General features: G+C 64.7%; 33 protein-coding genes, 2 other RNA genes and 4 pseudogenes. 18 read left to right on the forward strand and 21 right to left on the reverse strand.

The genetic code is table 11. The features are described from left to right. The 3 genes and pseudogenes from WJW29_RS08605 to grxC form a co-directional block, all read right to left on the reverse strand. A pseudogene (locus WJW29_RS08605) lies at window positions 1–316 on the reverse strand (transposase); the annotation flags it as partial. 150 nt (window positions 317–466) lie between these two features. Further along, on the reverse strand, window positions 467–862 hold the full coding sequence (locus WJW29_RS08610; RefSeq protein ID WP_011260099.1) for a carboxymuconolactone decarboxylase family protein: 396 nt from the start codon (window positions 860–862) through the stop codon (window positions 467–469). Beyond that, the gene (gene grxC / locus WJW29_RS08615; RefSeq protein WP_012445944.1) at window positions 859–1,167 is read right to left on the reverse strand and encodes a glutaredoxin 3; all 309 of its coding nucleotides are present in this window, start codon (window positions 1,165–1,167) and stop codon (window positions 859–861) included. Before grxC ends, WJW29_RS08610 begins: the two co-directional genes overlap by 4 nt. Before the next feature lie 89 nt (window positions 1,168–1,256). Here grxC and WJW29_RS08620 point away from each other — a divergent pair, with 89 nt between their 5' ends. The 8 genes from WJW29_RS08620 to lpxH all read left to right on the forward strand — a co-directional run bounded on the left by WJW29_RS08620 (window position 1,257) and on the right by lpxH (window position 12,405). After that, window positions 1,257–2,963, forward strand: coding sequence for a M48 family metalloprotease (locus WJW29_RS08620; RefSeq protein ID WP_027703647.1), 1,707 nt, complete (start codon window positions 1,257–1,259; stop codon window positions 2,961–2,963). A 180-nt stretch (window positions 2,964–3,143) separates the two neighbouring features. Next, window positions 3,144–3,833: a phosphate regulon transcriptional regulator PhoB gene (phoB, locus tag WJW29_RS08625; RefSeq protein ID WP_011260102.1), complete on the forward strand. Its 690-nt coding sequence runs from the start codon at window positions 3,144–3,146 to the stop codon at window positions 3,831–3,833. Window positions 3,834–3,905: 72 nt separating this feature from the next. Continuing rightward, entirely contained in the window at window positions 3,906–5,234 is a 1,329-nt protein-coding gene (phoR, locus tag WJW29_RS08630; protein WP_012445946.1) for a phosphate regulon sensor histidine kinase PhoR, read from the forward strand. 115 nt (window positions 5,235–5,349) lie between these two features. Further along, window positions 5,350–7,452, forward strand: a complete 2,103-nt coding sequence (gene ppk1 / locus WJW29_RS08635) for a polyphosphate kinase 1 (protein WP_011260104.1) — start codon at window positions 5,350–5,352, stop codon at window positions 7,450–7,452. Window positions 7,453–7,629: 177 nt separating this feature from the next. Continuing rightward, on the forward strand, window positions 7,630–9,150 hold the full coding sequence (gene ppx / locus WJW29_RS08640; RefSeq protein WP_012445948.1) for an exopolyphosphatase: 1,521 nt from the start codon (window positions 7,630–7,632) through the stop codon (window positions 9,148–9,150). A 204-nt stretch (window positions 9,151–9,354) separates the two neighbouring features. Continuing rightward, a complete protein-coding gene (locus WJW29_RS08645) occupies window positions 9,355–10,491 on the forward strand; it encodes a glycosyltransferase family 1 protein (RefSeq protein WP_011260106.1) in 1,137 nt (378 codons plus the stop codon). Beyond that, the gene (locus WJW29_RS08650; RefSeq protein WP_011260107.1) at window positions 10,472–11,014 is read left to right on the forward strand and encodes a phosphatase PAP2 family protein; all 543 of its coding nucleotides are present in this window, start codon (window positions 10,472–10,474) and stop codon (window positions 11,012–11,014) included. Before WJW29_RS08645 ends, WJW29_RS08650 begins: the two co-directional genes overlap by 20 nt. A gap of 647 nt (window positions 11,015–11,661) precedes the next feature. Continuing rightward, window positions 11,662–12,405: a UDP-2,3-diacylglucosamine diphosphatase gene (gene lpxH, locus WJW29_RS08655; protein ID WP_011260108.1), complete on the forward strand. Its 744-nt coding sequence runs from the start codon at window positions 11,662–11,664 to the stop codon at window positions 12,403–12,405. Between the two features lie 179 nt (window positions 12,406–12,584). Here lpxH and WJW29_RS08660 read toward each other — a convergent pair whose 3' ends face one another. Both WJW29_RS08660 and WJW29_RS08665 read right to left on the reverse strand, forming a co-directional pair. Next, window positions 12,585–13,004, reverse strand: coding sequence for a hypothetical protein (locus WJW29_RS08660; RefSeq protein ID WP_011260109.1), 420 nt, complete (start codon window positions 13,002–13,004; stop codon window positions 12,585–12,587). Window positions 13,005–13,270: 266 nt separating this feature from the next. After that, a pseudogene (locus WJW29_RS08665) lies at window positions 13,271–13,396 on the reverse strand (peptidyl-Asp metalloendopeptidase); the annotation flags it as partial. Window positions 13,397–13,960: 564 nt separating this feature from the next. On the opposite strand from WJW29_RS08665, the gene WJW29_RS08670 reads away from it, so the two are divergent. After that, window positions 13,961–14,038: non-coding RNA, sX9 sRNA (locus WJW29_RS08670), on the forward strand. A gap of 34 nt (window positions 14,039–14,072) precedes the next feature. Here WJW29_RS08670 and WJW29_RS08675 read toward each other — a convergent pair. From WJW29_RS08675 to folC, 5 genes are all read right to left on the reverse strand, one after another. Further along, window positions 14,073–14,897 (reverse strand): ferritin-like domain-containing protein, encoded by an 825-nt coding sequence (locus WJW29_RS08675; protein ID WP_011409297.1) that lies wholly within the window; start codon window positions 14,895–14,897, stop codon window positions 14,073–14,075. 138 nt (window positions 14,898–15,035) lie between these two features. Further along, a complete protein-coding gene (purF, locus tag WJW29_RS08680) occupies window positions 15,036–16,502 on the reverse strand; it encodes an amidophosphoribosyltransferase (RefSeq protein WP_011260111.1) in 1,467 nt (488 codons plus the stop codon). Window positions 16,503–16,532: 30 nt separating this feature from the next. Continuing rightward, complete coding sequence (locus WJW29_RS08685) at window positions 16,533–17,279, reverse strand: CvpA family protein (protein WP_011409299.1); 747 nt, start codon at window positions 17,277–17,279, stop codon at window positions 16,533–16,535. A 214-nt stretch (window positions 17,280–17,493) separates the two neighbouring features. Beyond that, the gene (locus WJW29_RS08690; RefSeq protein WP_011260113.1) at window positions 17,494–18,576 is read right to left on the reverse strand and encodes an SPOR domain-containing protein; all 1,083 of its coding nucleotides are present in this window, start codon (window positions 18,574–18,576) and stop codon (window positions 17,494–17,496) included. Between the two features lie 67 nt (window positions 18,577–18,643). Then, on the reverse strand, window positions 18,644–19,942 hold the full coding sequence (gene folC, locus WJW29_RS08695; protein WP_011409300.1) for a bifunctional tetrahydrofolate synthase/dihydrofolate synthase: 1,299 nt from the start codon (window positions 19,940–19,942) through the stop codon (window positions 18,644–18,646). Window positions 19,943–20,124: 182 nt separating this feature from the next. Here folC and WJW29_RS08700 point away from each other — a divergent pair. Beyond that, a non-coding RNA gene (locus WJW29_RS08700) (sX9 sRNA) lies at window positions 20,125–20,201 on the forward strand. 712 nt (window positions 20,202–20,913) lie between these two features. On the opposite strand, the gene WJW29_RS08705 is transcribed toward WJW29_RS08700, so the two are convergent. The 3 genes and pseudogenes from WJW29_RS08705 to WJW29_RS08715 all read right to left on the reverse strand — a co-directional run. Continuing rightward, window positions 20,914–21,558: a histidine phosphatase family protein gene (locus WJW29_RS08705; RefSeq protein ID WP_041182256.1), complete on the reverse strand. Its 645-nt coding sequence runs from the start codon at window positions 21,556–21,558 to the stop codon at window positions 20,914–20,916. A gap of 91 nt (window positions 21,559–21,649) precedes the next feature. Continuing rightward, entirely contained in the window at window positions 21,650–23,725 is a 2,076-nt protein-coding gene (locus WJW29_RS08710) for a S46 family peptidase (RefSeq protein WP_027703644.1), read from the reverse strand. Window positions 23,726–23,966: 241 nt separating this feature from the next. Then, a pseudogene (locus WJW29_RS08715) lies at window positions 23,967–25,956 on the reverse strand (phospholipase C, phosphocholine-specific); the annotation flags it as partial. A 55-nt stretch (window positions 25,957–26,011) separates the two neighbouring features. Between WJW29_RS08715 and WJW29_RS08720 the strand changes: the two are divergent. After that, window positions 26,012–28,345 carry a TonB-dependent receptor gene (locus WJW29_RS08720; RefSeq protein WP_012445964.1) on the forward strand — a complete coding sequence of 778 codons (2,334 nt, stop codon included), beginning with the start codon at window positions 26,012–26,014 and terminating at the stop codon, window positions 28,343–28,345. A 502-nt stretch (window positions 28,346–28,847) separates the two neighbouring features. Continuing rightward, window positions 28,848–29,882 (forward strand): L-threonine 3-dehydrogenase, encoded by a 1,035-nt coding sequence (gene tdh / locus WJW29_RS08725; RefSeq protein WP_011260119.1) that lies wholly within the window; start codon window positions 28,848–28,850, stop codon window positions 29,880–29,882. 69 nt (window positions 29,883–29,951) lie between these two features. On the opposite strand, the gene WJW29_RS08730 is transcribed toward tdh, so the two are convergent. The 5 genes from WJW29_RS08730 to WJW29_RS08750 form a co-directional block, all read right to left on the reverse strand. After that, on the reverse strand, window positions 29,952–30,665 hold the full coding sequence (locus WJW29_RS08730) for a TorF family putative porin (RefSeq protein WP_011260120.1): 714 nt from the start codon (window positions 30,663–30,665) through the stop codon (window positions 29,952–29,954). 353 nt (window positions 30,666–31,018) lie between these two features. Further along, window positions 31,019–32,053, reverse strand: a complete 1,035-nt coding sequence (locus WJW29_RS08735) for a sulfate/molybdate ABC transporter ATP-binding protein (protein WP_027703808.1) — start codon at window positions 32,051–32,053, stop codon at window positions 31,019–31,021. 7 nt (window positions 32,054–32,060) lie between these two features. Then, window positions 32,061–33,014: a sulfate ABC transporter permease subunit CysW gene (gene cysW, locus WJW29_RS08740; RefSeq protein ID WP_011260122.1), complete on the reverse strand. Its 954-nt coding sequence runs from the start codon at window positions 33,012–33,014 to the stop codon at window positions 32,061–32,063. After that, window positions 33,011–33,871 (reverse strand): sulfate ABC transporter permease subunit CysT, encoded by an 861-nt coding sequence (gene cysT / locus WJW29_RS08745; protein WP_011260123.1) that lies wholly within the window; start codon window positions 33,869–33,871, stop codon window positions 33,011–33,013. The genes cysW and cysT overlap by 4 nt, the downstream gene beginning before the upstream one ends. A gap of 3 nt (window positions 33,872–33,874) precedes the next feature. Further along, window positions 33,875–34,972, reverse strand: coding sequence for a sulfate ABC transporter substrate-binding protein (locus WJW29_RS08750; RefSeq protein WP_011260124.1), 1,098 nt, complete (start codon window positions 34,970–34,972; stop codon window positions 33,875–33,877). A 90-nt stretch (window positions 34,973–35,062) separates the two neighbouring features. Here WJW29_RS08750 and kbl point away from each other — a divergent pair, with 90 nt between their 5' ends. Continuing rightward, complete coding sequence (gene kbl / locus WJW29_RS08755; protein WP_011260125.1) at window positions 35,063–36,271, forward strand: glycine C-acetyltransferase; 1,209 nt, start codon at window positions 35,063–35,065, stop codon at window positions 36,269–36,271. A gap of 2 nt (window positions 36,272–36,273) precedes the next feature. Beyond that, window positions 36,274–36,666 (forward strand): hypothetical protein, encoded by a 393-nt coding sequence (locus WJW29_RS08760; RefSeq protein WP_011409307.1) that lies wholly within the window; start codon window positions 36,274–36,276, stop codon window positions 36,664–36,666. On the opposite strand, the gene WJW29_RS08765 is transcribed toward WJW29_RS08760, so the two are convergent. The 3 genes from WJW29_RS08765 to WJW29_RS08775 form a co-directional block, all read right to left on the reverse strand. After that, window positions 36,617–37,477 carry a pseudouridine synthase gene (locus WJW29_RS08765; RefSeq protein ID WP_011260126.1) on the reverse strand — a complete coding sequence of 287 codons (861 nt, stop codon included), beginning with the start codon at window positions 37,475–37,477 and terminating at the stop codon, window positions 36,617–36,619. The genes WJW29_RS08760 and WJW29_RS08765 overlap by 50 nt on opposite strands. Window positions 37,478–37,496: 19 nt before the next feature. Continuing rightward, entirely contained in the window at window positions 37,497–38,006 is a 510-nt protein-coding gene (locus tag WJW29_RS08770; RefSeq protein WP_011260127.1) for a hypothetical protein, read from the reverse strand. A gap of 192 nt (window positions 38,007–38,198) precedes the next feature. Then, on the reverse strand, window positions 38,199–39,296 hold the full coding sequence (locus WJW29_RS08775; RefSeq protein ID WP_011409308.1) for an OmpA family protein: 1,098 nt from the start codon (window positions 39,294–39,296) through the stop codon (window positions 38,199–38,201). A 415-nt stretch (window positions 39,297–39,711) separates the two neighbouring features. Here WJW29_RS08775 and WJW29_RS08780 point away from each other — a divergent pair, with 415 nt between their 5' ends. The 4 genes and pseudogenes from WJW29_RS08780 to WJW29_RS08795 form a co-directional block, all read left to right on the forward strand. Next, on the forward strand, window positions 39,712–40,734 hold the full coding sequence (locus WJW29_RS08780) for a zinc-binding alcohol dehydrogenase family protein (protein WP_011260129.1): 1,023 nt from the start codon (window positions 39,712–39,714) through the stop codon (window positions 40,732–40,734). Between the two features lie 207 nt (window positions 40,735–40,941). Beyond that, complete coding sequence (locus WJW29_RS08785) at window positions 40,942–42,981, forward strand: NADPH-dependent 2,4-dienoyl-CoA reductase (protein WP_011260130.1); 2,040 nt, start codon at window positions 40,942–40,944, stop codon at window positions 42,979–42,981. 161 nt (window positions 42,982–43,142) lie between these two features. Continuing rightward, window positions 43,143–44,450 carry an MFS transporter gene (locus WJW29_RS08790; RefSeq protein WP_041182257.1) on the forward strand — a complete coding sequence of 436 codons (1,308 nt, stop codon included), beginning with the start codon at window positions 43,143–43,145 and terminating at the stop codon, window positions 44,448–44,450. Between the two features lie 108 nt (window positions 44,451–44,558). Then, window positions 44,559–44,798: pseudogene (locus WJW29_RS08795) on the forward strand (transposase); the annotation flags it as partial.

Here is a 44,798-nt window from a genome sequence, read left to right on the forward strand (position 1 = left end):
GCTGCAGGCCTTGCGCCCCTGTTTCTCGCGGGCCGCGCCAACCTGATTTTTTAAGCGCCCGCTCCAGCAGGCTTATTCCTCCATCGTCCACTTCGCTCCACTTGGCAAAGTAGGAATGCACCGTGCGCCACTTCGGAAAATCACTGGGCAACGCACGCCACGGGCAACCTGTCCGTAGCAGATACAGCACTGCGCACCACACCTCATACATATCCACTGTCACAGGCTTGGTGCGCTTGCGGGCTTGCTCCAGAATCGGGCGGATTTGCTCGAACCGCTCACGGCTCACGTCACTTGGATAGTTCTTCTCGCGCATTCGTGGAGTTTGCATGGTTTGAATAAGATCGTGAACAAGTTCTAAGGGCAGCAAGCGCCCAAGCGCAACGCGCCGTCTCGATGGTCGGCGCGCGCGTCCTGCCGGCTCTTACAAATCCCGAATACCCACCCCCAGGCCTCGGCTACACACTCAGTCGTGCGCGTGCGGGGCCGGCGCCTGCGCGCCGCTTTCGAGCTGGTCGAGGAAATCCACTGCGCGACGCAAGTGCGGGATCACGATGGAGCCGCCGACCACCAGGCCGACCGAAAAGGTTTCGAAGAACTCTTCGCGGCTCACGCCGGCTTCCTTGCACTGGGCCACGTGATAGCTGATGCAGTCGTCGCAGCGCAGCACCATCGAGGCGACCAGGCCGAGCAGCTCCTTGGTCTTCACGTCCAGGGTGCCGGCTTGATAGGTCTGGGTGTCCAGCGCAAAGAAGCGCCGCACCACTTGGTTCGGCTCGGCCAGGATGCGCTGATTCATGCGCTGACGGAATTCGGTGAATTCGCGCAGGCGGTCGGCGCTGCCTTCGTCGGAACCACTCATGCCTGACCGCCCGCGCTGCCGGCCAACAACTGCTCGAGCTTGCCGGCCCGGTGCATGGCCATCATGTCGTCGTAGCCGCCCACATGGACGTCGCCGACGAAGATCTGCGGCACGCTGGTGCGCTTGGCCAGGGCGACCATCTTGTCGCGCTCGGCCGGATCCAGATCGATCCGCACCTCGGTCCAGGTCTTGCCCTTGCTCTTGAGGAAGTTCTTGGCTGCCACGCAATACGGGCAAATGGCCGAGGAATACAGGGTGATCTGCGGACCGGAGGCCGCGCCCTGATCGGTATGGTCTTGGCTCACGGGAAACTCCGTGGTTGGTATGGGGTCTGACACATGGTACCGGGCGACTGGAATTTCCATGTCCTCACCGCAACACTGCGGGTTAACCGATGATTCACGCCGTCGCGCCGTGCTGCCCGCATGCTCCGCGAACTACCTGGGAGTTCCACTTGCGCCTGCTACCGCTCGCCACTGCCCTCACGCTGGCTGTTGCCATGGGTGTGACACCTGCGCAGGAAAACCGCCTGCCCGACATCGGCTCGTCGGCCGGCGAGTTGCTGACCCCGGCGCGTCAGGCCGAGTACGGCAAGATGATGCTGGCCGAGTTGCGCAACTACGACTACGTGCTGGACGACCCGCTGATCACCGACTGGCTGCAGACCATGGGCACCCGGCTGGGCGCCAACAGCGACCAGCCGCAGCAGCCGTTTACGTTTTTCATGCTGCGCGATCGCCAGATCAATGCGTTCGCCACGCTCGGCGGCTATGTCGCGGTCAATGCCGGGCTGGTGTTGACCGCCGAGCGCGAGGACGAAGTGGCGGCGGTGCTGTCGCATGAAATCGCCCACGTCACCCAGCAGCACGTGCTGCGTGCAGTGGAGCGCGCGCAGCGCGACCAGATCCCGATCCTGCTCGGCATGCTGGCGGCGGTGGTGGCGGCGCAGCAGGCCGGTGGCAACTCCAAGGGCGACGCCACCATGGCCACCATCACCAGCGCGATGGGGCTGATGCAGCAGCGGCAGATCGACTACACCCGTTCCAACGAATCCGAAGCCGACCGGCTGGGCATCCGCACGCTGGCGCGCAGCGGTTACGACGTCGATGCGATGGCCGGGTTCTTCGAGCGCATGTCGGTGGCGATGCGGGCCAATGAGGGTGGCTACAGCGCGCCGGATTTCCTGCAGACCCACCCGGTGACCGTCACCCGCATCAGCGAAGCCAAGGCGCGCGCCGAGCAGATGAAAAAGAACACCGTGGTGCTGACCACCTCGGTGCCGGGTGGAAGCCGCCAGGAACGCGTGGACCCGGCCGACCCGTCGCTGTCGGAGCCGCTCAGCCACAACGGCAACGCGCTGCTGCCCTACGCGCTGCGACTGCCGGTGGACGCGCTCAGCCGCGGCGCCGACCAGCAGGGCTTCGATTGGGCGAAAGAACGCCTGCGCGTGCTCAGCGCAGCCACGCCGGATGCAGCCATTCGCGAATACGAAAACCTGCGCCGCAGCGCAAAGCAAGGCTTGAGCGATGCGCAACGTTATGGCCTGGCGCTGGCAAAGCTGCGCAACAGCGGCGGGCGGCCAAGCGAGCCGGTGGCCGAGCTGAGCAGCCTGCTTGAGGCTCATCCGGATAATCTGTGGCTGGCGCTGGGCCTGAGTCAGGCGCAGGCGCGCGTGGGCCAACGCGAGGCGGCCAATGCACGCTTCGATGCGTTGCTCAAGCAATTGCCGAACAACCGTGCGGTGGCGCTGACTTATGCCAGCGCACTCAACGAGCAGGCCAGCAAGGAGTCCGGCCAGCGCGCGCGCCAGGTGCTGGAGCCGTTGGTGCACCGGAGCAGCGACGACCCGCTGCTGCAACAGAGCTACGCCCGTGCCTGCGAGCTCTCCGGCGACCAACTGCGCGCCAGCGAAGCGTATGCGGAAGCGGCGTTCTTGAACGGTCGCGCCGAACAGGCACTGATCCAGCTGGAAGCGCTGAAAAAGAAAGATCTCGACTATGTGACACGGGCGCGCGTGGATGCGCGCATCGCCGCCATCACGCCGACCGTGCTAGAGCTGCGGCGCCAAGGCATTCGCGACCCGGATTTATCCACCCGCTGATCGCTGATGCGCGTTGCCGGCTGTGGGCGGCCGAGCGACCATCTGCCGGCAATGGAACTGCCGAGCCCGCTTCGCCAGGCCATCCCCATCGCCATCGCATAAGCGGCGCGAGCGACGTCACATTAGAGTCACAAAACCGTAGTCTACTGACGATCACCAAAACCAGACGGTAAGCCCCGCGTGCAGAAACGCATTCTGATCGTCGATGACGAACCCGCGATCCGCGACATGGTGGCGTTCGCGCTACGCAAAGGCGAGTTCGAGCCCATCCATGCAGGCGATGCCCGCGAGGCGCAGACCGCCATCGCCGACCGCGTGCCGGATCTGATCCTGCTGGACTGGATGTTGCCGGGCACCAGCGGGCTGGACCTGGCGCGGCGCTGGCGCAAGGAGCAGCTGACCCGCGATATTCCGATCATCATGCTGACCGCGCGCGGTGAGGAAAACGACCGCGTCGGCGGCCTGGAAGCCGGCGTCGACGATTACGTGGTCAAGCCGTTCTCGGCACGCGAGCTGCTGGCACGCATCCGCGCGGTGATGCGGCGCACCCGCGAAGACGACGAAGACGGCAGCGTGGCGGTGGGACGCCTGCGCATCGATGGCGCCGCGCACCGCGTGTTCGCCGGCGATGCGCCTGTGCCGATCGGCCCGACCGAATATCGCCTGCTGCATTTCTTCATGACCCACCCGGAGCGCGTGTATACGCGCACCCAGCTGCTGGACCATGTCTGGGGCGGCAGCGTGTATGTGGAAGAGCGCACCATCGACGTGCATATCCGCCGCCTGCGCAAGACGCTGGAACCATTCGGCCTGGAAAACATGGTGCAGACCGTGCGTGGCTCGGGCTATCGTTTTTCTTCGGCGACCTGACGTGCCGTAAAGCCCCCCGGCCGCGTTCTGGCCGGGTGGCTGCCTACCTGACGCTTCGTGCTAACGCCTTCCATGCCTCAACACATCCGTTCCGCCTGGCTCAAGACGCTTGGCACCCTTGCGCTGTTGTTGGGCGCTGCCGTCTTCGCTGGCGTGCTGATCGGGCATGTGTGGATGGCGCTGACGCTCACCGCGCTGGGCGTGCTGGCCTGGCACTACTGGCGGCTGCGCCAGGTGCTGCGGCGGCTCACCGCGCGTCAACGGGCCGAGCCAGCCGCCGGTATCGGCGCCTGGAACGAACTGGACCGTCTGCTGTATCGCAGCCAGGCCGAAATGCGCGGGCGCAAGCGGCGCCTGATCGAAATGTTGCGCACCTACCGCGCCGCGGCGCAGGCGCTGCCGGATGCGGTAGTGGTGGTGGATCGCAACAGCCAGCGCGTGCAGTGGTTCAACAAGGCGGCGGGCGGTTTGCTCGGCTTGCACCATCCCGGCGACATGGGCGTATCGGTGGTGGAGCGGCTGCAGCCGTTGCCGCTGGCGCATTGGCTGGCAGCCGGGCGCAACGCCGAACCGATGCTGGATGCCGCCTCGCCGGCGGACCCGGATCTGCGCCTGAATCTGCGCCTGATTCCGTATTCCGACGACTACTTGTTGCTGGTGGCACGCGATGTCAGCAAGTTGCTGCGGCTGGAGCAGGTGCGCCGCGATTTCGTCGCCAACGTCTCGCATGAACTGCGTACCCCGCTGACGGTGGTGCATGGCTATCTGGACATGCTCGACCCGGAAGACTTTCCGGAGTCGGGCCCGATGCTGGCGGAGATGCGTAAGCAGTCGCAGCGCATGGCGCAGCTGGTCGAAGATCTGTTGACGCTGTCGCGGCTGGAATCGCAGGAAGAACTCGGCGAAGAGCATGTGGCGATGGCGCCGATGCTGTCGACCCTGCGCCGCGAGGCCGAGGCGCACAGCCAGGGCCGCCACACCGTGGAGGTGATCGACGAGGCCGGCGTGGATCTGCTCGGCTCCAACAAGGAACTGCATAGCGCGTTTTCCAACTTGGTCACCAACGCGGTGCGCTACACGCCCGGCGGCGGCACGGTGACGATCCGCTTTGTGCGCGAAGGCGATGGTGCCGCGCTGGCCGTGCGCGACACCGGCTACGGTATTCCGGCCTCGCATCTGCCGCGCATCACAGAACGTTTCTATCGCGTGTCCAGCAGCCGTTCGCGCGAGAGCGGCGGCACCGGGCTCGGTCTGTCGATCGTCAAGCACATCCTGGGGCTGCATCAAGCGCGCCTGGACATCGAAAGCGAAGTGGGACGCGGCAGCGAATTTTCGTGCCATTTCGTCGCTGCGCGCGTCGTGCAGCGCGAGCCATCGGTGCCACTGTCACACTCGGCGTAATATGTAGTCAGTACGCGTCCAGCGCGACGCAATGGTCGCGTCCCGCGCGCGCCGCATCGCCTGCGCTGCAGTTGCGCGGTAACCACGCACATACTCCGTCTTGATGATCGATTCCATGGGCCACGCCAAAGAACTGCACGACATCACACCCGGCGACGACATCGCCACCGATCCGTTGCGTGATACGGCGCTGTACATCAACCGCGAGTTGTCGCAGCTGGACTTCAACTTCCGGGTGCTGGCGCAGGCGCTCGATGAGCAGGTGCCATTGCTGGAGCGGCTGCGCTTCCTGTGCATCTCGTGTACCAATCTGGACGAGTTTTTCGAGATCCGCGCGGCCACCGTGCGGCATGCGCAGGAGTTCGGGCTGCCGCCGGCACCGGACGGGCTGAGCCCAACCGCCATCCTCAACGCAGTGCACGATCGCGCCGCCAAGTTGGTCGAGCAGCAATACCACGCCTGGAATGAAGTGCTGCGCCCGGCGATGGAAGACGCCGGCGTTGCCGTGCTCAGCCCCTCGGCATGGACCTCGCGCCAGAAACGCTGGCTGCGTGCCTACTTCCGCAACGAGATCATGCCGGTGCTGTCGCCACTGGGGCTGGACCCGGCGCACCCGTTCCCGAAGATCCTCAACAAGACCTTGAACATCGTGGTGGTGCTGGAAGGCCAGGACGCGTTCGGCCGCGCCGGGCATCTGGCCATCGTGCGCGCACCGCGTTCGCTGCCGCGCATCATCCAGCTGCCGGCCAGCCTGTCGCCGGAGGGCGCGCAGAGTTTCGTGTTCCTGTCGTCGGTGTTGTCCGAATTCGTCGACGAACTGTTCCCGGGCATGCAGGTCATGGGCTCGTATCAGTTCCGTGTCACCCGCAATTCCGAACTGGTGGTGGACGAGGAAGAAGTCGAAAACCTGGCGCTGGCCTTGCGCGACGAGTTGGTCACGCGCGGCTACCGGCCGGCGGTGCGGCTGGAGATCGCGCACGACTGCCCGGCGCCCATCCTGCGCACCTTGCTGCAAAATTTCGGACTGAACGAGAACGCGGTGTACCGCATCATCGGGCCGGTCAACCTGAGCCGCGTCACGCAGGTCTATGACCTGGTGCAGCGCCCCGAGCTCAAGTACCACTCGTTCAATCCGCGCACCTTGCGCGACACCGAGGGCATTTTCGAGATCGTCAAAAAAAACGATGTATTGCTGCATCACCCCTTCGATGCCTTCACAGCGGTGCTGGATGTCATCCGCCAAGCTGCGGTCGACCCGAACGTGCTGGCGATCAAGCAGACGCTGTATCGCACCGGAAAGGATTCGCTGATTGTCGATGCACTGATTCTGGCCGCACGCAACGGCAAGGACGTCACCGTGGTGGTGGAGTTGCGTGCGCGCTTCGACGAAGAAGCCAACCTGGGCCTGGCCGACAAGCTGCAGGAAGCCGGCGTGCAGGTGGTCTACGGCGTGGTCGGCTTCAAGACCCACGCCAAGATGCTGCTGATCGTGCGACGCGAGGGTCGCAAGCTCAAACGCTACGTGCACCTGGGCACCGGCAATTACCACAGCGGCACCGCGCGCCTGTATACCGACATCAGCCTGATCACCGCCGATGCCGAGATCGGCAATGACGTGCACATGCTGTTTCAGCAGTTGTCCGGGCTTGCGCCGCGCATGAAGCTGGAGCAGTTGCTGCAGTCGCCGTTTACGCTGCATGCCGGTGTGCTGAAGCGGATCGATCGCGAAACGCGGCTGGCCCGCAAGGGTCGCCCGGGCCGCATCATCGCCAAGATGAATGCCCTCAACGAACCGCAGGTGGTGCGTGCGTTGTACACGGCATCGCAGGCCGGCGTGCAGATCGATCTGATCGTGCGCGGGGCCTGCACGCTGCGCCCCGGCGTGCCGGGCGTGTCGGACAACATCCGCGTGCGCTCGATCGTGGGGCGCTTTCTGGAACACAGCCGCGTGTACTGGTTCGGCAACGACGGCGCCGCCGAGTTGTATTGCGCCAGCGCCGACTGGCTGGAACGCAACCTGCTGCGGCGGGTGGAGACCTGCTTCCCGATCCTGGAACCGGACCTTGCCAAGCGCGTCTACCGCGAAGTGCTGCAGAACTATCTGGACGACAACGTCAGCGCCTGGGAACTGGACGCAGAGGGCGTGTACCACAAGCGCACGCCTGCCCCGGGCGAGCCACCGCATTCGGCGCAGATGACCTTGCTCGATCGGATCTGAGTAACGCTGCAGCAGGCACTGTGGGAAGCCGTTCGCAAAGGCGGGCGTCATGCTCGCACCTGCAGCCTGCAGGTGGCACCCAGCGATTCCGAGCACCGACCGCACCCTGACGCTGAGAGGCCCACGCAGGGCCTCTCACGGGGCCAACGGACCATCGGCTACCATGCGGCCATGCCAATGCCCTCCCCCACGATTCCGCCCCTGCGCGATGGCGATTTTCTTGCCGCCATCGACCTAGGCTCCAACAGTTTCCACATGGTCATTGCGCGCTGCCTGATGGGTCAGCTGCGCGTCGTCGATCGCCTGCGCGAAACCGTGCGCATGGCCGATGGCCTGGATGGCAAAGGTGGGCTCTCCAATGAAGCACGGCAGCGCGCGCTCGAATGCCTGGCGCGGTTCGGCCAGCGCATTCGTGACGTGCCTTCGCTGCGCGTGCGCGCGTTGGCAACCAACACGGTGCGTCAGCTGCGTTCGCCGCAAGCGTTTCTGATGCCGGCCGAAACCGCGCTGGGTCATGCGATCGAGGTGGTCAGCGGGCGTGAGGAAGCGCGCCTGATCTATCTCGGCGTGGCGCATGCGCAGCCGCCCAAGCCCGACCAACGCCGGTTGGTGATCGACATCGGTGGCGGCTCGACCGAGTTCATCATCGGTCGCGGGTTTCAGACGCTGGAACGCGAAAGTCTGCAGGCCGGCTGCATTGCCAGCACGCGGCGGTTTTTTCCCGGCGGTAAATTGTCGAAGAAAAAATGGAAGGATGCGCTGACCGAGATCGGCGCCGAGTTTCAGCAGTTCGCCGGCCAGTACAAGGCGCTGGGCTGGCACGAGGCGATCGGCTCGTCCGGCACGCACAAGGCCATCGGCGAGATGTGCGCGGCAATGAAGCTGACCAAGGGCGCGATCACGGCGCAGGCGCTGCCGGCGCTGCGCGATGAGTTGCTCAAGGCCAAACGCATCGAAGACATCCAGCTGGCCGGCCTGGCGGCCGAACGGCGGCCAATCATCGCCGGTGGCATCTTGGTGCTGGAAGCTGCGTTCCAGGCGCTGGGTCTGGAGAAACTGATGGTCAGCAAGGCGGCGATGCGCGAAGGCATCCTGTACGACATGCTTGGCCGCGGCGGCGAAAACGATCCGCGCGACAGCTCGGTGGCCTCGCTGGTGCAGCGCTACGGGATCGACGAAGTACAGGCAGCACGCGTGGAAGCCACCGCCTGCCGCTTGTTCGACCAAGTCTGCGAATCCTGGCAACTGGATGGCGACGATGCGCAAGTGCTGCGCCGCGCCGCACGCCTGCACGAGCTGGGGCTGATCATTGCGCACAGCCAGTACCACGTGCACGGCAGCTATATCCTCGAGCACTCGGATATCGCGGGGTTTTCACGGCAGGAACAGCAGGTACTGGCCGCGCTGGTGCGCACGCATCGGCGCAATGTGCCCAAGACCGCCTTCGACGCCCTGCCCGACCGCGTGCTGCTGCCGACCCGGCGCAAGGCCGCGCTGCTGCGGCTGGCGGTGTTGCTGCACCGCGCGCATGATCCGGACCCGATTCCGACCCTGGAACTCACCGCCGACGACACCCAGCTGTCGTTGATCCTGTCGCAAAGCTGGATCGACTCGCGCCCGCTGCTGCGCGCCGACCTGATCGGCGAAGTCGACAGCATGGCCGGCCTGGGAATTGCGTTCAAACCGTTTGTGACCTGAGGCCGGGGGCCTCAGGCGGGATTGGAGAATCGGGATTCGCTCGAATCCAAAACTCCACCGTCCTCGCGATTCGTGCTGAAGAAATAATCTTGCTTTTGCGAATCCCTAATCTCCAATCCCGTCGCACGTGTCACTGCCACGTCTTACTAGCGCAACATCAATGCCATCGCCCTCCCGGAAGCTAGCCAAAACGGGAGAACGGGCATGCGCTACGCGATCGTTACCGAAACCTATCCCCCCGAGGTCAACGGTGTTGCGTTGACCGTGCACGGCCTGGAAACCGGCCTGCGCGCGCGCGGACACCAAGTGGATGTCGTGCGTCCACGCCAGAGCGCCGACACCACAGCGACCGATGCGCTACTGGTACGCGGTGCATCGCTGCCGCGCTACCCGGGATTGAAATTCGGCCTGCCGGCCACGCACCGTCTCGTACGTCATTGGCGCAGCACGCAACCGGATGCGATCTATGTGGCCACGGAAGGCCCCCTGGGCTGGTCGGCAATGCGCGCAGCACGCCGGCTCGGCATTCCGGTCGCCACCGGCTTCCACACCCGCTTCGACCAATACCTGCCCGATTACGGCGCCGCGTGGCTGCAGGGCACCGCGCTGCGCTGGATGCGGCGCTTCCACAACCAGGCCGAAGCCACGTTGGTGCCCACGCGCGAATTGCAACAGTTTCTGCGCGAAGACGGCTTCGAGCGCGTGCGATTGCTGGCGCGCGCAGTGGACAGCCAGCAATTCGATCCAGGTCGTCGCGATCTTGCATTGCGCGCGGACTGGGGCATCGAGGGCGAAGGCGTTGCCGCCATCTACGTCGGGCGCATCGCCAACGAAAAGAATCTGCCGCTGGCCGTGCGTGCCTTTCGCAATTTGCAGCAGATTCGCCCGAAAGCGCGCTTCGTGTGGGTGGGCGATGGCCCGGCACGCGAGAAGATTGCCCACGACAATCCGGACTTCATTTTCTGCGGCATCCAGCGTGGCGATGCATTGGCGCGTCACTTCGCCAGCGGTGATCTGTTCCTGTTCCCCAGCCGCAGCGAAACCTTCGGCAATGTGACCCTGGAAGCGATGGCCAGCGGCGTGGCGACAGTCGCTTTCGATTACGGCGCCGCACGCGAGTATCTGCGCAACGGCCATACCGGCGCGGCGGTAGATACCGACGAGGCCTTCATCCAGGCCGCCGTCGCACTCACCGAAGACGATGCACTGCGCCAGCGCATGGGCACGGCAGCGGCACAGGCGATGAAAAAACTGCATCCGGACAATGTGGTGTCCGATTTCGAAGCCTTGTTGCTGGGAATCAGCGCTGCACGGGGGCGTTATGTCGTCAACGCGGCTTGAGGTCTTGCGCGGTCACGAAGCGCGCTGGTGCCGACGCGCCAATCTGTGGTGCCGACGCAACCCGGTACGGCGCGTCTTCGCCTCCATCAGCCGTCTAGGCGACGGCGTGTTCTGGTACGCCTTGATGGGGTTGCTGGTGGTGCTCGACGGCATGCATGGCGTGCGTGCATCGGCGCACATGGCCGCCACCGGCGTGCTTGCATTGACGCTATACAAGGCGCTCAAACGCTGGACCCGGCGTCCGCGCCCGTATGCGGCGGACGTGCGCATTCGCGCCTGGGTGGCACCGCTGGACGAGTTCAGCTTCCCCTCCGGCCACACGTTGCATGCGGTGTCCTTCAGCATCGTGGCACTGGCCTATTATCCCTGGCTCGCCCCTTTGCTGGTGCCGTTTTCGGCCGGCGTGGCGCTTTCGCGCGTGGTACTGGGGCTGCACTATCCCAGCGACGTACTCGCCGCCACGGTGATCGGTGTGCTGCTGGCGAGCCTGTCGCTGTGGGGGCTGCCGGTGGTGTTGGGCTAAGCGCCAGCCATGGCGAGGCGCGGCTGACTGACAGGCAGGCGGAAAGAGAGACCGACGAGCAACCCGGACGGAACCAAGCAGGCAGCAGCGCTTCTTCGCCTCACCCTTCTCCCTGCGGGACATTGTCCTACTTGATGGGGGAGAAGGCGCCCTGCAGGGACGGATGCGGGTAGGTGCGAGGCCTCATGCACTTGCCGTCGATTGGTCTGGCACGATCAATTGTTCTTGCACGGAGGTTGATAATGAAACCGTATGGCGCAGCGGTGCGACTTCAGCGTGTGGCTTCGCCCCGTACCTTCACTCCTACCCTCTCCCGCAGGGAGAGGGGCGAGCTGCGAGCTGCCTTTCGCTCTTGACGATAGCCGCTGCGCATGACGCTCTGGTGCCGAGTCATGCTCACGAGCGCCACGCCTGCGTGACCACTGATCAGAGGCATCAGACGTCGGGCATTGGGCAACTGACACGGATCGCCAGTCGCTTCGAAGCCAATGACTGACGCGTGCCACCAATAGCAGATCGACAAGCCCAACTTCTGATACCAAATCACTTATCAACCGTGATCCGCCAATCTCGACTCTCCACTCCCGAATCACAAATCTCGCATCCTTGCCCCTGACCGCCCCGCGCTGCCGCCGTACAATGGCGCAATGACCACCCTGTTCATTTCCGACCTGCATCTGGATCCGGCCCGGCCGGCGATTACCGAGTTGTTTCTGGATTTCCTGCGCACGCAGGTGCGGGGCAGCGACGCGCTCTACATCCTGGGCGACCTGTTCGAAGCCTGGATCGGCGACGACACCCCGTCCACGGCCGCCGATGCGGTGGCGGTGGCGCTGCATGCGGTCGCCGATGCCGGCGTGCCGGTGTTCTTCATGGCCGGCAACCGCGACTTCCTGGTGGGCGAAACCTACGCACAGCGCGCGGGCTTCCGCATCCTGCCCGACCCCACCGTGATCGATCTATACGGGCACACCACGCTGCTGATGCACGGCGACCTGCTGTGCACCGACGACACTGCCTACCAGGCGTTTCGCGCACAGACGCGCGATCCGGTATTTCAGGCGCAGTTCCTGGCCCAGCCGCTGGCCGCACGCGTGGCGTTCGCGCAGCAGGCGCGCGCGGCCAGCCAGGCGCGCCATGCAGAACTCAAGCAGGGCGACCAGTCGAACGTTGAAACCGTCACCGACGTCTCGCCGGCCGAAGTGGAAGCCACCTTCGTGCGTTACGGGCTGGATCGGCTAATCCACGGCCACACGCATCGCCCTGCCATCCACACCGTACAGGCCGGCGGCAACACCTGCACGCGCATCGTGCTGGGCGACTGGTACGAACAAGGCTCGGTCTTGCGTTTGGATGCCGATGGTGTGTCGCTGGAGCAGTTCGCGCTGTAAGGCAGCGCATCCACACGCTGTGCCTGCAACGCAAGACACCGTGACGCTGAATGACATGCGCGCGCCGGGTCATCTCAAGCGCGCCTTACGCGACCGCCTCGCCGCTACGCAACGGCTGTCGTGGCGCTTGCTGACATCTGCGCGCAGTCAGTCTGCACTGGATCAATGACCACAAAGCATCACTGCATGCTTCGCGCACGCTGCGCGTAGTCGAAGAAATCCGCATTTACTACGTCGTACCACAGCAACGTGCCATCGGCCTGCACGCGGAAACGGTCGCGTACCGGGCTGGTCTGCGGATCACCGGGGCAACCGTCGCCGTGGCGTTCGCGCACTGCAAAATCGAAAGCGTCAGGCGAAGGCGCATCGCCTTCCTCGGCCATGATCCCGATGCAGTTATCCGGGTACACATGGTCGCTCTGCAAACGGGCTTCAAGCACATGCAGCGCGCGGGTTTGCGCGTCCTCACTGGCGGGCGCTGCAGGCGCGGTAACGGCAGGCTTGGGCTGCGTGGCAACGGGCTCGGCCGGTTGCTGCTTGCATCCGGCAACCGCCAGTGCGGCCAGGCAGACAAGCGCATAACGCAGGGGCGTGGACATGAAGGCTCCGCTCGACAAGACAGGGCCGGCAGTGACCGGCGGTGCGCCTAGTCTGCGCGATCCACGCGCGTGGGTGTAGCGTAAAAACGCCCGGCACGTGCGGTGCCGGGCCAGGTTTGGATCACTCCACGAGACTGAACGGAAGCCGGCAATCGTGGCCTTGGTGTTGACCAGCGCGCGTTGGTTGTCGGCGGTGCTGGCATTGCCCATGGGCACGCCGTTGTAGCTGATGTTGGGGTTAGACCAACAGTGCAGCCGGAGCAGTCGGTGGCGGCGGCACTGCGGCTTGGCGCAGGCCCGGTTTGATAGAGCGGTTTGCCGGCAGCGACGGCCGAACCGGCCAGGCACATGACGATCAGACCCACCGCGGTGCACATCGACTTCGACTTCATCGTCTTTCTCTCCTAAGACATGAAAGTTACGGATGTGAAACTCCTGCCCCCTGCCCACGGGACGCCATCAGGGCGCGTTGCACCGGACCGAATGCAGGTTGTTGCAATAGAAAATTACGGTTCTGCGATGTTTGCCGACGCCTGGATGCGATTCCAGCAGCGATCACGCAGGATCCATCGCACAGTCCTGCGGAAAAAAACGCGGTCTATCTGGGCCATGTCGAACAAGCGCTAGCCGCATTGATGCGTAACACAGCGACATCGCGTCGTTATGGAGATCGCTCTGCATGGACCTGTTCGCCTTCGCCACGCGATGGGCTGCGCGAATCTTCCCTATGGTGCAAGACACCGCGGCGCCTGTCGTATCGGCGCCGGCGGCTCGCGCCGGGTCGTCCTGGAAGGATCGAACTCATCCGCCGAGCATCGCCAGGCGCGCTCAGGTGACACGGCGCCAGCGCACGAACGCGCAAGAAAAATTCAGGACATAAGCTACGACTGCTTAGAGCGGCGAATAAAACGACTGCGCTCACCGCCAAGCCGGCGCGGCCGGTGCTCGGAATCGGCATGTACCAACTCGTACACTGCGGTTCTGAGCGCGCCGTCCGCGCCCACCTGACAGCTGCTCGCTTCGTTTTGTGAGCCGCTCTTATTCGCTACGCAGACACCGCCGCCACGCTCAGCCAGCCTGCTCCACCAAATCGGCCAGCTCGTCTTCGTCGAAACCGGCAAGCAGGCGCGCCTGCAGATTGAACGGCCCATGCAGATAGCCGCCAGCGTATTGGCGCAGCAACGCCTTGAAACGTGCGCGTGGCTCGACGCCGGCCTGCTCGCAATACCACCGGTACCAGCGCGAACCCGCGGCGACGTGCGCCACTTCTTCGCGCAGGATGGTTTCGAGCACCTCGGCAGTGGCTGCGTCGCCGAGCAAGCGTAGTTTGACGATCATCGCCGGCGTCACATCCAGGCCGCGCGCTTCGAGCACGCGCGGCACCAGGGCCATGCGGGCCAGGCCGTCGTGCGCGGTTGTCTCGCACATTTCCCACAGCCCGTTATGTGCGGCGAAGTCGCCGTAGTCGCGGTCGTGCGCCTGCAAGCGCGCGCGTAACAGCATGAAATGCCGCGATTCGTCATCGGCCACCGCCACCCAATCGGCGTAGAACGCTTGCGGCAGACCGCGGAAGCGATACACCGCATCCCAGGCCAGATCGATGGCATTGAGTTCGATATGCGCAATGGCATGGATAAATGCGGCGCGCCCTTCTGGCGTACCCAATCCGCGGCGTGGCAACTCGCGCGGATGCACCAGCGGCGGCGTCGGCGGACGGCCCGGCATGCGAATCGGATCCGGCGCAGGCGCTGTCGGATTGATCGCAAGACGGCCTGCGCGAAAGGCTGCTGCGTAGTGTTGGGTCAACGCGACTTTCTGCAGCGGGTCGGCCTGGTCAAGACACAGGCGAGCAGCATCGAACACATCGGTGCTTTCGAATAGACCGATGCTCATGATGTCGGCCACAGCAGATGATGGCCCGCTGCAGAAACGCAGCGCACCGGCATGCGCTTACACGCGTTTTGCCTTGCACAGCCAGCCGGCAGCGCCAGCCCGGCGGGCGCGACCAATCGGCCGCGTCGCCGCGGTAATTCAGGCGCGACGACGCTTCTTGGCATCGTCCGAGCGCAGCTGCTGGATGCGTTCGAAATATCCCGGCTCGATGCCGGTGATGTACTCGCCGTTGAAGCACGAAGAGTCGAACTGCTTGATGTCCGGATTCCCTTCGCGCACCGCCACTTCCAGGTCTTCCAGATCCTGGTAGATCAGCCAGTCGCAGCCCAGAAACTCCTGGATTTCCAGCTCGCTGCGGCCATGCGCGATGAGCTCTTCGGCCGCCGGCATGTCGATGCCGTAGATGTTGGGGTAACGCACCGGCGGCGCAGCCGAGGCCAGGTACACCTTGCGCGCGCCGGCGTCGCGCGCCATCTGCACGATCTGCCGGCTGGTGGTGCCGCGCACGATCGAATCGTCGACCAGCAACACCACACGGTTGCGGAATTCCAGGTGGATCGGGTTGAGCTTGCGGCGTACCGATTTCTGCCGTTCGCCCTGCCCCGGCATGATGAAGGTGCGGCCCACGTAACGGTTCTTGACGAAGCCCTCGCGGTACTTCACGCCGAGCACGTTGGACATCTCCAGCGCCACATCGCGCGAGGTGTCCGGGATCGGAATGATGGTGTCGATATCATGATTCGGGCGCAGGCGCAGGATCTTTTCGCCCAGCTTCAGGCCCATGCGCATGCGCGCCTTGTGCACCGAGATGTTGTCGATCATCGAATCGGGACGGGCGAAATACACGTACTCGAAAATGCACGGCGCGTTGTTGGTCGGCGAAGCGCAGATTTCCGAAAACAGCTCGCCGCGCGCCGTAATCACCAACGCTTCGCCCGGGCGCACGTCGCGCACGCGCTGATACCCCAGGATGTCGAGCGCTGCCGATTCGGAAGACACGATGTATTCGGCGCCTTCGGCATGCTCGCGCTTGCCCAGCACCAGCGGGCGGATGCCGTGCGGGTCGCGGAACGCGACCAGGCCCAGGCCCAACACCACGCTGACCACCGCGTAGCCGCCCTTGCAGCGGCGGTGCACGCCGGCCACCGCGCGGATGGCCGCTTCGGGGGTAAGCATGCGCTGCGCGTCCAGCTCGTAGGCGAACACGTTCAACAGCACTTCGCTGTCCGAATCGGTATTGATGTTGCGGCGGTCGGCTTCGAACACTTGCTGGCGCAAGGCCTCGGTGTTGATCAGGTTGCCGTTGTGCGCCAGCGCGATGCCATAAGGCGAGTTGACATAGAACGGCTGCGCCTCGTCCATGCCTTCCGAACCTGCGGTCGGGTAACGGCAATGCGCGATACCGACGCGGCCTTCCAGCACCGCCATTTTCTTTTCGTCGAAGACGTCGCGGACCAGGCCATTGGCCTTCTGCACCCGCAGGCGCGTGCCATCTGCGGTGGCGATGCCTGCGGCGTCCTGCCCACGATGCTGCAGGACGGTCAGGCCGTCATACAGCTGCCCGGCGACGTTCTGGTTGCCGACAATACCGACGATGCCACACATGGTGCGCGTTCTCCGCTTCGGCTTGCGCCGTTACTGTGAAGGTGGCCGTGCCTGGCCTGGGGACTCGACCCGAGCCGGGTCGCTTTCTCCGCCGCGAACCTGCGCCGGATCGATGTTGGCCGGCATCGCCTGGGTCGAATCGCGTCCGTCGCGAGCCGTCTTGGCGGGTTTGCCGAGCGCACGCGTGATGGTGTCGCTCAGCCCGGAACCGCCAAGTGCCTTGCCCAGGTCCGTATTATCGCCTGCCGAATGCAACTTCCCCAACTCCGTTGGCAAGTCGCCGAGCTCCATTGATGGCATTTCCATCGACGGCATCCGCCAGGCCGGCAATTGCGCCCGCATCCAGCCTGCGCCCGGCTGCAGCATGGGCAGCAGCACCGACTGGCGCCATGCCGCCTCGCGCGGCAGTGGGGTGAAGCCCATCAGCAGCACCAGCACGCTGGCCAGAAACGCCCCGCGCACCACGCCCAGGACGAAGCCGAGCATGCGGTCGGTGCCGCCGAGCTTGATCGCCTCCACGCCCGCGCGGATCACCATGCCGATCACCGCAACGCTGATCAACACGCCGACGAACACCATCGCGTAACCGCCGAACGATTCGGTGGCAGAGGGATGCTTGCCATCGGCCAGCCAGTGCGCGGCCGCGCCGCCGAACATGAACGTGGCCCAGCCGGCCAGCAACCAGGACAAGGTGCCGACCACGATGGCCACAAAACCGCGCAGCAAGCCCAACAACGCCGACACCAGAATGATCACGCCCAGCACCATGTCGATCATCGGCAAGCTCTCAGCGCGGCGCGTACGCCGCTAGTGCAATCTGGCTCGGTAGTCATTGCCCTCCCCTCCATGGGTGCGAGGCGTTCGCAATTCCAGTGCCTGCGGGCTGCGCAGTGCAGGCAGTTAGCCGACACATGACGGCGCGCCAGCAACGCAGTGGACGGGCGGCTGCCACGTCCGCAGTGGCCGCGTGTGCTTGCAGCTGGTACAGACATTACGGATGTGGCCGCACCATGCCGGAAATCCCGACCTTGGCTGCCACCTGGGCACGCAACTGTTCGGCATCGCCGCGATTGGCGACCGGGCCGACACGCACGCGGTTGAGCGCGCCCTTGTCGGTCCGCACCTGTTCGACGAAGGCGCTGAAGCCGGCAGCGCGCACACGGTCGCGCAAGGCGTCGGCGTCTTCGGCGCGCGCGAACGCACCCAGCTGTACTGCAAAACCGACCGCACTGGCCGCAGGCGCTGCCGGTGCGGTGGCCACCGGCTTGGCAGGCTCAGGCTTGGCAGCCACTTCCGGCTTGGCGGCTGCAGGCGGAGCGGTTGAAGGCTTGGTGACTTCAGGCTTGGCCGGCACGGGCTTGGGCGCTTCAGCCGGCTTGGGCGCGGCGGCGATCGGCTTGGCAGGCTCCGGCGGCAGGCTTTCGGTCTTGGTCGGTGCCGTGGTGCTCGCGGCGGCTACGCTGCTGCTTGGCTTGGTGGCCGGTGCGTGCACGGGCGGGGTGGCCACAGGCGCCGGAGCGGCGGCGTTGGCATCCAACGTCACCACCTGGGCGTTCACGTCGCTGCGCACTTTCACTGCCTGCAGGCGCGCCGATTCGGCCTGGGCCTGGTCGGCGTACGGCCCAACGCGCACGCGCCAGGCCGGGCGGCCGTTGATCTGGGTTTTTTCGCTGAAGCCGGGCAACTGCGCCTGCTTGAGTCGCGCAATCACCGCATCGGCATCGGCACTGGTGGCGTAGGCGCCGAAATTGACCGCGTAATTGCCGGCGGCCACTTCCGGTGCGGAAGGCGTGCTGGACGGGGCGGCCAGATCGGCGGCATCGGGGTTGTTCTGCACCGACGCCGGCGCACCGGCCATGCCCAGCGCGCCACCGGCCGGCGCATTGCCAGGGGTGACCAGCGGCAATTCGTGGGTTTCGAACTCGCCCTTGGCAGGTGCTGCAGGTGCCTGGAGCGGCACATCGGCCACACCGCTCGACGGCGCGGGGCCCTTGACCAGCATCGGCAGGAAGATCACGGCAAGCGCCACCAGAACGATGGCGCCAATCAGTCGCTGTTTCAGAGCAGTATCCACGGAAGAGACGAGAGGCGGCGTGGCGGGGTGCCGCGGCGATTATAAGGCCGGCGCCACCTCGACGACCTCAACAGGCTGAATGAAGTGCGCTAAGCGCGTCGGCCACGGTGTGAAACGAGCCGAACACCAGCACGCGGTCGCCGGGGCTGGCTGTGGCCAGGACCGCCTCCACTGCGCTGGCAACGTCGCGGTGACACAGCGCCTGCGCGGCGGCAGTCCCTTGCAGGCGTGCGTGCAGCGCCTGCGCCGATTGTCCACGCGCGCCCTCCAGCCCCGCCAATGCCCAGTGGTCGATTTGCGCAGCGACTGCCTCCACCACGCCCACGACATCCTTGTCGGCAAGAGCAGCGTAGATCGCGTAGGTGCTGCCGGCGTGCGCCTGCGCACCGAGCGCGGCGGCCAGCGCGCGTGCGGCCTGTGGGTTGTGGCCGACATCCAGCAACACCTGAAGGCCATCGACCGCAAGGCGCTGCAATCGCCCGGCCACTTGCGCGTTGCCGATGCCCTGCACCCAAGCTGCAGCGGGCACCTCCACCGGCAACGCCTGCAATGCGGCGATCGCAGCGGCTGCGTTGGCCAGCTGTACCGGCGCGTGCAATGCCGGCATCGGCAATTCCAATGTCACTGCCACATCGCGCCAGCGCCATTGCGGCGCGTCGGATTGCGGGTTTTCGGGGTGCTGCACCTCAATCGGCTCGAAGAAATAATCGCTGCCGGCACGGATCGCATTGGCACCCAGCTGGTAGGCGCGCCGCAACACGCTGGATGGCGGGTCGATCTCGCCCAGCACCACCGGCTTCCAGGCGCGCATGATGCCGGCCTTCTCGGTGCCGATGGCCTCGCGGTCTTCGCCCAGCCAATCGGTATGGTCGATGTCGACGGTGGTGATCACCGCCACATCCGCATCGACGATGTTGACCGCATCCAGGCGCCCGCCCAGGCCGATTTCCAGCACCGTCAGATCCAGCGCGGCGCTCTGGAACAGCCACAAGGCCGCCAACGTGCCGAATTCGAAATAGGTCAGCGCGGTGTCGCCGCGCGCTGCCTCTACCGCAGCAAACGCATCGACCAGCTGCGCGTCGCTGGCCTCCTCGCCGTCGATACGCACGCGCTCGTTGTAGCGCAGCAGATGCGGCGAGGTGTAGGCACCGATCTTCCAGCCGGCAGCACGCCCGATCGCCTCGATAAAGGCCACGGTCGAGCCCTTGCCATTGGTCCCGCCCACGACGATGGCATGCTTGGCTGGCGCTGCGATCTGCAGGCGCGCAGCCACCTCGCGCACGCGCTCCAATCCCATCGCGATACTGCTGGGGTGTTGCTGCTCGATGTAGGCGAGCCACTCGGAGAGTGTGGTGGGGGTGGTCATGGGGTTACCTGATGCCGTGCGAGCGAGATTATCGCGCGCGTGACGCCAGCGTGGCCTACCAACGGTCGCAACACTGGATGCATTGCCTGGGCAGATGGCGCTGGCGAGGCAACGCACCTTAGAGCGGCTAACAAAGCTACTGCACAGCCGTCAGGCGGGCGCGGTCGGTGCTCGGAATCGGGATGGACCACGCGTCCACTGCGGTTCTGAGCGCGCCGCCCACACCCAACTGACGACTGCTCGCTACGTCCTGCCAGCCGCTCTTGGTTTGCTGACGGGCACTGGTGCGCATGAGGCAAAGATGAAATCGCAAGCCATGGCTTGAGCGACCACCTCACGCCATCCGTCAGGACGGCAGGTCACGACCCAATCACTGATGGGTGGCATTGAGATGAAGATTGCGCACTGTGGAGCCAGCAGCGGAGCGTTTTCCCTCGATCACTGCCTGTCCATGTCCGCCACCCAAATCAGGAGCTTCACCAACCAACATGCAAAGCCGTTGCGGGGCCCCACGCGGCAGGGGTCCACGGTTACCGCATGCGGGCATGGCAAACTCCCGGACGCCGAGCGGACCACGACATCTTCTGAGGACACATCGCCAAAGACTTCTGTCCATACCCAGGGACCGAGTCTGACGATCAATGCCCATCCCAGCATCGCAACGACGCTGCCCAGCAACGACCATCGGAACACGACGCTGCCGACACCATGTCCTTCGATCTGACGTTGAAGCCGGCCAGTTGCATTGGCCCAGAGCAACAAGGAAAAAACATCGCAACTGCAACACATGCGACCACAAAGGTCAGATCGACCAATGCATTCGTCGGCGGAAGAACCCTGGAGTAGTGGACCAACAGAAAAAAACGAGAATGCCAGAAAGAGGCAGACGCGCTGCAGACGTCCTGTGTCTCGCAACATGCCTATGATGACTCGTCTCCGTCCTGGTAGACCTGCGCTGAGGTTGCCAGAGGCTACAACGCCCGATGCTTGGCCTCACCAAAGAACGGTGTGTGGTGGGCGCAGTCGTTGAGGCGGACCACTTCGAGGTGCTCGACGTCATCGCCTTCGAGCAGATTGAGCGTGGTCGGGGCCTGGCGGAAGCTCCACAGCTTGCACAGCGGCAGCCCCAGGATATTGCACAGGATCACGCGATTGACCGCATCGTGTGCGACCACCAGCAAGGTGTCGTCGGCGCCCAGTCCATCGGCGGCGCGCACCAGGCCGCGCCAGCTGCGGTCCAGCACCTGACGCAACGATTCGCCGCCCGGCATCAGCACGGTGTCGGGCTCTTCGCGCCAGGCGCGCAAACGTGCTGGATCCTTGTCGTTGATCTCGCTGGCCAGCAGGCCCTCCCACTCGCCGTGCGCAATTTCCTGCAGATCGGCATCGGTCTGCAACAGCGCCTCGCGCGACGCGCCCAGCGCAGCCTTGGCAGTGGCCTGCGCACGCGACAGCGGCGACGCCACTGCGCGATCGATCTGCAGCGCGTGTAGCCGTTCGCCCAACGCGCGCGCCTGACCTTCGCCAACCGGCGACAGCGGAATATCGATCTGGCCCTGGTAACGGCCTTCGGCGTTCCACGGCGTCTCGCCGTGACGAGCAAGCAGGATGCGCATGCGCTGGGAGTTCCTTGGGGGGAGGGACCGGCTCGCCGCAGCGAAACCGGACCGCATCATACCCCTGACGCCGCCCCGCCGGCCGCCCGCGTCAGCGCACGCCGAGTTCCTTCAACAGCTGTGGCGCCGGGGCGACTTCGGTCATGATCCAGCGCAGATAACGACTATCTACGGCGATCATGCGGGTCATTGCCGGGTCGAAGACCCAGTTGCTGCTCACCGACTCCCAATTTCCGTCGAACGCCAGGCCGACCAGCTTGCCCTGCGCGTCCATGACTGGCGAACCGGAGTTGCCGCCGGTGATGTCCAGGTCCGACAGGAAGTTGACCGGCACCGTGCCCAGGCGCTTATCTTCCAGGCCGGCATAGCGCTTGGCCTTGACCGCATCCAGCAGGGCCTTGGGCGAATCGAACGGATCGGCGCCGGTGTCCTTGGCGGCCACTCCCTCCAGGGTGGTGAACGGCGTGTAGGCCACACCATCCTTGGGGGTGTAGCCCTTGACGTTACCGAAGGTGATGCGCAGCGAGGAATTGGCGTCCGGATAGACGAACTCACCCTGGCTCTTCTTGTAGTCCGCCAGCGCCTGCAGATAGCGCGGACGCGCCAGCAGTTCTTCGCCTTCACGGCGCTTTTCGTCGCGCTCGATCTGCAGTAGCGACGGCATCAGCGCCACCGCATAGCGCAGCGCCGGATCGTCGCTGGCCTCGAACGCGGCGCGGTCGGCATGCAGCCACTTCAAGCGTTCTTCCGTGCTGCCAAGCTTGGTGCCGGTCAGTCGCGCCGCAGCGGCCTGCGCGTCGGCGCCGGCCAGCCATTGGTCCAGCGCCGGCAAGCGCTGCGCGGCGGGCAGCTTCAGGTACTGATCGAACCAGTAGCGCTGCAACTGCCCATCCATCGAGGCAACGTAACGACGCTCCATCTGCTTCTGCGCGCCCTCGATCTCCGGCAAGTCGCGCGCTTGGTAGCCTGGTTCGCGCTCGGCGTCAGGCTTGGCGCGTTCGATTGCCAGGCGGTACAGCGACAGCGCGCTGCCGAGCACACCGGTACGGCGCATCTGGCGCAGGATCAAGTCGCGGTCGCGGGTGGCCTTGGCCTGCTCGTCCAGTGCCAGCAGTTGCGTATGTGCCTGCAGCGCGGCGCGGCCGTCGCGGCCCTGGCGCTTGAGCCAGGCCAGCACCGCGCGTTCTTCGGCCTGCTTCTGCCTGGCCGCGTCGATGCGCTTGAAACCCTGCAGCTGGCCTTCGTAGTTCTTGGCGGCGTTGTTCCAGCTGGCCATGGCTGCGGCGTACTTCACCTGGATGTCCGGGTCCTGCTTGCCGGCCTGCTCGACCAGCGCAATCAGCTCGCGGTACTGCCGTCCGGCGGTGGGATACGCCCAGTTGGCGGTGTTGTCGAATTCGGCGGCCAGCGCGTAGCGATTGGTGCGGCCGGGATAGCCGGCCACCATCACGAAGTCGCCAGCGCCCAGCGGCTGGTCGGCAAATTTCAGGAAGTGCTGGGGCCGGTACGGCACGTTGTCCTTGGCATAGGCGGCGGGCTTGCCGTCCTTGCCGACATAGGCGCGGTAGAACGAGAAATCGCCCGTGTGGCGCGGCCACATCCAATTGTCGATGTCGCCGCCGAATTTGCCGATCCCCGATGGCGGCGCGTAGGCCAGGCGCACGTCGCGGATCTCCAGGGTGCGGAACAAGCGGTAGGTATTGCCGCCTGAAAAGCTATACAGCTCGCAGCGGTAACCGGTCTCGGACTCGCAGGCCGCGACCTGTGCCTTGTCGAACGTTTCCAGCGCCTGGGTACGCTTGAGCGCATCGCTGCCGGCGCCGACGATCGCCGCCTTCGCCTGCGCGGTGACGTCGGTGATGCGGTCCAGCACGTAGATGCGCGCGTTCGGTCCGGCGCTCAGTTCCGCGCCGGCACTGGTGGCGCTAAAACCGTCGCGTATCAAATTCTTCTGCGCAGTGGAGTTGAGCTGGATCGCGCCGTAGGCGCAATGGTGGTTCGTCACCACCAGCCCTTGCGGCGACACGAAACTGGCGGTGCAGCCGCCCAGCGACACCACGGCGCCCATCGGATCGCCGGTCAGGTCGGCCAGTTGTTGCGGCGACAGACGCAGGCCGGCTTGCTGCAGTGGGCCGGCAATCTCCGGCAGTTGTTGTGGAACCCACATTCCCTCGCCGGCTTGTGCAGATGACGCCACTGCCAGCGTGGCCAGCATGGAAACAGCGAACAGGTTTGGACGCATCGAAAGCCCCAGAGTCATTTTCGTTACAGTGTAACGCCAGTGTCTGCGGCGCAACCCATGACTGATGGCAGGGTCTGCGCGCACGCTCTCGACACGCAGATACGGCGGCGCGCAGCACGCGCCAGTTGATCGGCCTGCAGCGTGCGGGGCTGGGCGTGGGCCGCGCTTAGACGCGGCAGAACGCGGGATCGCTGCGACCGGGCCTGCCGGTTTCCAGATGCCCGGCCAGCCGGCGACGGAAGGCGCTACCCGGTTGCTCGACTACAAGGTCGTACCAGTGGTCGCTGGCGGCGAGCGCGAAGCGAATGGTCTCGCGCTGACCTGCGGCCAGCCGCAACGTGCGCGCGGTTGGATCTGCGTAGTCCAGCGCACGCAGCTGCAAGGTGCATGCGCGCTGCCCCGCATTGCCGATCTCCAGCACCAAGGCGTCGCCATCCTGCCGCGCGTCCACCCACGGCACTGCCGATGGAGGGGAAGCCTGCGACACCTCGCCCGCGAATTCGCGCAAAAAGCCATTCGGCCCATGCAAACGCATGGGCGTACGCACCGTTCTGCGTGGCATCGACCGGCGCATCATCCAGCTGCGTGCCGGGTAGCACCGTGTAGTACCACGGGCCGCCGTTGGCAGCGCTGCTGTAAACGTTGAACGCCGCTGCAGCTGCGCCGCTGTTGACGAACTGCAATTGCAGGCCGGTGGCAGCGTGCACGCGTGCGTGCACTTGCAATGCGTATGGCAATGCGCGCGCGGGACGTTGTCCTGACTCCTGTTTCGGCATCGTTGCGGCGGTGGGCGGAACCGGCAGCGGTTTATCGCGCACGGCAGCTGTGCGTGCGCGATAGTCATCGACCGACGGCAACGCACTCAATGCCGAATCGTCCGGCTTGCGAAAGTCGAACACACTGGTGAGATCGCCACTGACCGCACGCCGCCATGGGCTGATGTTCGGCTCGGCCACGCCGAAGCGCCGTTCCAGCAAGCGCAACACCGAGGTGTGATTGAACACCTGCGAGTTGACCCAGCCACCGCGCGTCCAAGGTGAAATCACCAGCATCGGCACGCGAATGCCCAGGCCGATCGGCAAGCCGTCGTAGACCTCGCCACGCGTGTCGACATTGCTGCGCCCCATGCGTGCGTCCAGTGCCGGCAATGGCGCGGGCACATGATCGAAGAAGCCGTCGTTTTCGTCGTAGTTGATGATCAGCGCGGTCTTTGCCCACACCTCGGGGTTGGCGGTGAGCGCAGCGATCAAACGCGCCACCAGCGACTCGCCATACGCAGGCGGTGCTTCCGGATGTTCGCAATATGCGGTGGGCGGAATGACCCACGATACTTGCGGCAAACGATTGGCCTGCACATCGGCAGCGATTGCGGCAACCAGATGCTCGGCCTGGGTGATGACGGCATTTTCAGCAGTGGAACCGGGAACGCATGCACGGGCACGCTGGTAACGTTCGTCGTCGGTGTGCAGATCGCGATAGTGCGAAAAATACGCCAGCGAATTGCAGCCGAAGTTGTCGTATTCCTGATAGACGCGCCAGTCCACGCCGGCCGCCTGCAGATGCTGCGCGTACGTGGTCCACTCCAACGCCGCGTAACCGGGCTTGTCGCGCGCCATATCGGCGGTCCAGTTGCTGTCGTCGGCGTTGGTCACTGCTTGCGCACCGAAGTTGCCCATGCTCTGGCCGCTGGTACCGGTGAACAGATACATGCGATTAGGATTGGTCGGCCCGTGCAGCGAGCAGTAGTAGCCATCGCAAATGGTGAACGCGTCGGCAAGCGCGTGGTAGTACGGGATGTCATGACGCTGGAAATATCCCATCGTCAATTCGCCCTTGTACGGCACCCACGCATCGTATTCGGCCCAGCGTGCCGGGTCTTGCCCATGGCCGGCCTTCCAGGAGTGATCCAGGCTTTTGATCAAGGGCGCGCAGGTAGTTTGCGAATCGAACGCAAACGGCAGCAGACGTCGTCCATCGGCTGCGGGCTGACTCCATACCGGGTGACCGTCGCGCAGCTGCAGCGCGCGCGGATCGCCGAACCCACGCACGCCACGTAACACGCCAAAGTAATGATCGAACGAGCGGTTTTCCTGCATCAGGATCACCACATGCTCGAGATCGCGCAGCGTGCCGGTACGCGCGTTGGCTGGCAGCGCAAACGCATTGCACCGTGCGTCCGCTCTCAGCCGTGCCCGAACAGGACTCCCCCCCATGATTTCCACTCGTCGCTTTCATGTCACTCCGCTGGCGCTCGCCCTGGCAACGCTGCTTCCCGTCGTCGCGCAGGCCGCGTCGCCGGCCGAACCGTTTACTGTTGCTCCTGCAGCGGAAGCAGCGGCGCCCGCCGATGCCGCCACCAATGCCACGCAGCTGGATGCAATCAATGTGGTATCGCAAGGCAGCACGCGCCAGGTGCAGCGCATCAGCCGGCAGGATATCGAGCAGCTGACACCCGGCAGCAGCGCATTCAAGGCGGTGGAGAAACTACCGGGCGTGCAGTTCCAGTCGGCCGATCCGTTTGGCACGTACGAGTGGTCCACACAGGTCACCTTGCATGGCTTCGATCAAAGCCGCCTGGGTCATACGCTCGACGGCATTCCGCTCGGCAACATGAGCTACGGCGTGACCAATGGCTTGCACATCACGCGCGCCATCATTTCGGAAAACCTCGGTTCGGTGGAGATTGCGCAAGGCGCCGGCGCACTTGGCACAGCGTCCAACACCAATCTCGGCGGCACGATGCAGTTCTACTCGGCCGATCCGCAGACCACCCCGGGTGCGCGGTTGGTACAGACGATGGGCAGCGACGCAACGCGGCGTACCTTCGTGCGCGCTGACACCGGCGATCGCGATGGGCTGTCGGCATATCTGTCTTACGCCAATGCCAGCACCGACAAGTGGAAGGGCGACGGCGATCAAACATCCGAGCAGGCCAATCTCAAGACGGTATACCAATGGGGCGACGGCAACCGTCTGAGCCTGTTCGTGGATACCTCGCGGCGCAAGGAATACGACTACATGGATCTGTCGTTGACCAGCCAGCGCGCGCTTGGCTGGGACTACGATTACCTGCAGCCGGATTGGGCCACCGCCGTGCAGATGGCACGCGCGTATCAGAACACCGGCGCCACCAGCGGCGTGGCGAACGGCTACCCGCAATCGCTGGCCGGCCTGCCCAGCGACTACAGCTGGCTCGATGCCATGTATTACGCCGGCGGCGGCTTGCGTCGCGACAACCTGGCGGGCTTGTCGGGCACGTTCGTGTTTGGCGGCGCCACGCTCGATGGCAGTGGGTACTACCACGGTAATCGTGGCGAAGGCCAATGGGTGACGCCGTACGTGCGCACCTCCGCAGACATTCCATTGTCGATGCGCACCACCGACTACCGCCTGGATCGCTTCGGCGGCACCAGCGCATTGAAATGGTCATGGGGTAATCACGACCTGGAAGTGGGCGCCTGGGCAGAGAACGCGCGCACCTCGCAGGGCCGCAATTACTTCGCGCTTGGCAACGAGGGGCAGACCTCGCTGTACAACGTTTACGAAGCACAGATCCCGTTCCGCCGCGATTTCCTGCAGCGCTACACCACGCAGACGCGCATGCTGTATCTGCAGGACACCGTGCGCCTGCTCGACGATCGCCTTACGCTGAATTACGGCGCAAAAGCGCTCAGTACCACCACGCGCGCGCAATCGCTGGTGCCGACCACCGCACTGGCGCAAGGCCGCATTCCCGCCGAAGATCATTTCCTGCCGCAGGTGGGCGTGAACTACAAACTCGACGAGCGCCAGGACCTCTACGCGTCCTTTAGCAAGAACATCGCCGCCTTCGGCTTCACCCCGTTCGCCACCTCGCAGGCCGCCTTCGACCGCAGCCGCTCCACGCTGGAGCCGGAAGAATCGCAGACCGTGCAGGTGGGCTATCGCGTGCAGGATGCGCAGTTCCAGCTGTCGGCCGATGCCTACTTCACCAGGTTCTCCAATCGCCTGCTGACCACCTCGCCGTGCACCGCGGTGCAGACCTGCGCCGCGATCCTCAGCAACATCGGCGCAGTGCATAGCGCCGGTGCGGATCTGGCACTGATGTGGCACCCGACCGAAGGCTTGAGCTGGTTGAACTCGCTCTCCTGGAACCGCTCGCGTTACCAGGACAATTACCTCAACAACGGTGTGGTCGCGACATCCGGCAAGGATGTGGTCGGCATCCCGGCGTTGATGTTCTCTTCCAGCGCCAGCTACCAGATCGGCAATCTGCGTCTGGATCTGGATGGCAAGTACGTGGACAAGCGCTACATCACGTTCCTCAACGACTCGCAGGTGCCGTCGTACTGGCTGTTGAATGCCGGCGCGCGGTACGACTTCGGCCGCGTCGGCGGCGTGGCGGATGTCGCCCTGGCGCTCAACGTCAGTAACCTCACCGACAAGCGCTACTTCGCCAGCACCGGCACCAACGGCTATGTCGCCTCCGATCCGGATGGCTACAACCAGACCATGGTGGTCGGCGCCCCACGGCAGTACTTCATGAGTCTGGATGTGAAGTTCTAAGCGCGGCCGAGCAACGTCGCGAGCAGCGGGCAGATGGCCATGGACGGCGCGCTCACCACCGGAATGTACGCGTGGTACACGCCGATTCGGAGTGGCGGGCGCGCCCGCATGGCGACGGTGCAGTGGTTTTTTAGCTGCTCTGGCCCCGCTGCCTGCTCCTTGCGCCTGCCGGGCCAAAAAGACCAGGCTGCGCGCCATGCATCCAAGCCAGCGCTGCCGCGCCGTCGATGGGGCCGTAGCGCGGAGCAAGGGCATTGGAGCGATGCAGGCGCCGATGACTCACGCCTGCGATGTTTGGCGAACGCGCTACCCGCGCAGGCGGCGACAGGTGTGGGCGGCGGCTCTCATCCTGTGCTGAGGTGCCAACGTCGTCTCAACGGGCACGGGCCAGATCGGCCCTGCCCTACCGTGGATCCAGGGCGGCATCATTGCACCGCCGCATGGCATAGAGGCCGCGACGCCTATAATCGCCGGCTTACGTTCACTCAGCAGGTTCCGCCAGATGGCGCAGACGATGAAGGCGCTGGTCAAGCGCGAAACGAACAAGGGCATCTGGCTGGAACAGGTGCCAGTGCCGACGCCCGGCCCCAACGAGGTGCTGATCAAGCTGGAAAAGACCGCCATTTGCGGCACCGATCTGCACATCTACCTGTGGGACGAGTGGAGCCAGCGCACGATCAAGCCGGGCCTGACCATCGGCCATGAATTCGTCGGTCGCGTGGCCGAGCTCGGTTCGGCAGTGACCGGCTATCAGGTCGGTCAACGGGTGTCGGCCGAAGGCCACATCGTGTGCGGCCATTGCCGCAACTGCCGTGGCGGCCGCCCGCACCTGTGCCCCAACACCATGGGCATCGGCGTCAACGTCAATGGTGCCTTCGCCGAATACATGGTGATGCCGGCCAGCAACCTGTGGCCGATCCCGGACCAGATTCCGTCCGAGTTGGCGGCATTCTTCGACCCCTACGGCAATGCCGCGCATTGCGCGCTGGAATTCGACGTCATCGGCGAGGACGTACTGATCACCGGCGCCGGCCCGATCGGCATCATTGCGGCCGGCATCTGCAAGCATATCGGTGCGCGCAATGTGGTGGTCACCGATGTCAATGATTTCCGTCTCAAGCTGGCCGCCGATATGGGTGCCACGCGCGTGGTCAACGTGTCAAAGACCTCGCTCAAGGACGTCATGGCCGACCTGCACATGGAAGGCTTCGACGTGGGCCTGGAAATGAGCGGCAACCCGCGCGCGTTCAACGACATGCTCGATTGCATGTACCACGGCGGCAAGATCGCCATGCTCGGCATCATGCCGCGCGGCGCCGGTTGCGACTGGGACAAGATCATCTTCAAGGGCCTCACCGTGCAGGGCATCTACGGCCGCAAGATGTACGAGACCTGGTACAAGATGACGCAGCTGGTGCTGTCGGGTTTTCCGCTGCACAAGGTGCTGACCCATCAGCTGCCGATCGACGATTTCCAGAAGGGCTTCGACCTGATGGAAGCAGGCAAGGCCGGCAAGGTCGTGCTGAGCTGGAATTGACCGCACAAACCGCTTGAACGCAAAAGGCGCCCGAGGGCGCCTTTTGCGTGTTCGCTCAGTGCAGCCGTGTCACGGCCAGGTCACCGTGGCGGTGGCGACGGTCCGGCCTTCGGTATTAGGACGACCGAAACCGAATTCGGCAGGCTCGCTGGTGTCGTAGTAGCCGATGTTCAACGCAAGCGGGCCAAAGCTCTTGCCGACGGTGATCGCGTAATCGTTGTAGTCGTGATCCACCTGCTTCAGCGCCGATGTGTAGCGGGTGTGCCCGACATGCGCACCGATGCTGAACTTGTGCGGCAACGGCCAGTTGGCATCCAGCGCATAGTAATAGCCGTCGGTCTTGGTGCCGTACAGATCGTTGGTGTATCCGACGGTGAGGCTGTAGGTCTTCAGGAACGTCGTCTTGGTGACCAGTTCGTTGTAGTTCGTCTTGCCCGCGCCCGGATAGTTGTAGCGGGTGACCGCGACATCGAGGTCCCACTGCTTGCCCAGTTCGACACCATAGCCGACCGTGGTATCCACTTCCCAATCCGGATCGCCTTCGCCGGGATCGACGTTGGATGTCCAGGCGGCCACGTAGAAGCCGGAAGGATGCTTGTAGGTCAGCCCGGCCTGGAATGCAGGATCCCCGTTGGTCTGGGACACACCGCGGAACACGTAGTCGCTGGTGACTGCAAAGGTGCCGGTGAACGGCGACAGGGGGGCTTCCTCTTCCTGCGCCTGCGCCAACGGCGCGGCACTCAGCGACAGCAAGAGACAACAAGCAAGCGTAGACATCTTCATCGGGCATCTCCTAGAGCGATGGGTGATCGAATCGCGCGAATCGGAATTGCCTTCACTTCATAGTTGGAATGCCATAGCAGCACAACATAAAAGTATCGCTCGCTTGACACAGCGCACACCTTCGGCGCGTCAGAGGCCGATAGGAGTGCTACCGGCAACGTCATCGACGCCAGAAACCGCTTCTTGAGACGCAGTCTGCATCGCCGCATTCCCCTACACCATGTCAGGCCAGACCGCAGTCCGCCAGGTTCCGGTATCGTCGCCGCTTGCGCCCGTCTGCTGGTCGAGCCAAGCGCTTCACCCATTCGCACGGCGGGTATCCTCGCCCATGCGCGGGAGAGCATCGCTGACGATCAAACGGCAGGAAAGACCCCGTACTGCCGCGCCGCCAGCCGCAACTGTTGCCCTGGCTGAAAGCTACCGGCCGAGGCAGGCAGTTCCACTTCCACTTCGTTGCCTGCCGGCTCCAGCGTTGCGCGTAGACGCAGGCGTGCCCCGCTGCGCTGCGACCACGCCACCGTCGCCGGCCAGCCGGCCTCATCGGGCACCAGATCTTCCGGCCGCACGTACACCTCCACCGGCCCTGCAGCCAGCGCGGCATTGGCCAAGGGAAGTGCGTGCCCAGCCACCTGGATCTGGCCCTGCGCCAGCACCCCGGGGATCCGGTTCACTGCCCCAACGAACGAATACACGAAAGGCGAGGCCGGCTTGTCGTAGATCATTGCCGGTGTGTCGAGCTGCTCGATGCGGCCGCGGTTGAGGATGGCCACCCGATCGGCCAGTTCCAGCGCTTCTTCCTGATCGTGGGTGACGAATACCGTGGTCAGGCCGGTGCGTTCATGCAGCTCGCGGAGCCAGCGGCGCAGATCGCGGCGCACTTGCGCATCCAGCGCGCCGAACGGCTCGTCGAGCAACAACACGCACGGCTCGATTGCCAGCGCACGCGCCAACGCCACGCGCTGCCGCTGGCCGCCGGAGAGCTGGGTGGGATAACGCTGTTCCAGACCCTGCAGCTGCACCAGCGCCAGCAGTTCCTCCACGCGTGCACGGATGCGCGCTTCGGCCCAACGCTCGTTGCCGCGGCGTACGCGCAAGCCGAACGCGATGTTCTCGAACACGTCCATATGCTTGAACAGTGCGTAATGCTGGAACACGAAGCCGACCCGACGCGATTGCACGCTCATGCGGGTGGCATCTTCATCGCCGAACAGCACCTGCCCGCCATCTGCATGCTCCAGCCCGGCCATGATGCGCAGCAGCGTGGTCTTGCCCGAGCCGGAGGGTCCGAGCAACGCCAGCAACTCGCCCTGGCGCACATCCAGGGTGATGTCGTCCAGCGCGGTAAAGGTCTCGAACTGCTTGCGCAGATGGTGGATGCGGATGCCCATGGTCACCTCAGTGGCGGTGGTTGGCGGCCAGCGAATCGCCGTGCCGCCATTCCAGATACGTCTTCAGCGCCAAGGTCAGCAGCGCGGTCAGTGCCAGCAGCGAGGCGCAGGCGAATGCGGCGCTGTAGGCATATTCGTTGTAGAGAATTTCCACATGCAGCGGCAGCGTGTTGGTGCGTCCACGGATATGCCCGGACACCACCGACACAGCGCCGAATTCGCCCATCGCACGCGCCGCACACAGCAGCACGCCATACAACAGGCCCCAACGGATATTGGGCAGCGTCACTCGCCAGAACATCTGCCAGCCGTTCGCGCCCAGACTCAGTGCCGCCAGTTCTTCGTCGCTGCCCTGCTGCTCCATCAGCGGCATCAGTTCGCGCGCGATGAAGGGGAAGGTCACGAACGTGGTCGCCAGCACGATGCCCGGCAACGCGAACACGATCCGCGGCAGCTGGATCACACATTCGCCCAGCGCCGGCAACTGCACATGCCAGCCTTCGTCGATCAATGGCCAGGCCCAGCCGCTGCGGCCGAAGATCAGCACGAAGATCAAGCCCGCCACCACCGGCGACACCGAAAACGGCAGGTCGATCAGGCTGACCAGCAGACGTTTGCCCCAGAACTGGTGCTTGCTGATGGCCCACGCAGCGGCCACGCCGAATATCAGATTCAATGGCAGCACGATCGCCGTCACCAGCAAGGTCAGCTTGATCGCCGACAACGCGTCCGGGTCGACCACTACGCGCAGGAAGGTCTCCCAACCGCCACGCAACGCCTCGGCAAACACCAGCACCAGCGGCAGCAGCAAAAACGCCAACAAAAAGAGTACCGCGCCGAACATCATCAGCCATTGCACCCAACGCGGCTCGTTGCTGGCCGACTCGGTGATGCGACGCGCCTGCCTGGTCATGGCATGGGTCGGCAACATGGAGGGCAGCGAGGAAACAGCATCGCTCATGCGGGCCTCCGTTGATACTGCAGCAGGCGTGCCTGCAAGGTATTGACCACCAGCAAAATGACGAATGACAGTAATAACATCGCCGCGGCAATGGCAGTCGCGCCCGCATAGTCGAACTCTTCCAGCCGGATGGTGATCAGCAGCGGCGCGATCTCGGTGGAATTGGGCAAGTTGCCGGCGATGAAGATCACCGAACCGTACTCACCCACGCCACGTGCGAACGCCAGCGCGAATCCGGTCAGGACCGCTGGCCACACGCCTGGCAGCACTACCCGCCATACCGTTTGCCAGCGCGAGGCGCCCAATGTGGCAGCGGCAGCCTCTACTTCGCGATCGCTCTCGGCCAGCACCGGCTGCACCACGCGCACCACGAACGGTAAGCCGACGAACACCAGCGCCAGCACGATGCCCAGCTGCGTGTAAGCCACCTTGATACCGATTGCTTCCAGCCAGCGGCCGACCCAACCCTTGCCGCCATACAGCGCGGTCAGCGCAATGCCGGCCACCGCCGTCGGCAACGCAAACGGCAGATCGATCACCGCATCCAGGAAGCGCTTGCCCGGAAACTGGTAGCGCACGAACACCCACGCCACCCACGTGCCCATCACCGCATTGAAAGCGCCAGCCGCAAGCGCCGTACCGAAGCTCACCCGCAATGCCGACAGCACGCGCGGCTCGCTCCATATCCGCCACAGACCCTCCCAACCCAGGCCGCTGGTCTTGATAAAGATCCCCAGCAGCGGGATCAGCACGATCAGGCCAAGCCAGGTCAGGGTGATACCCAAACTCAGGCCCAGCCCCGGCATCACGCGTCGGCGCGATGACGGCGCTGAGTGGGGTGCAACCGACATCGCCATCGCCTACTTGTTGGCCTGGATCTGGTCGAACACACCACCGTCGGCGAAGTGCTCCTGTTGCGCCTTGTCCCAAGAGCCAAACGCCTGCTGGATGGTCACCAGCTGGATATCCGGGAAACGCGCCATGTCGGCGGGGTCGGCAAATTCCGGATGCCGCGGGCGATAGAAATGCTTGGCTGCCAGCTTCTGGCCTTCCGGCGCGTACAGATAGCGCAGGTAGGCTTCGGCCACCTCGCGGGTGCCATGCTTGTCGACGTTCTTGTCGACCAGCGCCACCGATGGCTCGGCCAGGATCGACAACTTCGGTACCACGATCTCGAACTTGTCCTTGCCCAATTCCTCGCGCGCCAGCAGCGCCTCGTTTTCCCAGGCCAGCAGCACATCACCGATCCCACGCTGCACGAACGTGGTGGTTGCGCCGCGCGCGCCGGTATCCAGCACCGGCACATTGCGGAACAAGGCCTGCATGTAGCGCAGGGTGCGCTCGCGGTCGCCCTTGAAGATATGGTCGGCGTACGCCCAGGCGGCCAGATAGTTCCAGCGCGCGCCACCGGAGGTCTTCGGATTCGGGGTCACCACCGACACGCCCGAGCGCAGCAGGTCCGGCCAGTCATGGATGTTCTTGGGGTTGCCCTTGCGCACCAGAAACACAATGGTCGAGGTGTACGGCGCACTGTTGTCGGGCAGGCGCGCTTCCCAATCGGTATCGATCAGCTTGGCCTTTTGCGCGATGGCATCCACGTCGTAGGCCAGCGCCAACGTCACCACGTCGGCCTCGATGCCATCGATCACCGCGCGCGCCTGCTTGCCCGAGCCGCCGTGCGAGGTTTCCACGGTGACGGCGTCCTGCGGGTGCTGCTGTTTCCAGTGCGCGGCAAAAGCGGTGTTGTAGTCGCGGTAGAACTCGCGGGTGGGGTCGTAGCTCACGTTAAGCAGCCCGATCTCGCGTGCGCCTGCCGGGCCGGCCAGGACCAGCAGGGTGCAAAGAAGGCAAGCAAGACGGATACGGGGGTATGTCACGACAATCTCCTGGCCGGTTGAGCACAGCTGAACAGCAAGCATGCCATGCTGCGCAGCGTCACGCAGGCGGTGAAATGACATCAGCGCCGCCGCTTATGCCGATTTTGTATGACGTAGTGGTATGCCACCGTGATCGTTAACATTGCGCTTCTTTCTGCCACTGCGACCGCCATGACCACCGCTCCCGCCGCGCTGACCGCCCATTACGCCGCCGAACTGGACGCGATCCAGGCCCAGGGCCTGTTCAAGTCCGAGCGCATCATCACCGGCCCGCAGTCGGCCCAGATCACCCTGGCCGATGGCCGCCGCGTGCTGAATTTCTGCGCCAACAATTATCTGGGCCTGGCCGATCACCCGGACATCATCCAGGCCGCCAAGGACGCGCTGGATAGCCACGGCTTCGGCATGGCCTCGGTGCGCTTCATCTGCGGCACCCAGGATCTGCACAAGCAGCTCGAACGCACCATCGCCGAGTTCTTCGGTACCGAAGACACCATCCTCTACGCGGCCTGCTTCGATGCCAACGGCGGCCTGTTCGAGCCGCTGCTCGGCGAGCACGACGCGATCATTTCCGACGCGCTCAACCATGCGTCCATCATCGACGGCGTGCGCCTGTGCAAGGCCAAGCGCTTCCGCTACGCCAACTGCGACATGGTCGACCTGGAGGCGCAGTTGCAGGCCGCCGACGCCGCCGGCTGCAAGACCAAGCTGATCACCAGCGACGGTGTGTTCTCGATGGACGGCTTCATCGCGCCGTTGGACGAAATCACTGCCCTGGCCCGCAAGTACAACGCGCTGGTGCATATCGACGAATGCCACGCCACCGGCTTCCTCGGTGCCACCGGCCGCGGCTCGGCCGAGGTCAAGGGCGTACTCGACCAGATCGATATCTTCACCGGCACCCTGGGCAAGGCCATGGGTGGCGCTCTCGGTGGCTTCACCACCGCCAAGCGAGAGGTGATCGAGCTGCTGCGCCAACGTTCGCGCCCCTACCTGTTCTCCAACTCGTTGCCACCGCACGTGGTGGCCGCCGGCATCAAGGCCTTCGAGATGCTGGATGCCGCCGGCGAGCTGCGCACGCAGCTGGTCGACAACACCACGTATTTCCGCGCACGCATGACCGCCGCCGGTTTCGACGTCAAACCCGGCGTGCATCCGATCAGCCCAGTGATGCTGTACGAGGCACCGCTGGCGCAAAAATTCGCCGAGCGTTTGCTGGAAGAAGGCATCTACGCCATTGGTTTTTTCTTCCCGGTGGTACCCAACGGGCAAGCGCGTATCCGCACTCAGATCAGCGCGGCGCATACGCGCGAGCACCTGGATCAAGCGATCGCCGCATTCATCAAGATCGGGCGCGAACTGAAGGTGATCGACGCCTGAGCATGCGCACGGCGCTGCGCCAACGGCTGCTGCTGGCGGCGCAGACCGATGCGCAGGCGCAACTGCTCGACGGTCATTGGCATACGCGCTGCCTGCACTGCCGCCTGCATCTGCAGGTGCGCGCCGACGGCGAGCCGCTTGGCCACACCACGCTGGAACACGTGGTGCCGCAAGCCTGGTTCGGGCGGCACGCAGCGGCGGCGCTGTGCGCGTTGGTGGGCGACGATGCCAACGATGCGCGCGATCTGGCGCTGGCCTGCGCCGGCTGCAATCACGCCAAAGGCCGCCGTCACGATGCCAACGGCGCCGGCGACCCGCGCGCTTACGAGGTGGTCAGCGCCCTGCTCAGCGCGCGTCTGGCGCGCTGGCGTGCGCCGCCGGTACCAACGCCCTGACTTCTTCGGCACTCAGCATCCGCCACGCGCCTTTGCCGAGCTCGCCCATCGCCAGCGGACCGATCGCCACGCGCATCAGCCGCAGCACACCGATGTCCACGGCAGCCAATAGCCGGCGGATCTGCCGATTACGGCCTTCGTCCAGCACGATTTCCAGCCAGGCATTGCGCTCGCCTTCGCGCAGCACGCTGACCTGCTTGGCGCGCAACAGCATACCCTCGCCCTCAGGATCCGGGTCGACCACACCGGCCTGCAGCTGCGCCAGTTGCGCGACATTAGGCAGGCAATCGATCTGCACGTGATAGGTCTTGTCCGGCCCGGTCGCCGGGTCGGTCACCGTCGCCGCCCACTGCGGATCGTTGCTGAAGAGCAGCAGGCCTTCGCTGGCCTTGTCCAAGCGCCCGACCGGGGCGATCCACGGCAAACCGGCACCATCGAAACAGCGATAGACCGTGTCCCTGCCCTGCTCATCGCGCACGGTAGTGACCACGCCGCGCGGCTTGTTGAGCATCAAATAGCAACGCGCCGGCCCTGTCAGCGGCTGCCCGTCGACGGTGATTGAGAATTGCTGATCGGCGCGGATTGGAAATTCGGGATCGCGCACCACGCGTGCCGAGACGCTGACGCGGCCATCGGCGATCCAACGCGCCGCCTCGGTGCGCGAACACACACCGAGCTTGGACAACACGCGCGCCAGCCCATGGCGTGGCGCGGCATTGGCGGGTGCAGCAACGTGGGCACGCGTTGCGCCTGCCGCTCCCGGACCACGCTGACGTTGCCGGGACGTTGCCGGCGGTGGCCGCCGGGGCATGCCGTCCCGACCGCGCGGCTTACTTATTCTCGACCGGCTTGGCGTCGGCCGCAGGTGCGGCGGGCGCTGCCGGTGCCGCGCCAGCGGCCGGACGTGCCTTGACCACGCGCACACCGCGCGCCTTCATCCAGGCATCGAATTCTTCTGCCGTCATGCGCTTGCCGTTCTGGCTCATGTCGAAGCGCCACGGGGTGTTGTCGAACGCCGTCTTGGCCTTGTAGGCCGCCGGATCGTTCGGGTTGACGGTGCCGCCGGGCGGAATGACCTTGGCCAGATCCTGGCAACCTTCCACGCGCAGGCGCAGCAGTACGCGGTCCACCGACTGGTCGCTGCTGTAGGGCTGTGCCAGCACGCCGGTGGGCATACCCAACTGCACGCTGCGGGTGTAGAACTCGGCAGCCGCCGGTGCGACGACGGTAGCGGGCAACGGCAGTGGCTGGGACACCGTGCTGCCAGCGCAGTTCGTAGCGGCGTAGGCGGCGGGAATCAGAGCGAGACAGAGCAGTCCTGCCGTAGCGGTACGCAGCATCGGGTTCTTCCAAGTATGAGTGTGGTTTTGACGCGGCGAGTGTAGGCAGCGATGAACGCTGTTTCAACAGGAACCGTGCCGGGATGACAACACAGACAGGATCAGCAGCGCTTGAGCGCGCTTTTCCAGGGCCTGCATAGACAAAACCCGGCGCAAGGCCGGGTTTTGTCTGCAACAACGCTAGCGGTCCAATTAGTTCTGGACGTTCAACTCGGTACGACGGTTCTTCGCACGGCCTTCCGGATTGTCGGAACCATCCGGGTTGGTGTTCGGAGCAATCGGACGGCTCTTGCCGTAGCCGATCGGACCGACCAGACGCGACGCATCGACGCCGTTCTTGGTCAGGTAGTCGTACACGGTGGTCGCACGACGCTCGGACAGCTTCTGGTTGTACGCGTCGGTACCCTTCGAGTCGGTGTGACCGGCAACCTCGACCTTCAGGTCGGGGTAGCGCTTCAGGATTTCGGTCGCTTCGCTCAGGATCGAGATCGCGTCCGGACGCAGGGTCGACTTGTTGAAGTCGAAGTTCACGCCCTTCAGGTCGATCGAGACAGGCACCGGGCAACCGTCCGGACCGATGGTCTGGCCAGGCTGCGAGTTCGGGCACTTGTCGTCGCAGTTGTTGACGCCGTCACCGTCGTCATCCAGATCGGCGCAGCTCGGAGCAACCGGAGCCGGAGCCGGCGGCGGAGCGGTCGACGGAGCCGGTCCCAACGGGATCACGACGCCGACCGAAGCCAGCACGTCGCCGAACCAGTTTTCGCGCGGAGCGGCGACGCTCTGGTCGTTGAAGTCAGCGCGATAGGCCAACTCGGCACGCACGGCGACGCGCTTGTCGAAGGTGGTCTGCAGACCGACACCAGCCTTGGCGGCAAAGTTGCCGTCCTTACGCTGGCCCGGCGACACCGGGTTCGGGGTCGCGTCGAATTCTTCTTCCGAACGCTGATAGCCCAGACCGAACAGCAGGTAGGGGTTCCAGCCGCGGCCTTCCTGGATGAAGTGGCGACGCAGGTCGAACGAGATGCCGTACTGGCTCCAGTTCAGATCCTGGTTGGCGTCGAAGTTCGGGTTCTGATAGTTCAGTTCACCGTCGATCGACCAGTTCGGGCTCACGAACTTGCCCAGGCCCAGGGTCACGAACGGGGCATCATTGGTCAAACGATCGCGGTCCTGGAAATTGAAGCCAGCGCTACCGGTCAGGTACCAACGGTCGTCGAACTCCTGCGCGGAAGCAGCCTGGGCAACTGCCAGACCGCCAAGCAACGCGGCAGTGAGAATTTTCTTGTTCATTTATACAGCTCCTTCTTTGGGAGATAAAACCGATAGAGACATTGTTCTTGGTAAAGATGCTCGTCACATCCAGAGCCATCGGGGCGCAGATTAAGCCGGCCTCGGTGAAGATCGCGTTAACGGTCATATAACATGTGAAAGCAATCACCAGGTCCCGCAATCCCACGCAATACTACGTATACAGTTTCATGAAGGAAAGGACCGGGCATCCAATTCGGGGGTCGGACCTGCATGAACGGCAGCCCAATTAAGCTGACTGAAGAGGCTTCCAGACCGACTGATATTTAGCGTTCCAAGCGCTGCCGAAAACCACATTGGTGAACGCCAAGCCCCGTTCGAGCTGAAGTGTGGGGTTGATGGTTGCAGACGACTTACTCCACAACGCACCCTGAACTTCCCGCTCCGGAGCGCCCCGATGAAAGCCGTCGCCCTCACCCGCCATCTTCCGATCGATGACCCCGAGTCGTTACTCGACCTGGAACTTCCGACGCCTGCAGCGCCATCGGGGTATGACTTGTTGGTGCGGGTGGAAGCGATCTCGGTGAATCCAGTCGATACAAAGGTGCGCGCGCCCAAGCCACAGCCGCTGCAGGCGCCGAAGATCCTGGGCTACGACGCAGCCGGGGTGGTCGAGGCGGTGGGCCCGGAGGTCACGGCGTTCGCCGTCGGCGACGAGGTCTACTACGCAGGCGATATCGGTCGGCAAGGCAGTAACGCGCAGTACCAGCTGGTGGATGCACGCATCGCCGGATGCAAGCCGACCTCACTGAGCTTCGCGCAGGCGGCCGCGCTGCCGCTGACCACCCTGACCGCATGGGAGCTGCTGTTCCAGCGCATGCCGTTTGCCTTCGACGGTGCGCGCAATCGCGGCAGGCATCTGTTGATCATCGGCGGCGCTGGCGGCGTGGGCTCCATCGCGATCCAGTTGGCGCGGCATGCCGGCTTCACGGTGATTGCCACCGCATCGCGGCCGGAGAGCATCGAATGGGTACGTCAAATGGGCGCGCACCACGTGATCGATCATCACCAACCACTGCAACCGCAGCTGCAGGCGCTGGGGATGGAGACAGTGGATGCAGCGCTCAATCTGGCCGACACCGACCGCTACTGGCAGCAACTGGGTGAAGTGCTCGCGCCGCAGGGGCATGTGGGCTTGATCGTGGAGCCGCGCGGGCCGCTATCGATCGGCGACCCCTACAAGTCCAAGTGCATCGGCATCCATTGGGAACTGATGTTCACCCGCGCGCGCTACGCGACCGAGGATATGGTCGAGCAGCACCGCATCCTCAACCGGGCCGCCAGCCTGATTGATGCCGGCGAGCTGCGCACCACGCATACGCAAACGCTGTCGCCGATCAATGCGCAACACCTGCGCGAGGCGCACCGCCGTCTGGAAAGTGGCAACACGATCGGTAAGTTAGTCCTGGCCGGTTGGTAATGCACCGGCCGGGCAGGGTTGGCCGGCGCTCTGCGCCTCGGTGCGCAGAGCGCCGGCGCATCGGGGCGCGGTTTGTGCAGGCGGCAGCGAAGGCGTATTGCTGACCGAGCCCCGCGGCGCCCAACGGCAGCGCTGGATGCCTGAGGACTTGCCGCCTGCCGCGTTTGACGGCATCGTGCGCACTCCGTACGCAAGCGTATCCACATCATGTCGCCCGCCACCGGCCCGTCCGTCTCACCCTTCCCGCACCTGTTCACCCCGCTCGACCTGGGCTTCACCCAACTCCGCAACCGCGTTCTGATGGGCTCGATGCACACAGGCCTGGAAGATCGTGCGCGCGATTTCCCCAAGCTGGCGGCGTATTTCGCCGAGCGCGCTGCCGGCGGCGTGGGCCTGATCGTCACCGGCGGGTTCTCGCCGAACGTGGTGGGTTGGCTCAAGCCATTCGGTGGCAAGTTGTCCTGGCCGTGGGAAGTGCGCCCACATCGCCAGGTCACCCGCGCCGTCCACGAACACGGGGCCAAGATCTGCCTGCAACTGCTGCATGCCGGGCGCTATGCCTACCACCCGCTGTCGGTGGCGCCGTCCAAGCTCAAGGCACCGATCACCCCGTTTACCCCACGCGCCTTGTCGGCCAGCGCCGTGGACCGGCAGGTCGTCGCCTATGCACGCGCCGCGCGGCTGGCACGCGAGGCCGGCTACGACGGCGTCGAGGTGATGGGCTCGGAAGGCTATCTGATCAACGAATTCACCGCCGCGCGCACCAATCAGCGCAGCGACGCGTGGGGCGGCGATGCCAGCAAGCGCATGCGTTTTGCCGTGGAGATCGTGCGGCGCATCCGCGAGGCCTGTGGACCGGATTTCATGATCATCTATCGGCTGTCGCTGGTGGATCTGGTCGAAAACGGCAATCAATGGCAGGAAATCCTGGCGCAGGCGCAAGCGATCGAAGCGGCCGGCGCGACCATCATCAATTCCGGTATCGGCTGGCACGAAGCGCGCATCCCCACCATCGCCACTTCGGTGCCGCGCGCCGCGTTTGCCGGCGTCACCGCCAAGCTCAAGCCGCATCTGCGCATTCCGGTGGTCGCAACCAACCGCATCAACATGCCGGACGTGGCCGAACGCCTCCTGGCCGACGGTGCGGCAGACATGGTGTCGCTGGCGCGCCCGCTGCTGGCCGACCCGCAGTGGACCAACAAGGCGCGCGCCGGGCAGTCGCACGCCATCAATACGTGCATCGCCTGCAACCAGGCCTGCCTGGACCACGTCTTCGACAACAAGTTGGCCACCTGCCTGGTCAATCCACGCGCTGCGCACGAGACCGAACTCAACTACACGCCGACCACCACGCCCAAGCGCATCGCCGTGGTCGGCGCAGGCCCGGCTGGCTTGGCCTGCGCGACAGTGGCAGCAGAACGGGGGCACCGGGTGACCTTGTTCGATGCAAGCGATGCGATCGGTGGGCAATTCAATGTCGCCAAACGCATCCCGGGCAAGGAGGAATTCAACGAGACCTTGCGCTATTTCGGCCATCGCATCGAGGCGACCGGCGTGCAACTGCGCTTGAGTACCCGCGTGCAGGCGGCTGATCTGAAAGACTTCGACGAGATCGTGCTGGCGACCGGCATCGAGCCACGCAAGGTGGATTTCCCCGGCGCCGATCATCCGATGGTGGTGAGCTATCTCGATGTCGTGCTGGGCCGCCACGTGGCCGCCGACAAGGTGGCGATCATCGGTGCGGGCGGTATTGGCTTTGATGTCGGTGAATTTCTGGTACACACGGGTGAATCGCCGTCGCTGGACCCGCAACGCTGGATGGCCGAATGGGGCGTGGACCCGAGCTTCGAAACACGCGGCGCGTTGACCAAACCGCAGCCGGCGCGCCCTGCCCGCCAGGTCTGGTTGTTGCAGCGCAGCCCCGGCAAGCCCGGTGCGCGCCTGGGCAAGACCACCGGCTGGATCCACCGCGCCACGCTCAAGGCCAAGGGCGTCAAGATGCTCGGCAGCGTGGAATACCTGGGCGTGGACGATGCCGGTCTGCGCATTCGCGCGGAAGGCAGCGAGCAGTTGCTCGACGTCGGCACGGTGGTGGTATGCGCCGGGCAGGAGCCGCGTCGCGCATTGTTAGCCGCGCTGCAAGCCAACGGCCAGCAGCCGCATTTGATCGGTGGCGCGGATGTGGCGGCCGAACTGGACGCCAAACGCGCGATCAACCAGGCGAGCCGGCTGGCCGCGACGTTGTAAGGGTTTCGCCAGGACGGGGTCACGACGCCGCCGCTGCGGTCGGGTCTGGTTGCAATGCTGACCTGCATGCGGCGTGACCAACGCCAACATGCGCGCGGATGCCCTGGTCCGCACTGGCCGCCTTCTTTTTCCTGTCGTGCGGCTCGGCTATAACCACTCGCATGTCATTGCCACCGCACGCATTACCTCCTGCACTACCGTCTGCCGCATTGCTTGCCTACGCGGCAGCGCATTTCGGCAAGAGCCTGCTCTGGTACATCGGCGAATTGCTGCTGATTTTTGCGTTGACCGAATATGTTGGACTGAGTTCTGTGGCGGCGGGCTTCTCAGTGGCCGCCGGCCTGCTGATCAGCGCAGCGATGGGCGTCTTCGCGGCGCGCCGCTGGCGCCCGGGGGCCAATCTGGCTTGGGCCGGACGATCGCAATGGCACGGCATTGCCTGGGCCGCGATTGCGTTATCGCTGCTGTTTCTGACGCCGCTGCTGCCACCGGCAATGCGCTTGGTCTGCGTGCTCCTTGTCAGCCTGCCCTTCCGTATCGCTTACGCGGTCGGCGATGTCGCCCAGAACACCTTGATCGGGTTGGCGCGTTGGCCTTGGCGGGGCGCGCGCGGCGTCAGCGCACTGCGCCTGATCGGCAGCGGATTGGCTGCGTTGTCGATCAGTGCGGCAATCGGCTTGTTGTTGCGCGCCGGCGAACAGACATCCGCATCGATTGCGCTGGCCTTCGTGGCGACCGTCAGCGCGATCGCACTGCTGTCTGCATGGTGGCTTCGGCAGTCTCTGCAGACGCATGTGGTGGCAACCACTGGTGCGCCCTCGCCGGCTCCGACGCTGCGCTGGCAACGACAGCGTCTGCTGCCGCCATCGGTGATTGCGGCGCTGTCGCTGGCCCTGCCGACCTTTACCAAGCTCGCGCCGTATCTGGCACAAACCGGTCGCAGCTCGCCGGGCTGGAGCTGCGCGGTGCTGACCGGTTATGCGGCAGGCACGATCCTGGTGCAGCCGCTGGCGTCACGCTGGCTCACCACCGCCTTGCGGCGCCTAGGAGCCAGCGGCGTCGTGCTGACGGCCTTCGGGCTGCTGTTTGCGCTGGATGCGGCCAGGCACGTGTGGCTGGATGGAGCGCTCGCGTTGGGCATGGGCATGGCGGCCGGCACCGCTGGGCACTGGGTCTGGGCACGGCATGCTGAACTGGCCTGCAGCCACTCGGCCGCTCAGCAGGCCAACAGCATCGCCATCCTCACCGCCAGCGCGCAGGTGGCGCTGGCGATCGGCAGCGCACTGATCGGTCTGTTGTTGAGTGCCTGCGACTCCAGCGACCGTCGCCACGAGGCGCTAGCATGGGCGATGGCGTTGGGTCCGGTGGTGTGCGGCCTTTTGTGCGTGCTGTTGGCCTGGGCCGGTAGCCTGGCCTTGCCGCTCAGACGAAAAACGCCCGCTGCAGCGGCGACGTCCCCCCAAGTTTGAGTAGCACCTCAGTTTGGAGTCCAATTCCCTAACCCGAGGAGATTGGACGTGAAGAAGCGTTTTTCCGAAGAGCAGATCATCGGCTTCCTGCGCGAAGCCGAGGCCGGCATGCCGATCAAGGACCTGTGCCGACGGCATGGCTTCAGTGAGGCGTCCTACTACCTGTGGCGCAGCAAGTTCGGCGGCATGAGCGTGCCCGATGCCAAGCGGCTCAAGGACCTGGAGGCCGAGAACACGCGACTGAAGAAGTTGCTGGCCGAGCAGGTGTTCCAGAACGACCTGATCAAGGATGCGCTGCAAAAACAATGGTGAGCGCACCGGCGCGTCGTGCGCTGGTGCGCGAGTGGA

Source organism: Xanthomonas sp. JL1 (assembly GCF_038405005.1).

Bases quoted from the DNA above. Each gene is read 5' to 3' on its own strand.
- lpxH (WP_011260108.1), top strand. From the start codon at position 11,662: ATGACCACCCTGTTCATTTCCGACCTGCATCTGGATCCGGCCCGGCCG.
- WJW29_RS08650 (WP_011260107.1), top strand. From the start codon at position 10,472: ATGTCGTCAACGCGGCTTGAGGTCTTGCGCGGTCACGAAGCGCGCTGG.
- phoR (WP_012445946.1), top strand. From the start codon at position 3,906: ATGCCTCAACACATCCGTTCCGCCTGGCTCAAGACGCTTGGCACCCTT.
- WJW29_RS08610 (WP_011260099.1), bottom strand. From the start codon at position 862: ATGAGTGGTTCCGACGAAGGCAGCGCCGACCGCCTGCGCGAATTCACC.
- WJW29_RS08780 (WP_011260129.1), top strand. From the start codon at position 39,712: ATGAAAGCCGTCGCCCTCACCCGCCATCTTCCGATCGATGACCCCGAG.
- WJW29_RS08765 (WP_011260126.1), bottom strand. From the start codon at position 37,477: ATGCCCCGGCGGCCACCGCCGGCAACGTCCCGGCAACGTCAGCGTGGT.
- WJW29_RS08730 (WP_011260120.1), bottom strand. From the start codon at position 30,665: ATGAAGATGTCTACGCTTGCTTGTTGTCTCTTGCTGTCGCTGAGTGCC.
- WJW29_RS08720 (WP_012445964.1), top strand. From the start codon at position 26,012: ATGATTTCCACTCGTCGCTTTCATGTCACTCCGCTGGCGCTCGCCCTG.
- folC (WP_011409300.1), bottom strand. From the start codon at position 19,942: ATGACCACCCCCACCACACTCTCCGAGTGGCTCGCCTACATCGAGCAG.
- WJW29_RS08750 (WP_011260124.1), bottom strand. From the start codon at position 34,972: ATGTCATTTCACCGCCTGCGTGACGCTGCGCAGCATGGCATGCTTGCT.
- purF (WP_011260111.1), bottom strand. From the start codon at position 16,502: ATGTGTGGCATCGTCGGTATTGTCGGCAACCAGAACGTCGCCGGGCAG.
- cysT (WP_011260123.1), bottom strand. From the start codon at position 33,871: ATGGCGATGTCGGTTGCACCCCACTCAGCGCCGTCATCGCGCCGACGC.
- WJW29_RS08735 (WP_027703808.1), bottom strand. From the start codon at position 32,053: ATGGGCATCCGCATCCACCATCTGCGCAAGCAGTTCGAGACCTTTACC.
- WJW29_RS08770 (WP_011260127.1), bottom strand. From the start codon at position 38,006: ATGCTGCGTACCGCTACGGCAGGACTGCTCTGTCTCGCTCTGATTCCC.
- WJW29_RS08660 (WP_011260109.1), bottom strand. From the start codon at position 13,004: ATGTCCACGCCCCTGCGTTATGCGCTTGTCTGCCTGGCCGCACTGGCG.
- kbl (WP_011260125.1), top strand. From the start codon at position 35,063: ATGACCACCGCTCCCGCCGCGCTGACCGCCCATTACGCCGCCGAACTG.
- WJW29_RS08705 (WP_041182256.1), bottom strand. From the start codon at position 21,558: ATGCGCATCCTGCTTGCTCGTCACGGCGAGACGCCGTGGAACGCCGAA.
- WJW29_RS08790 (WP_041182257.1), top strand. From the start codon at position 43,143: ATGTCATTGCCACCGCACGCATTACCTCCTGCACTACCGTCTGCCGCA.
- WJW29_RS08710 (WP_027703644.1), bottom strand. From the start codon at position 23,725: ATGTGGGTTCCACAACAACTGCCGGAGATTGCCGGCCCACTGCAGCAA.
- WJW29_RS08645 (WP_011260106.1), top strand. From the start codon at position 9,355: ATGCGCTACGCGATCGTTACCGAAACCTATCCCCCCGAGGTCAACGGT.
- ppx (WP_012445948.1), top strand. From the start codon at position 7,630: ATGCCCTCCCCCACGATTCCGCCCCTGCGCGATGGCGATTTTCTTGCC.
- WJW29_RS08685 (WP_011409299.1), bottom strand. From the start codon at position 17,279: ATGATCGACATGGTGCTGGGCGTGATCATTCTGGTGTCGGCGTTGTTG.
- cysW (WP_011260122.1), bottom strand. From the start codon at position 33,014: ATGAGCGATGCTGTTTCCTCGCTGCCCTCCATGTTGCCGACCCATGCC.
- WJW29_RS08620 (WP_027703647.1), top strand. From the start codon at position 1,257: ATGATTCACGCCGTCGCGCCGTGCTGCCCGCATGCTCCGCGAACTACC.
- tdh (WP_011260119.1), top strand. From the start codon at position 28,848: ATGGCGCAGACGATGAAGGCGCTGGTCAAGCGCGAAACGAACAAGGGC.
- WJW29_RS08675 (WP_011409297.1), bottom strand. From the start codon at position 14,897: ATGAGCATCGGTCTATTCGAAAGCACCGATGTGTTCGATGCTGCTCGC.
- WJW29_RS08760 (WP_011409307.1), top strand. From the start codon at position 36,274: ATGCGCACGGCGCTGCGCCAACGGCTGCTGCTGGCGGCGCAGACCGAT.
- WJW29_RS08775 (WP_011409308.1), bottom strand. From the start codon at position 39,296: ATGAACAAGAAAATTCTCACTGCCGCGTTGCTTGGCGGTCTGGCAGTT.
- WJW29_RS08785 (WP_011260130.1), top strand. From the start codon at position 40,942: ATGTCGCCCGCCACCGGCCCGTCCGTCTCACCCTTCCCGCACCTGTTC.
- ppk1 (WP_011260104.1), top strand. From the start codon at position 5,350: ATGGGCCACGCCAAAGAACTGCACGACATCACACCCGGCGACGACATC.